This is a genomic window from Roseateles chitinivorans (assembly GCF_002761755.1).
Classification (GTDB): domain Bacteria; phylum Pseudomonadota; class Gammaproteobacteria; order Burkholderiales; family Burkholderiaceae_C; genus Roseateles; species Roseateles chitinivorans.
This window is the reverse complement of record NZ_PEOG01000044.1, coordinates 1-50,262: the sequence shown is the minus strand read 5'-3', so window position 1 is coordinate 50,262 and position 50,262 is coordinate 1. Positions and strand designations below refer to the sequence as shown.

General features: G+C 71.3%; 32 protein-coding genes and 1 pseudogene. 23 read left to right on the top strand and 10 right to left on the bottom strand.

Annotation, left to right across the window (positions count from 1 at the left end):
• Together CS062_RS16235 and CS062_RS16230 are read left to right on the top strand one after the other, a co-directional pair.
• A partial coding sequence (locus CS062_RS16235) for an ABC transporter permease subunit (protein ID WP_259373111.1) occupies positions 1-779 on the top strand: 779 nt, incomplete at its 5' end.
• A gap of 145 nt (positions 780-924) precedes the next feature.
• Positions 925-3,933, top strand: coding sequence for a sensor histidine kinase (locus tag CS062_RS16230; protein WP_099862639.1), 3,009 nt, complete (start codon positions 925-927; stop codon positions 3,931-3,933).
• Positions 3,934-3,944: 11 nt separating this feature from the next.
• Here CS062_RS16230 and CS062_RS16225 read toward each other — a convergent pair whose 3' ends face one another.
• The 7 genes from CS062_RS16225 to CS062_RS16195 all read right to left on the bottom strand — a co-directional run bounded on the left by CS062_RS16225 (position 3,945) and on the right by CS062_RS16195 (position 13,261).
• Positions 3,945-4,658 carry a family 16 glycosylhydrolase gene (locus tag CS062_RS16225; protein WP_099862638.1) on the bottom strand — a complete coding sequence of 238 codons (714 nt, stop codon included), beginning with the start codon at positions 4,656-4,658 and terminating at the stop codon, positions 3,945-3,947.
• A 104-nt stretch (positions 4,659-4,762) separates the two neighbouring features.
• Positions 4,763-7,480 carry a TonB-dependent receptor gene (locus CS062_RS16220; protein ID WP_199174267.1) on the bottom strand — a complete coding sequence of 906 codons (2,718 nt, stop codon included), beginning with the start codon at positions 7,478-7,480 and terminating at the stop codon, positions 4,763-4,765.
• Between the two features lie 86 nt (positions 7,481-7,566).
• On the bottom strand, positions 7,567-8,640 hold the full coding sequence (locus CS062_RS16215; RefSeq protein ID WP_099862637.1) for an ABC transporter ATP-binding protein: 1,074 nt from the start codon (positions 8,638-8,640) through the stop codon (positions 7,567-7,569).
• Positions 8,633-10,054 (bottom strand): GH1 family beta-glucosidase, encoded by a 1,422-nt coding sequence (locus CS062_RS16210; RefSeq protein WP_233218095.1) that lies wholly within the window; start codon positions 10,052-10,054, stop codon positions 8,633-8,635. The genes CS062_RS16215 and CS062_RS16210 overlap by 8 nt, the downstream gene beginning before the upstream one ends.
• A gap of 72 nt (positions 10,055-10,126) precedes the next feature.
• Positions 10,127-11,014, bottom strand: coding sequence for a carbohydrate ABC transporter permease (locus CS062_RS16205; protein WP_099862635.1), 888 nt, complete (start codon positions 11,012-11,014; stop codon positions 10,127-10,129).
• Between the two features lie 20 nt (positions 11,015-11,034).
• Positions 11,035-11,973: a carbohydrate ABC transporter permease gene (locus CS062_RS16200; RefSeq protein ID WP_099862634.1), complete on the bottom strand. Its 939-nt coding sequence runs from the start codon at positions 11,971-11,973 to the stop codon at positions 11,035-11,037.
• Positions 11,974-12,004: 31 nt separating this feature from the next.
• Entirely contained in the window at positions 12,005-13,261 is a 1,257-nt protein-coding gene (locus CS062_RS16195) for an ABC transporter substrate-binding protein (protein ID WP_099862633.1), read from the bottom strand.
• 236 nt (positions 13,262-13,497) lie between these two features.
• On the opposite strand from CS062_RS16195, the gene CS062_RS16190 reads away from it, so the two are divergent.
• The gene (locus CS062_RS16190) at positions 13,498-14,544 is read left to right on the top strand and encodes a LacI family DNA-binding transcriptional regulator (RefSeq protein ID WP_099862632.1); all 1,047 of its coding nucleotides are present in this window, start codon (positions 13,498-13,500) and stop codon (positions 14,542-14,544) included.
• A gap of 66 nt (positions 14,545-14,610) precedes the next feature.
• Here CS062_RS16190 and CS062_RS26235 read toward each other — a convergent pair whose 3' ends face one another.
• Positions 14,611-14,814 carry a hypothetical protein gene (locus tag CS062_RS26235; protein WP_158238811.1) on the bottom strand — a complete coding sequence of 68 codons (204 nt, stop codon included), beginning with the start codon at positions 14,812-14,814 and terminating at the stop codon, positions 14,611-14,613.
• On the opposite strand from CS062_RS26235, the gene CS062_RS16185 reads away from it, so the two are divergent.
• From CS062_RS16185 to CS062_RS16135, 9 genes are all read left to right on the top strand, one after another.
• Positions 14,813-15,823: a LacI family DNA-binding transcriptional regulator gene (locus CS062_RS16185; RefSeq protein WP_158238812.1), complete on the top strand. Its 1,011-nt coding sequence runs from the start codon at positions 14,813-14,815 to the stop codon at positions 15,821-15,823. The genes CS062_RS26235 and CS062_RS16185 overlap by 2 nt on opposite strands.
• A gap of 203 nt (positions 15,824-16,026) precedes the next feature.
• Positions 16,027-18,564 carry a WD40/YVTN/BNR-like repeat-containing protein gene (locus tag CS062_RS16180; protein ID WP_199174265.1) on the top strand — a complete coding sequence of 846 codons (2,538 nt, stop codon included), beginning with the start codon at positions 16,027-16,029 and terminating at the stop codon, positions 18,562-18,564.
• 155 nt (positions 18,565-18,719) lie between these two features.
• Complete coding sequence (locus CS062_RS16175) at positions 18,720-20,627, top strand: glycoside hydrolase family 97 protein (RefSeq protein ID WP_099862630.1); 1,908 nt, start codon at positions 18,720-18,722, stop codon at positions 20,625-20,627.
• A 32-nt stretch (positions 20,628-20,659) separates the two neighbouring features.
• A complete protein-coding gene (locus tag CS062_RS16170) occupies positions 20,660-23,608 on the top strand; it encodes a TIM-barrel domain-containing protein (protein WP_099862629.1) in 2,949 nt (982 codons plus the stop codon).
• Positions 23,605-25,557 (top strand): sialate O-acetylesterase, encoded by a 1,953-nt coding sequence (locus CS062_RS16165; protein WP_099862628.1) that lies wholly within the window; start codon positions 23,605-23,607, stop codon positions 25,555-25,557. Before CS062_RS16170 ends, CS062_RS16165 begins: the two co-directional genes overlap by 4 nt.
• Positions 25,558-25,624: 67 nt before the next feature.
• Positions 25,625-26,842 (top strand): glycoside hydrolase family 27 protein, encoded by a 1,218-nt coding sequence (locus tag CS062_RS16160; RefSeq protein ID WP_099862627.1) that lies wholly within the window; start codon positions 25,625-25,627, stop codon positions 26,840-26,842.
• A gap of 77 nt (positions 26,843-26,919) precedes the next feature.
• Entirely contained in the window at positions 26,920-28,068 is a 1,149-nt protein-coding gene (locus CS062_RS16155; RefSeq protein ID WP_099862626.1) for an SLC13 family permease, read from the top strand.
• Positions 28,069-28,180: 112 nt separating this feature from the next.
• The gene (locus CS062_RS26635) at positions 28,181-31,309 is read left to right on the top strand and encodes a sensor histidine kinase (RefSeq protein WP_199174264.1); all 3,129 of its coding nucleotides are present in this window, start codon (positions 28,181-28,183) and stop codon (positions 31,307-31,309) included.
• Positions 31,306-33,120, top strand: coding sequence for a response regulator (locus CS062_RS16135; RefSeq protein WP_099862624.1), 1,815 nt, complete (start codon positions 31,306-31,308; stop codon positions 33,118-33,120). The genes CS062_RS26635 and CS062_RS16135 overlap by 4 nt, the downstream gene beginning before the upstream one ends.
• Positions 33,121-33,141: 21 nt before the next feature.
• Here the strand turns inward: CS062_RS16135 and CS062_RS16130 are convergent, their stop codons facing one another.
• Entirely contained in the window at positions 33,142-36,096 is a 2,955-nt protein-coding gene (locus CS062_RS16130; RefSeq protein ID WP_143742370.1) for a ligand-binding sensor domain-containing diguanylate cyclase, read from the bottom strand.
• A gap of 237 nt (positions 36,097-36,333) precedes the next feature.
• A complete protein-coding gene (locus CS062_RS16125) occupies positions 36,334-37,257 on the bottom strand; it encodes an alpha/beta hydrolase (protein ID WP_099862622.1) in 924 nt (307 codons plus the stop codon).
• A 242-nt stretch (positions 37,258-37,499) separates the two neighbouring features.
• Here CS062_RS16125 and CS062_RS16120 point away from each other — a divergent pair, with 242 nt between their 5' ends.
• From CS062_RS16120 to CS062_RS16070, 11 genes and pseudogenes are all read left to right on the top strand, one after another.
• Positions 37,500-38,294, top strand: a complete 795-nt coding sequence (locus tag CS062_RS16120) for an SDR family oxidoreductase (protein ID WP_233218094.1) — start codon at positions 37,500-37,502, stop codon at positions 38,292-38,294.
• An 82-nt stretch (positions 38,295-38,376) separates the two neighbouring features.
• Entirely contained in the window at positions 38,377-39,231 is an 855-nt protein-coding gene (locus tag CS062_RS16115) for an ureidoglycolate lyase (protein ID WP_099862621.1), read from the top strand.
• Positions 39,232-39,290: 59 nt separating this feature from the next.
• Entirely contained in the window at positions 39,291-40,568 is a 1,278-nt protein-coding gene (locus CS062_RS16110; RefSeq protein WP_099862620.1) for an L-fuconate dehydratase, read from the top strand.
• 143 nt (positions 40,569-40,711) lie between these two features.
• Entirely contained in the window at positions 40,712-43,585 is a 2,874-nt protein-coding gene (galA, locus tag CS062_RS16105) for a beta-galactosidase GalA (protein WP_233218093.1), read from the top strand.
• A 40-nt stretch (positions 43,586-43,625) separates the two neighbouring features.
• Complete coding sequence (locus tag CS062_RS16100; protein ID WP_099862618.1) at positions 43,626-45,191, top strand: sugar ABC transporter ATP-binding protein; 1,566 nt, start codon at positions 43,626-43,628, stop codon at positions 45,189-45,191.
• Complete coding sequence (locus CS062_RS16095; RefSeq protein WP_099862617.1) at positions 45,188-46,171, top strand: ABC transporter permease; 984 nt, start codon at positions 45,188-45,190, stop codon at positions 46,169-46,171. Before CS062_RS16100 ends, CS062_RS16095 begins: the two co-directional genes overlap by 4 nt.
• Before the next feature lie 29 nt (positions 46,172-46,200).
• Entirely contained in the window at positions 46,201-47,175 is a 975-nt protein-coding gene (locus CS062_RS16090) for an ABC transporter substrate-binding protein (RefSeq protein WP_099862616.1), read from the top strand.
• Between the two features lie 44 nt (positions 47,176-47,219).
• Positions 47,220-48,233 (top strand): aldo/keto reductase, encoded by a 1,014-nt coding sequence (locus CS062_RS16085; protein ID WP_099862640.1) that lies wholly within the window; start codon positions 47,220-47,222, stop codon positions 48,231-48,233.
• Position 48,234: 1 nt separating this feature from the next.
• A complete protein-coding gene (locus tag CS062_RS16080; RefSeq protein WP_099862615.1) occupies positions 48,235-49,080 on the top strand; it encodes an amidohydrolase family protein in 846 nt (281 codons plus the stop codon).
• Positions 49,074-50,084 (top strand): zinc-binding alcohol dehydrogenase family protein, encoded by a 1,011-nt coding sequence (locus tag CS062_RS16075; RefSeq protein ID WP_099862614.1) that lies wholly within the window; start codon positions 49,074-49,076, stop codon positions 50,082-50,084. The genes CS062_RS16080 and CS062_RS16075 overlap by 7 nt, the downstream gene beginning before the upstream one ends.
• Positions 50,078-50,262, top strand: a pseudogene (locus CS062_RS16070) (hypothetical protein); the annotation flags it as partial. The gene CS062_RS16075 and the pseudogene CS062_RS16070, both read left to right, overlap by 7 nt.

Here is a 50,262-nt window from a genome sequence, read left to right as displayed (position 1 = left end):
CGCTGGCCGGCATGCTGGTGTTCAAGGGCCTGGCGCTGGCGCTGCTGCAAGGGCAATCGCTCGGTCCCTTCCCCGACAGCTTCCAGGCGCTGAGCGCCGGCTTCCTGCCCGAACTCTTCGGCCAGGAGGACCCGCGCGCGACGACGCTGGGCCTGGGCCTGCTGCTGACGGTGGTGGCCGTGGTCGTGGCCTGGCGCCACCGCGTGGCGGCGCTGCGGCACGGCATGGACACGGAACCGGGCCCGGTCTTCTGGCTGCGGCAGGCGCTGCTCGCCGGCGCGGTGCTGGCGATGAGCTGGCTGATGGCCTCGTACAAGGGCCTGCCCACGGTGATGGTGGTGATGGTGGCGCTGACGCTGCTCTACGACTTCATCGCCGGCCGCACCACGCTGGGCCGCCGCGTCTACGCGGTCGGCGGCAACGAGAAGGCGGCCCGACTGTCGGGCGTGCGCACGCAGCGCATCGCCTTCCTGACCTTCGTGAACATGGGCGCGCTGGCGGCGCTGGCCGGCCTGGTCTTCGCCGCGCGGCTCAACACCGCCACGCCCAAGGCGGGCCTGGGCTTCGAGCTCGACGTGATCGCGGCCTGCTTCGTCGGCGGCGCCTCGGCCTCGGGCGGCGTGGGCAAGATCATGGGCGCGGTGATCGGCGCCTTCGTGATGGGCGTGATGAACAACGGCATGTCCATCCTGGGCGTCGGCATCGACTACCAGCAGGTCATCAAGGGCCTGGTGCTGCTCGCCGCCGTGTTCGTCGACGTCTACAACAAGCGGAAGTAGCGGCTCCGGAAGCGGCCGAGCCCACGCCCCACCACTCCCGGGATGCGGGCCGCCGACATTCGCGCTACGCTGCCGGCGCGTCGCCAGCGGCAAAGGAGCGCCCGTGAGCCCACAGAACGGCCGAGGCCAAGGTCGAGGACGCCTCGTGTCGAGGCTGCTCCTGGCATCGGCCCTGTCCGGCCCGCTGTCACCGGCCCTGGCGGCCGATCCGCCGCTGCAGATCGCCCAGTACGCGCACACCTCCTGGACGGCCCTGGATGGCGCCGCGCTGGGCCTGGTCTTCGCGATGGCGCAGACGCCCGATGGCTACCTGTGGATCGCCGGCTCCGTGGGCCTGTTCCGCTTCGATGGCCAGCGGTTCACGCAGTGGCAGCCGCCCGACGGCCAGGTGCTGCCCAGCGGCCCCTACAGCCTGCTGGCGTCGCGCGACGGCACGCTCTGGATCGGCACCTTCAGCAGTCTGTCCAGCTGGGATGGACGCCGATTCGTCGAGCGGCATCCGGAGGTCGGCAAGGCCTTCGTCACCTCCCTGCATGAGGATCGGGACGGCACCGTCTGGGTCGGCCTGCTGGGGCCTCCCGGGCGGCTCTGCGCCGTTCGCGCCGGGCAGGTCCGTTGCTCGGCGCCGGAGGGGGGCTTTGGCGAATTCGTCTGGAGCTTCGCCGAGGACCGCGCCGGGCAGCTCTGGGTCGGCACCGATACCGGCCTCTGGCGCTGGAAGGCCGATGCCCCTCGCCGCTATCCGATGCCGGGCGAGCGCGTGGTCGACCTGACCACGACCGCCGACGGGCAGGTCCTGGTCGGCGTGGCGTCCAAGGGCCTGCGGGAGCTCGTCGGCGACCAGCTCGTCCCCCACCGATTCCGACGCGCCTCCCGGCCCGACGAGTGGGTCGCCGAACGCGACATCAAGGCCAACAAGCTGCTGCGCGACCGCGACGGCGGGCTGTGGATCGGCACCGAGGGCCTGGGCCTCTTCCATGTGAAGGACGGCCAGGCCGACACCTTCACCCGAGCCGAGGGACTCTCCGGCAACATCGCCTGCAGCCTGTTCGAGGACCGCGAAGGCAACATCTGGTACGGCAGCGAGCGCGGCGTGGACCGTTTCCGCAAGCTCGCGATCACCACGCTGTCGACCCGCCAGGGCCTGCCCAACGACGTCACCCGGTCCGTGCTGGCGACCACCGACGGCGGCCTCTGGGTGGCCACCAACGACGGCCTGGCGCGATGGCAGGACGGCCGGCTGTCGGTCTTCAAGGAGCGCGACGGACTCCCTTCCGCGCAGGTGCATTCCCAGTACCAGGATGCGCAGGGGCGGCTGTGGGTGAGCACCTCCGCGGGCCTGGCCTACTTCGCGGGCGGCCGCTTCGTCCGCGTCGACAGCGGTCCCAGCAGCGAGATCCACGCCATCACCGGCGATGCGGTCGGCAACCTCTGGCTGTCCGGCAACAAGGGCCTCGCCCGGCTGCACAACGACCGGTTCGTCGACAACCTCCCCTGGTCCGCGCTGGGACGCCAGCAACCGGCGCATGTCGTCATCGCCGATCGCGGCGGCCTGTGGCTGTCGTTCTGGGACGGCAGCGGCGTGTCCTATGTGAAGGACGGCAAGATCGAGGCGACCTACAACTTCGCGCACAAGCCGGGTCATGGCCCGGTCACCGGCCTGCGCCTGGATGCCGACGGGGCGCTGTGGGCGGCGACCGGGTCGGCCGGCCTCAACCGGATCAAGGAGGGCCGCGTCACCGCGCTGGGCGTGGGCAACGGCCTGCCCTGCCCGACGATCCACTGGTCGACGCTGGACGACGCCGGCGCGCTCTGGATGTACACCGCCTGCGGCCTGATGCGGGTCACGCGGGAGGACCTGGCGGCCTGGGTCGCCGACGCGAACCACCGGGTGACGCCGACGGTGTGGAGCGTCGCGGATGGCGGACCGCTGCAGGTGACGCCGGCGGCCAACTTCAATCCTCCGGTGGCCAAGCGGCCCGATGGCAAGCTCTGGTTCATCGCCGGCGCGGAGCTGCAATGGATCGACCCTGCGCGGATGCCGTCCAACACGGTGCCACCGCCGGTCCACATCGAGCGGATCGTCGCCGACCACCGGTCCTATGCGCTCACGCCGGAACTCCGGCTGCCGCCGCGGACCCGGGACATGACGATCGAGTTCGTCGCCCTGAGCCTGGCCGACCCGAAGCGCACCCGCTTCCGCTACCGCCTCGAGGGCCACGACACCGACTGGCAGGAGGTCGTCGACCAGCGCCAGGCCACCTACACCAACCTGCCGCCCGGCCACTATCGCTTCCAGGTGAAGGCGGCCAACAACAGCGGCGTCTGGAACGAGGACGGCGCGCAGCTCGCGTTCATCATCGAGCCGGCCTTCTATCAGACGACCTGGTTCCGGCTGGCGGGCGCAGTCCTGCTGATCGGCCTGGCCTGGAGCGGCATCCAGTTGCAGCTGCGCATGCGCCTGCGTCGACTGCACCGGCAGTTCGAGGCGACCCTGGAGGGCCGGGTCGCCGAACGCACCCGGATCGCCCGCGATCTGCACGACACCCTGTTGCAGCGCTTCAACGGCTTGCTGCTGCAGTTCCAGGCCGCGTCCAACCTGCTGCCGGACCGTCCGCGGGAATCGAAACAGGTCCTGACCGGCGCCATCGACCAGGTGGCCGAGGCCATCACCGAGGGACGCGACGCGGTGCAGGGACTGCGGACTTCGGCCACGGAGACCGGCGACCTCGCGGCCGCCCTCGGGGCGCTGGCCGGGGATCTCGCGCGGGAGAGCGGCCAGGCGATGCCAGCGCAGGTGAACGTCCAGGGCACGCCGCGGGCGCTGCATCCTCTCGTCCACGGCGAAGCGCTCAGCGTCGCCGGCGAGGCGCTGCGCAACGCCTTTCGGCATGCCGAGGCGAGGCGGATCGAGGTCGAGATCCGTTACGACACCCGCCAGTTGCGGGTGCGGGTGCGCGATGACGGCCGGGGCATCGATCCCGAGGTGCTGCGCCGCGGCGAGAAGGAAGGCCACTTCGGATTGAGCGGCATGCGGGAGCGTGCCGCGCTGGTCGGCGGCCAGCTCACCGTGCGCAGCACGGTGGGCGCCGGAACGGAGGTGGAGTTCACCGCCCCGGCGGCGCGGGCGTACGGCCGGCCTTCGCCGGCCTGAGCGCCCTGCCCTTACTCGACCTTCACCCAGTCGTACTGGGCCTGTCCGCCGCCGCCGTTCCACTGTCCGAGGAAGCCGATCGCATCGGGACTGTTGTCGCCGCGCCAGTGGTTGAGCATCAGCCGCATCGGCGTGGAGACCGAGACGATCTGGTGACGGATCGTCGTCTCGCCGCCTTGCGCATCGACGGCGAACCAGCGCACGAAGTTCTCGCGCCATTCGAAGCCCAGGGTCTGCCACCCGGTCGCGATCGGGAACTGCTTGTAGTTCTGCACGCCGCCCTTCCACACATTCGTGTGCAGCACCGTGCCGCCCTTGATGAGCTCGATGTCGATCTCGAAGTGGCTCGGCGTGCCCGCCGTGCCGGTGTAGAGGAAGAACGAGGTGTTGCCGCCGGCGAAGTTGCTGGCCTTCAGGCGGGTGGTGAACTTGCCGTAGGTGAAGCTCTGCAGGGTCCGGACCTCGCCGCAGCGTCCCGTGCCGGCATTGACGTTCAGCACCAGGGTGCCGGCGTTCTTCCACACCTCGCTGTAGGCGAAGCCGCAGCCGAAGGGCGTGCCGTTGTGCCAGGTGGCGGTCTCCCAGGCCGGTCCGGCACCGCCGGTGCCGTCGAAGCCGTCGAAGAAGCTGGCCGCCTGCGCGGCGCCCGCGGTGCCGGCGGCGATCGCGCCGATCGAGGCGATCCGCCAGGCCGCTCGAAGCGCACGCTTGATCTGCAATGTCATCGTTGTCTCCTTGGTGCTGCTCTCATGGACCGCGCGACCGGCGGGCCGCCGGCGCGCGGGGGGAAAGGCGCGCCGGGAGGGCGCGCCCGACGGGGAACTCAGGATCAGAAGTTCGCGCGGACCCGCAGGCCGTAGCTGCGCGCGTCGTTGAGGAAACGCACGTTGAGGCTGGAGCCCACCAGCGCCTTGGTCGACGCCTGCTCGTTGGTCACGTTGGCCGCGAAGGCCTCGATGCGGTAGCGGTCCAGCGTGTAGCCGAGGCCCAGGTTCAGCGTCGCGTAGCCCTTCTGGCGGTCCGGGAAGCCGGCCGCCTGCGCGCTGGTGCGGGCGCCGGCCAGCGTCACCACGTCCAGCTCGTTGTACTGCGTCAGGTAGTAGGACGAGCGGTAGCTCAGCAGCGCCTGCCAATCGAGCTTGCCCGGGCCGAGGGTGAAGGCCTGCTGCAGCCGGGCCGACACATTGACCTTGGACGCCAGCGGCAGCTCGTTGCCGGCCAGGCTGAGCTGCGGCGCCTTGCCGCCCTGGCCGTAGTCGATGGCGCGCGCGTCGGCCACCACCGCGCTGCGGATCCTGGTCTGCAGCAGCACCGCATTCAGGTCCAGCGAGAAGCCGGCGGGCAGCGGCATGCGCAGCTCCCCTTCCAGGCCGTACAGCCGCGACGCGCCGATGTTGCGGTTCACCAGCGAATAGCCGTTGCAGGTGTTGGGCGTGACCTCGGTGTTGACCTTGATGCAGCTCAGGTCCTGGAAGACCTGGTTCTTGTAGTCGTAATAGAAGGCCGAGAGATTGACCACCGAGCGGCGTCCCATCAGCTCGATCACATTGCGCGAGCCGACCTCCAGCACGCTGAGCTTCTCCGGGCCGTAGACCTCGGGAATCGGCGAGGTGGCGAAGGTGTCGTTGAAGCCACCGGCCTTGTGCCCGGTCGAGAACTTGGCGTAGACCATCGCGTCGCGCCCCAGGTCGTGCTCGACGCCGATCCTGAAGTCGTTGTACTGCGCGCTGCTGGCGCCGTACTGCTGGGTCGGCAGGTCCCAGGCGCTGAGGTAGGAGAAGCCGCCGTTGGTGGTGGCGGGGTTGGTGCGCGGGCAGGAGAGCCGGCCATTGCCGTTGACGTCGGGCCGGTCGATGCAGGCGCCGTTCGGATTGCTGCCGTCCGCCACCGGCCCGAGCTGCTGGCCGACCAGGTCGCGGCGCCCCGGCGTCAGGAAGGTCTGCAGGATGAACTGGGCGCGCTGGGCATCGGTCGTGACCTTGCTCATGTCGAAGTTGGGCCGCGACAGCAGCGCCGGCTGGAAGCCGTCGGTGCCCCAGCGCGTGGCGTAGCAGCAGTCGTAGTTCTCGCCGCCCAGCACCACGCCGAGGTTGCCGCCGACGCCATAGCGCGACTTGCTCTCCTTGGTCCGACGGAAGCCGGCCAGCGCGCGCCAGTCGGGCGCCACCTTGAAGGTCGCGTCGATGTAGGCGGCGGTCGACTTGCCGCGCACATCCGGCATGGTGAACTCGCTGCCCCAGTAGCAGCAGCCGGCGTCGGCCAGCGACAGGTAGCCCACGCCCTGCTTCTCCTTGAAATGGAAGACGCCGGTGGTCCACTGCAGCGGCGACTGGCCATCGTTGGAGCGCAGCACCAGTTCATAGACGTTGCTCTTGGACAGCGTCTGCCAGTACTGGGTCGAGTAGTTGTCGTAGTTCACCGCCGTCAGGTCGCGGCCCGGCCAGTCGATGCCGTCGGACTGGCCGTTGCGCTGCCAGAAGTCCACCGAGCGGCGGCTGGCGTTGAACTCGGCGCTGACCGGCCCGAGGTCGGCCTCGACCTTGCCCAGCACGCCCCACAGGTCGTTGCGCATGTCGCCCTGCGCGCCGCGATACACGACACGGCGCAGATCCAGGTCTTCCGCGCGCAGGCCGCTGGCGGTCACCGCGCTGAAGATGTTGGCGCCGGGATAGCCGGTGCCGCGCTCGCGGCCGGTGTCGGCCACGACGCTGAAGCGCAGCGCCTCGGTCGGTTCCCAGCGTGCCGACAGGCGCAGCGCCCGGTTGTTCTCCTGGCCGGCCGGCTTGAGCTGGCTGGCCACCGGATCGGTGGAGACGTTGGTGAAGCCGTAGTCCTTGGTGCTCTGGTAGCCGGCGATGCGGATCGCGGCCTGCGAGCCGATCGGCACGTTCACCGCCGCTTCGGCGCCGTGGCCGCTGCGGTTGGAGACCTCGCCCTGCGCGTAGCCGGAGAACTCGTTCAGGCGCGGCTGGGCGGTGATGATGTTCAGCGTGCCGGCCAGCGCGTTGCGGCCGTACAGCGTGCCCTGCGGGCCCTTGTTCACCTCGACCCGCTCGAGGTCGTAGAACATCAGCCCCAGCCCGCGCGGACGCGGGATGTAGACGCCGTTCAGGTGAGGCGCGGCGCCCGGGTCGCCGAGTTCGGTGTTGTTGGCCGAGCCGACGCCGCGGATGAAGATCTCGACGTTGCCTTCCTGGTTGGCGATGCTCAGCCCGGGCACCGCGGCCTGGAGCTGGCGCACCTCGGTGATGCCGTCCTTGCGCAGCTGGTCGCCGCTGACCGACTGCACCACGCCGGAGACCTTCTGCGCGGTCTCCAGACGGCGGTTGGAGGTGACGGTGACGGTCTCCAGCCGGCCGGAATCGGGGGTGGCCTGCTTCTCCTTCGTGGCGGGCTGTTCGTCCGCGCGAGGGGCGTCAGGCGTGGCTTGCGCCATCGCATGGCCGTGGCACACGGCGAGTGCGGCGGCCATCACGAGCGGCACGGCGAAGGGATGGGACGCGGTCGAGGTCGACGCGGGCTGGCGGGGGGCTTGTCTCTTTGTCATTGTTGTCCTCAGGCGGGATCAGGGGTGGCGGATCAGCGCGGGCCGGCGAGCCTTGGCGCTGGTGGAACTGCGGAATCGACCGACGGTCACGCGGCGATCGCGTGGCCCTCGGCATCGAAGAAATGCGCGCGCTCGGTCCGGATGCGGAGACCGACTGCATCACCGGCCCGCGGCGGCGGCACATCCGGGGCCAGGCGCACCGCGATCAGCGGCTGGTCCGGCGCCCAGCGGGCATGGGCGATCACGGTGTCGCCCAGGTGCTCGATCACCTCGATGAAGGCGGGCAGGCCCTGCTCCGGCGCGGCCAGCGCGATGTCGTTGGCGCGCACGCCCAGCGTCGTCGGTCGCCGGGCCGACGCACCGGCCTGCGGCACGCGCACGCCGGCTCTGGACAGGCCCTCACCGGGGCCGGCCGGCGTGGCGGACACGGTCAGGAAGTTCATCGTGGGCGTGCCGAGGAACCCGGCGACGAAGCGGCTCGCCGGCTGCTCGAACAGCGACAGCGGCGTGCCGACCTGCTCGACGCGACCCGCGTTGAAGAGCGCGATCCGGTCGCCCAGCGTCATGGCCTCGACCTGGTCATGCGTCACGTAGATCATGGTCGTGCCGAGCTCGCGATGCAGACGCGCCAGCTCCAGGCGCATCTGCACGCGCAAGGCGGCGTCGAGGTTGGACAGCGGCTCGTCGAACAGGAAGACCTCGGGGCGGCGCACGATCGCCCGGCCGATGGCCACGCGCTGGCGCTGGCCGCCGGACAGTTCCCGGGGGCGCCGCTGCAGCAGCGGGCCGATCTGCAGGATCTCCGCGACCTGGCCGACACGCTCGCGCACCTCGGCGCGTGGCAGGCCGGACATCTTGAGCGCGAAGCCCATGTTCTGCTCGACGGTCATGTGCGGGTACAGCGCATAGCTCTGGAACACCATCGCCACGCCGCGCTGCGATGCGTCGAGCGCGGCGACGCTGCGTCCGCCGATCCGGACGTCGCCGGCATCGATGTCCTCGAGCCCGGCGATCATCCGCAGCAGCGTCGACTTGCCGCAGCCGGACGGGCCGACGAACACGGTGAACTCCCCGTCGGCGATGTCCAGGTCGATGCCCTTGAGCACCTCCACGCCGCCGCTGTAGCGCTTGCGCAAGCCGCGCAACTGGACGTCAGCCATGGACCGGCTCCCGCGCGGCCGAGTCGTCCGCCGCCGCCGGCGTGGCGAGACGGCGCGACGCGGCGATCGTGTCGCTGTACCAGTGGGCGCTGTCCTTCAGCGTGCGCTGCTGGGTCGCGTAGTCGACATGGACCAGGCCGAAGCGCTTGGCATAACCCGAGTCCCACTCGTAGTTGTCCATCAGGCTCCAGTAGAAGTAGCCGCGGATGTCCACGCCGGCGGCCTTGGCCTGCGCCAGTGCCTCGAGATGGCGGCGCACATAGTCGATGCGCGCATGGTCGGCCACGCGGCCCTGGTCCAGCGTGTCGGCATTGGCCATGCCGTTCTCGGTGATGAAGATCGGCGGCAGGTCCGGGTACTGGGCCTTCAGGCCGACCAGCAGCTCGCGCAGGCCGTCGGGGTAGATCTCCCAGCCCATGTCGGTGCTGCCCAGCGCCATCGGCGGCGGCACCGGCGGCTCGTCGCGGCTGGCCCAGATGCGGGCGTAGTAGTTGATGCCGAGGAAGTCCAGCGGCGCCTGGATCAGGGCCATGTCGCCCTCCTGGACCTCGGGGTAGTGAGCGATGCCGGGGTCCTGCGGATAACGGCCGTGGAACAGCGGATCCATGTACCAGCGCACGAAGCGCGCGTACTCGGTGGCGGCCGCGGCCTGGTCGGCCGCGCTCGCCGTCGCCGGCGTCACGCTGGACTGGTTCAGCACGATGCCCAGCGGGCAAGCCGTTCCGCTGGCTCGCATCGCGCTCATGGCCAGGCCGTGCGACAGCAGCAGGTGATGCGAGACCTGCGCCGCCAGGCGGGGGTCCTGCGCGCCGGGCGCGAACTTGCCGATCTCATGGCCCAGCACGGCGGTGCACCAGGGCTCGTTGTGGGTCGCCAGCGAGGCGAGCCGGTCGCCCAGCCGACGTGCGATGGCGTCGGCATAGACGGCGAAGTGGAAGGCGGTGTCCCGGTTGCCCCAGCCGCCGCGGTCCTGCAGATGCTGCGGCAGGTCCCAGTGGTAGAGCGTCGCGTGCGGCGCGATGCCGCGCTCGAGCAGCGCATCGACCAGGCGGTCGTAGAAGGCCAGGCCCCGTTCGTTGAAGGCGCCCTGCCCCAAGGGCTGCACCCGGGGCCAGGCGATCGAGAAGCGGTAGGCGTCGACGCCCAGGCCCGCGATCATCGCCACGTCGTCCGCCCAGCGGCGGTAGTGGTCGCAGGCGACGGCGCCGCTTTCGCCATTCACGGTGCGGCCGGGCTGGTTCGCGAAGGTGTCCCAGATCGACGGGCCGCGGCCGTCGATGTCGACGGCGCCCTCGATCTGGTAGGCGCTCGTCGCGACGCCCCAGTTGAAGGAGGCGCCGAGTTGCCGCAGCGCGGCGGCGGACAGACGGTCGGAGGCGGTGAAGCGGTCGGTCATGGAGGGGGTCGAGCTCATGAGGGCTGAAGCGTTGAGGGCGTGAGGTATCGGATGAAGCGAGGAGGCGGCGGCAGGCGGTGTGCGCCGCGGCTACTTGACCGCGCCGGCGGTGAGGCCGTCGATCAGGCGCCGCGAGGCGACGACGAACAGGAGCAGGAGCGGCAGCACCGCGACGGCGGCGCCGGCGCACAGCGCGCCCCAAGGTGTCTGCCCGCTGCCCTGCAGCGCACGCAGCGCCAGCGGCACGGTGTAGAGGTCCATGTCGCGGATCACCACGAGCGGCCCCATGAAGTTGTTCCAGGAGCCGATGAAGGTGATCAGCCCGAGCGTGCCCAGCGCGGGCAGCGTCAGCGGCAGCACGATGCGCCAGAAGATGCCGAACTCGCCGCAGCCGTCCAGGCGGGCGGCGTCGACCAGCTCGCGCGGCACGGTGCTGCCGATGTACTGCCGCATCATGAAGATGCCCAGCGCGCCGCAGGCCCCTGGCACGATCAGCGCCTTGTGCTCGTTCAGCCAGCCCAGCCAGGCCATGGTCAGCACCGTCGGCACCATGCCGAGGAAGCCGGGCAGCAGCATCGTGGCCAGCACCACGCCGAAGAGCCGGTCCCGACCCGGGAAGTCCAGCAGCGCGAAGGCATGGCCCGCCAGCGAGCACAGCAGCAGGTTCAGCACGGTGACCGCGCCGGCCACGTAGAAGCTCCAGCCCAGGTTGCGCCAGAAGAAGGGCAGCCGGTCGAGCAGCAGCGCCAGGTTGTCGCTCAGGGCATCGCCGAACCACAGCGGCGGCGGCACCGAGAGGATCTCCGCGTTGGTGTGGGTCGCGAAGACCATCATCAGGTAGAAGGGCGCGAACATCAGCAGCGCGCCGGCGAGCACGATGGCGTGGCCGATCACGCGGGCGGAGGGGACGCGCCGCCAGCGGGCGCCGAGGCGCGCGGGCCGGTCGGGCTCGGCGTGCAGGGGAAGCAGGGTCGACATGGGGTGAGGTCCTTGCCGGGTCAGCGCTGGCGGCCGAGCAGCCGGTTGTTGAGCCAGGTGGCGGCGGCGATCAGCAGGAAGAGCAGCCAGGCGATCGCGGAGGCGGTGCCGAAGTCGCCGTCGGTGAAGGCGACCGAGTACAGGTGCATGGCCACGGTCTTGCCCGCCTGGCCCGAACCGCCGGTGCCGCTGGTCAGGATGAAGGGCTCCTCGAACAGCTGCAGGCTGCCGATGATCGCCAGCGTCACCGCGAAGAAGATCATCGGACGCAGCTGGGGCAGCACGATGTGCAGGAAGGTCTGGCGCTCGCTCACCCCATCGACGCGCGCCGCCTCGAAGAGGTCGCGCGGCAGCGTCTGGATCGCCGAGAGGTAGAGCACCGTGTTCCAGCCGACATAGCGCCAGAACACGACGATCGAGATCATCCAGCGCGTGTTCTCGGCCTGGTCCCAGTCGATCGGCGCGGACGGGAACAGCGCCCCCAGCAGCGGCAGCTCGTGAAGCCCGAGCAACGCCGCGTTGATCGCGCCGAAGTCCTTGGAGAACAGCGCCGAGAAGACCAGCGACACCGCGACGGTCGAGGTGATGAAGGGCAGGAAATAGAGCCCCACCACGCCGTTGCGCCAGCGCCGGAAGGCGGTGTGCAGGTAGTACGCCAGCGGCAGCGCGACCAGGTGCTGCGGCACGCATCCCGCCAGCGCCAGCCACAGCGTGTTGAAGAGCGAGGCGCGCAGGCCGTCGTCGCGGGTCAGCGCATAGAGGTAGTTGTCCAGGCCGACCCACTGCATCGCGCCCAGGCCGGCCGCCGCATCCCAGCTGTGCAGCGACAGCACGATGGAGAACAGCAGCGGGAACAGGCCGAAGGCCGCGAACAGCAGGAAGAACGGACTGATGAAGAGATAGGGCATCCAGCGGCGCGGGATGCGCAGCCGGTGGGGCCAGGTGATGCGAGGGCTCATGGGCGGGGTTCCACGGGAGGCGATGGCGGGATCAGGCGCGGCGGCGCACGCGGCGCTCGACCGTGACGCGCGCATCGGCCAGCGCCTGGTCGATGCCCTTGCGATGCAGCAGCACCTGGTCGAGTTCGTTGCGCACGACCTCGTCGGCCACGGCGTCATAGCGGTCGATCGTCACCGCCGGAATCCGGCGCGCCATGTCGCGCCACTGCAGGCGCGCCGCCTCGCCGCCCAGGAAGTCGACCGGCTCGGACAGGAAGCCGTCGTCCTGCGCGGACAACAGCACCGGAAAGGCGTCGAGCGAGCGGAAGGCGGCCACCTGCTGGTCCCGGTCCAGGGCCAGGAGCTGCAGCAGGTCCCAGGCCAGCGCCTTCTGTTGCGAATGCACCGGGATGGCATAGAACGATCCGCCCCAGGCCGCAGCCGCGCCTTCGGGCAGGGGCGCGGACCGCCAGAGCCCCGCCGTGCCCGGCGCGATCCACCGCTTCAGGTGGCCGCCCAGCCAGCAGCCCATCATCTGCGTCGCGATGGCCCCGCGACGGAACCCTTCGGACCATTCGTTGCTCCATGCCCGCACCCGCGCGTCGATGCCGGCATCGCGGGCCTGCAGCGCCAGCTCGAAGGCGCGACGGAAGCGCGGGGTCTGCACCTGGCTGCGTCCCTGCGGGTCGAAGAACACCCCTTCCCCATCGGCCAGCCCGGCCCGGATGCGGATGTCCTTCAGGTCCTGCGCATGGGCGACCAGGTAAGCCCCGGTGCGGGCGCGCAAGGTCTGTCCGGCCTCGATGAAACCGGTCCAGGAGCGCGTGAGATCGGTTTCACGCAAGCCGGCGCGCGCGAGCAGGTCATGGCGGTAGAACAGTGCGCCGGGGCCGGTATCGACCGGCAACGCCTTGATCTCGCCGCGGCGGTTGACCCCGGCGCGCCAGGCATAGCCGGGGAAACGAGCCGACTGGGCGCCCGCGAGGTACGGCGCGCGCGACAGGTCCTCCAGGCCGGCGGAATCGACGAACTTGCCCATGAAATCCATGTCAAGGGCAATCAGGTCCGGCAACGCCGCGCCGGCTGCGAGCGCGGTCGTCATCGCGGTGTGGTGGTCCTTGTGCGACAGCGTCACCACGTTGACCGCCACGCCGGGATGGCGCCGGGCAAAAGCCGGCAAGGCCAGTTTCACCGCCCGATCGAGGTCGGGATAGCTCGCGACGGTGATCCGGGCCGGCGTGGCGCGCGCCCCGCCGGCAGCGGCGCAGGACAGCAGCATCAAGGCATCTCGACGCCTCAGCGATCTCATGGTTCTTCCTGTTGTCGACGATCCGTCAGATCGGATCGCAGCCTTGTCTCGGTGGCTTGAAATCGAATTCACGAAGTCTGCCTGCACCGGAATTGCGTTGTCAACGTTGTCATCCCTCCGATGTGCCACTCTGAGGGAAGTCCCCTAGGGCCGCATGGGGCCGTTGTCTCCCGCACGCCGCGAAATCGTTATCATGCGGCGTTCCCGTCCCAGGGCGCCCGCGGCGCTCCTTCTCCATGGATTCGAGCCCTTCCCTCTCCCGCCCGAAGTCAGAGCCGGCCACGGTCCAGGACGTCGCCCGGCTGGCCGGCGTCTCTCCCGCCACCGTCTCCCGCATCCTGACCGGCTCGGCCCGCGTGGCCGAGGACAAGCGGCGCGCGGTCGAGGCGGCGATCCAGAAGCTGAAGTTCCGCCCCAACCTGTCGGCGCGCGGGCTGCGCAGCGGATCCACCCACACCATCGGGGTGCTGACACAGGAGCTCGAGAGCCCCTACTTCGCCAATGCGGTCAAGGGGGTCGACGAGGGGCTGACCGGCAGCGGCTACACGCCGATCGTCGTGCCGGGCCACTGGAATCCGGACGAGGAGTCGGAGCGGGTCGCGCTGCTGACGGCGCGCAAGGTCGATGCATTGATCGTGCTCGGCGGACGCCTGAGCGATGCCCGGCTTGCCGAACTGGCCCAGCAGCTGCCGGTCGCGACCATCGGCCGGCGCACCGAGGCGGCCGGCGTCTTCTCCTTCTATCAGGACCAGGTCGAGGGGGCCCGGCTCGCCACCGCGCACCTGATCGCGCTGGGACATCGCCGCATCGCCCACATCGCGGGCCCGTCGGCCCAGGTCGACGGCCAGGAACGCAAGGACGGCTTCATGCTGGCGCATCGCCAGGCCGGACTGAGCGTCGATCCCGCGCTGATCGTCGAGGGCGACTTCATGGAAAGCGGCGGCATCGCCGCGATGGAGTCGCTGCTGGGTGCAGGACATCGCTTCACCGCGGTGTTCTGCGCCAACGACCAGTCCCTGTGGGGCGCCAAGCTGGTGCTGCACCGCCGTGGCATGCGGGTGCCGGACGATCTGTCGCTCGTCGGCTTCGACGACCTGCCGCAATCGAAGTACATGACGCCGCCCGTCACCGCGGTGCGCCAGCACACCTTCGCGATGGGACAGGCCGCGGCCTGGGCGTTGCTGAACGCCCTGGGCCGGGAGATGGACGATCCGGCGCCGACGGTTCCGGCCATCCAGCTCGAGGTGCGCGAGACCACCGGCCCCTGCCACGAACCGGCCTGATCCGGAACCCCCGCAGCCAGGCGGGCGGTAGGCGGCGCCCAGCCGGCGGGCGATGAAAGGCCGGTGCTACAGTCCCCGGCCTTGCGCCGCCACGACTTCAGCGCCCGCTTCCGTGCCTGCCTCGCCGCCAAAACCGCCCGCCAAGCCACCCATCCAGCCGCCGGCACCATCGCCTGACGAGGCGGTCGCTTCGCCGGCCCGATCGCGCCGTCGCCACAGCGACGCCCCGACGCTGGCGGATGTCGCCCGCGCGGCCGGGGTGTCGGACATGGCGGCCTCCTCGGCGCTCAACGGCGGTCGCCGCGGATCGTCGCGGGTGTCGGCCGAGACCCGCGAACGCGTCCTGGCCGCGGCGGAGCGCCTGCAGTACCGACCCAACGCCACCGCCCGCGCGCTGGCCAGCCAGCGCACGAATGCGATCGGCTTCGTCGCCAACTTCGAGAGCGACGAGCCCAACCTCTATGTCCTGGAGGTGTTCAGCGGCGTCATCCATGGCGCGACCGCCGCGGGACAGACCACCGTGGTCTTCACCCTGGGCGACTGGGCCGAGGCCCGTGCCCGCATCCCGGCCTTGTGCGACGGCCGCGTCGACGGCCTGGTGCTGCTCGGCCCGCGCCTGGCGGACGACAGCGCCACCTGGCTGCCGCAGCACACGCCGATGGTCTCGGTCCACGCCGACCGTCCGCTGGCCGGCGTGGCGAACCTGGAGACCGACGACGAGGCCGGCGCGCACGACGTGGTGCGCGAGCTGCTTGCGCGCGGTCACCGGCGCATCCTTCATGTGGGCGGCCCGGAGGCCTTCGCCGGCGCCAACCGGCGGGTCGACGGCTACCTGCGCGCCCATGCCGAAGCTGGGGTGAAACCCGCCGCCGGCCATGTGGTCCGCGCGCCGCTCAGCATCCAGGGCGGGCGCGACGCGATCGAGGACTGGCTGCGCCGTCATCGGGGGCGGCAACTGCCCGATGCGGTCTTCGGCTGCAACGACGCCATCGCCTTCGGTTGCATCGAGGCGCTCCGCGCCCGCGGCCTGCGCATCCCGGAGGACATCTCCGTCGTCGGCTACGACCACACGCTGATGGCCCGGTCGGTGCAGATGGCCACGCTGCGGCAGCCGCTGCACGAGATGGGGCGCCGCGCGGTCGAGCTGCTGGTGGAGCGCATCGAGACGAGCCGCCGGAACAAGCCCCTGCCCTTCGCCGGCAACCTGGTGCTGCCGACCGAGATCGTTCCCGGCGTCACGCTGGGCCACCCACGGCACGCGCGGCTGACGATCGCCTGACGCCGTCGCCTCGCGCACCGCGCCAGGGCGCCGCACCGTCCCGGTGAGGTATTTCCCTTAGATAGTTCATTCAACACACGAACTATCATCGCGACGCCCTGATTTAGCGCAATATTGCTCGCTGGACTCGGGGGACCTCTCCTTCAATCAAGCCCGTGTCCGGAGGAGACAACCGGCCGGGCCCGTCGCTGAAAGGTAGACCCATGAGACTGCAGTCCTCGACCCTGGTGCTCGCCCTGGCGGCCGCCGGCGTCTCGTCCGCCCTGGCCCAGACCTGCACGCCGACGCCGATCACGCCCTATGTGAATGTCGGCGGCAGCTGGACGCAGACGGCCTCTGCCACCATCAAGACCGGCAGTTCCGCCATCCTCGGTCCCCAGCCGGTCTCGGGCGGCACCTGGAGCTGGAGCGGCTGCGGCACCGTCGGCGCTTCCCGCGAGCAGACGATCCAGCCCGCCGCGGCCTGCACCGCCACCGCCACCTACACCAATGCCTGCGGTGCCAAGACCCAGCAGGCGTTCTCGATCAAGGTCGGCACCTGGGCCAGCGCCAAGTTCGGCGGCGGCGGCTACGTGACCGGCCTGGTCTTCCATCCGACCACCCGGGACCTGCTGTACGCGCGCACCGACGTCGGCGGCGCCTACCGCTGGGACGCCGGTACCTCGTCCTGGATTCCGATCAACGACGGCTTCACCGCCGCCGAGGGCTTCCACCACGGCGTCGAGAGCATCGCGCTGGATCCGACCAACGACCAGCGCGTCTACATGGTCACCGGCATGTCGGCTTCGGCCGATGCCACCGCGCGGCTGTACATCTCCGCCAACCGCGGCGGCACCTGGACCTTCGTCAACCTGCCGTTCTCGGCGGGCGGCAACAACAACGGCCGGGCGATCGGCGAGCGCCTTTCGGTCGACCCCAACAATCCGTCGATCCTGTTCTACGGCTCACGCACCGCCGGCCTGTGGAAGAGCGCGGACTCGGGCCGCACCTGGGCCCAGGTGAGCTCGCTGTCCTCCACCAAGCTGACGGCGGACCAGATCAACAACCTGGGCGGCCAGGTGATGGGCGTCGAGCACCTGGTGTTCGACACCTCGACCAAGGGCAGCGGCTCGCCGACCTGGATCCTGTGGGCCGCCATCGCGCCGGACTACGTCAACGCCGCCGGCCTGAGCTCCAACCTCTACAAGTCGGTCAATGGCGGTGCCACCTGGACGCCGGTGGCGACGCCGGTGTCCGGCTTCCATATCCCACACATCGTGCGCGCCGCCGACGGCGCGCTCTACCTGCTGTTCACCAAGGGCGCCGGCCCCGGCGACGCGGGCCCCGCGCGCCTGTACAAGTTCGACGGCAGCAACGGCAACACCTGGACCCTGCTCAACAGCAACGATGGCGCGGGCTACGGCGGTCTGTCGGTGCAGGGCACCGGGTCGACCGCCCGCATCGCGCTGGGCGTGAGCGGCACCTGGGGCAACTACAGCGGGCAGCAGATCATCCAGCTGTCCGACGACGGCGGCCGCAACTGGCGCGAGATCGCGGCCACGATGCCGCACACGCCGGCGGACGACGGCTTCTCGGGCTGGATCGACGATGTCGAGATCGACCCGTCCAACCGGGATCGCGTCCTGCATGTGACCGGCGGCGGCATCTGGGAAACCAGGAACGCCTCCTCGTCGACGCCGAGCTGGAACTTCTCGGTCAACGGCCTGGAGGAAACCTGCACGCTGGCACTGACGCCGCCGCCCGCGGGCGCCTCCTACACGCTGGTCAACAGCTCCGGCGACGTCGGCACCTGGGTCCACACCGACCTGGGGACCAAGCCGACCTTGAGCCCGTACAAGCAGTGGAGCAACGGCAACTCCGCCGACATGGCGTGGTCCGATCCCAACTACATCGCCACCGCCAACGTCACCAGCATGTCCACCGGCCACGTCGGCACCGGCTACTGGTCCGGCGACGGCGGCAGGAGCTGGTCGAGTTTCGCCAGGCTCCCGGCCGGGGCCGCCGCCAACATCAACCACGCGTCCAACCTCGCCGTGCCCGCCCGCAACCGCGTGGTGTGGGCGCCGGCCGATTCGGTGCCGTCCTACACCACCGACAACGGCGCCACCTGGACCGCCACCAACCTGCCGGCGCTCACCGTCGTCGGCGGCGTGCCGCGCAGCTACCGGATGGTCGCGGACCGCAAGAACCCCAACAAGGTCTATGCCTACGACTCCGGCGGTGCCTGGTGGACCTACACGCAGGCGAAGGTCTATGTCTCCACCGACGGCGGCCGGACCTTCGCGCTGAGCCAGGGGTCGGTGTCGGCCAACATGCGCTTCGCCCCCTGGGGCGCGTCGTCGATGGCGGTGAACCCCAACGCCGAAGGCGACCTCTGGGTGGCCGACGGCCTGGCCGTCTACCACTCGGTGAATTCCGGCGCGTCCTGGACCAAGCTGACCAACTTCGCGCCGATCTGGAACGGACGCCAGGACTGGCTCGGGCCTGAGGTGGCGGGCGCCAGCATCGTCGCCCTGGGCAAGGCCAAGCCCGGCGCCTCCTACTCCGCCGCCGTCTACGTGGTGGGCGTGATCAACGGCGTCTGGGGGGGCTGGCGCTCGGACGATGCCGGCGCCACCTGGGTGCGCCACAACGACGACGCGCACCAGTACGCCGGCCTGGGCGTGATGGCCGCCGACCAGGGCCTCTATGGACGGGTCTACGCCGGCGGCAGCTGCCGCGGCGTGGTGTACAGCAACTGAGCGCCGGGCCCGGCAGCGGGCCCGCCCTCCCCCGCGCGGCCGGCCTCGAGCGCCGGCCGCGCTCACCGCATCCATCGCACCCTTCGCCCCCATCGCGCCGATCCCACGCCGGGCCTCCCGGTTCGAGCGCGCCCGCCACACCTTCCCCGTTCAGCATGAAGACGATCTCTTCCCTCGCCGCCGCCGTCCTGGCCCTGGCGGCAACCGGCGCGCAAGCGGCGGACGCCCTCCTCGCCTCGCCCAACGGGCGCATCACGTTGCGCATCGCCGATGACGCCGGCAGCTTCAGCATCACCCGCCAGGGCGAGGCCGTCATCGCCGCCTCGCCGCTGGGGCTCGATCTGGAGGGCCAGCCGCCGCTGGGCGCGCTGACGCTGGAGTCGCGCCAGGACAGCCGCGAGGACCGCGTCATCCCGCTGGTGGCCACCAAGGCCTCCACGGCGCGCGACCACTACCTCGGCACGACGCTGGCCTTCCGGGAAGCGGGCGGCGGACGGCGCCTCTTCATCGATGCGCGCGCCTACGACGATGGCGTGGCCTTCCGCTATCGGCTCGAGGGCCCGGCGCCGGTGCGCGTGCGCAACGAGCGCACCGCCTTCGTGCCGGCCGGCGATCCCTCCTGCCTGGTCACCCCGGTGGAAGGCGCGCATGAACTGCCGTTCGAACGGCTGAAGATCTCGCAGCTCAAGACCGATGCGGGCTACGACGTGCCGGTGGTCTGCGCCACGCCTTCGGGCCGCACCCATTACGCCATCACCCAGGCGCACCTCGAGGGCTACACCGGCGCCTCGCTGTGGCGCGACGGCGCCGCGCTGCGCGTCCGCCTGTCCGGCGTGCCCAAGCGGGACGGGCCCGCCTATGTCTCCACCGGCGGCCTGACGACCGCCTGGCGCGCCGTCATGATGGCGGACCGCGCCGGACAGCTGATCGAGTCGCAACTGGTGGGCAACCTCAATCCGCCGCCGCGGGGCGACTTCAGCTGGGTCAAGGCCGGCAAGACGTCCTGGGACTGGTGGTCGGGCCCGCTCGAGGGCGTCAAGCCCGACCTGGCCGCCTACAAGCGCTTCATCGATTTCGCGGCCGAATCCGGCTTCCCCTATCACCTGCTCGATGCCGGCTGGGCCTTCGGCACCGGTCCCTGCTGCGATCCGCTGCCCACCACCGACATCACCCGCGCGGCCGACGGCATCGACATGCCGGCCCTGGTGCGCTACGCCGGCGACAAGGGCGTGGGCCTGCTGCTGTGGGTGCATTGGGAGCACCTGGCGCCGCGGATGGACGAGGTGCTGGACACCTACGCGCGCTGGGGCATCAAGGGCATCAAGGTCGACTTCATGAACCGGGACGACCAGGACATGGTGGCCTTCTACCAGCGTCTGGCCGAAGCCACCGCCAGGCGTCACCTGCTGCTGGACCTGCACGGCGCCTACGTGCCCGCCGGCCTGCAGCGGACCTATCCGAACTTCATCACCCAGGAAGGCGTGCTGGGCGCGGAATGGAACAAGATGGACCGGCGCATCACCCCGCGGCACAACCTGATGCTGCCCTACACCCGGATGCTGACCGGTCCGATGGACTACACGCCGGGCGGCTTCCGCAACGCCACGCCGCGGGACTTCGAGGTGCGCGCCTCGATGCCGCTGACGCAGACCACGCGCGGCCAGGCGCTGGCCATGTACGTGGTCTACGACAGCCCGCTGCAGATGGTCTCCGACGATCCCTCCAACTACCGCGGCGAAACCGGTTTCGACTTCCTGCGCCGCGTGCCGGCCGCCTGGGACGAGACCCGCTTCCTCGCCGGCGAACCGGGCGAGGACATCGTGCTGGCGCGGCGCAGCGGCAAGACCTGGTACATCGGGGCGATGACCGCGGACCAGGCCCGGACCCAGCAGGTGTCGCTCGGCTTCCTGCCGCCCGGCCGCTGGCGCGCGACGATCTGGCAGGACGGCGAGGTCGTGCGCGAGGTCCGTCGCAGCGTGCGGAACGTGACGAGGTCGGACACGCTGATGCTGTCGCTGGCCGCGGCCGGCGGCGCCGCCGTGATCCTGGAACCGGCGCCTTGAGGCGCGCGCAGTGAACCGGAGCTCGCCCCGACATGAAGCGTCGTGATCTTTTCGGCCTGGTGGCCCTGGCCTCGACCGGTCCGCTGCTTGGCACCACGCAGGCGGCGACCCTGCCCTCGGCGCTCGACGCCGCCGGGCAGCTCACGGCCTTCCCCGCGGACGGCCCGCAGGACGGCTTCCGCTGGCGCCGCGTCGCCGAGGGCCTGCAGTTCCGCCTTGGCGGGCTGACGAAGGCAGTCCTCTTCTACGGCCCGGGGCTGGTACGGGTCATTGCCCACCTGGGCGTCGCGCATACCGCCCAGCCCAGCCTGGTGGTCGTGGCCCGGCCGCGCGCGGCGGCCCTCGAGGTCCGCGAGGAGGCGGACACGCTGCGGCTCGTCGCGCCCGGCGTGCAGGTCGTCGTGGACAAGCGCAGCGGCGCGCTGACCTTCCTCGACGGCGAGGGCCGCCTGCTGATTCGCGAACGCGAACAGGCCCCCACCGAGCTGCAGCAGGTCGAGATCGCCGGCCGTCCCAGCCATGCGCTCGCCCAGCACTTCAGCCTCACGCCGGACGAATCGCTCTACGGCCTGGGCCAGTACAACGAGCCCTACATGGACTATCGCGGCCGCGACGTGCTGATGGTGCAGACCAACATCGGCATCGTGGTGCCGTTCCTGGTCTCGACACGGCGCTGGGGGCTGCTGTGGGACGTGTACTCGAAGATGAGCTTCAGCGACCGGCCCGGCGGCACCACCTTCCGGGCCGAGAGCGCCCCGGGCGGTGCCGACTACTACCTGGTCGCCGGCGCGGACATGGACGGCGTGATCGCCGGCTATCGCCAGCTCACCGGCGCCGCGCCGATGTTCCCGAAGGCCGCCTTCGGCCTGTTCATGAGCAAGGAGCGCTACACCACCCAGCAGCAGCTGCTGGACGTGGTGCGGCGCTTCCGCGCCGAGTCCTTCCCGCTGGACTACATCGTCCAGGACTGGCAGTACTGGGGCGGCGAGAAGGACGGCGTCTGGGACGGCAAGTGGAGCGGCATGGTCTGGGACCGGGAGCGCTTCCCTGACCCCGCCGCCATGACCCGCGAGCTGCACGGGCCGCTGCACACCCGGCTGATGGTGTCGATCTGGCCCTCGGTGGGCAACGACACCGCGCTGGCGCGCGAGCTCGACGCGCAGGGCCTGCGCTTCGAGCCGCTGCACTGGATCTCCAAGCGCGCGCGGATCTACGACGCGTTCAGCCCCGCCGGGCGGCGCATCTACTTCAAGCATGTCAAGCAGGGCCTACTGGACGTCGGCGTGGACGCGCTGTGGATGGACGGCACCGAGGTCGAGGTCGGTGGCGCGGCCCATGACCCGGCCGAGGTCGAGGCCGACATCAAGCGCCTGGGCCGCAACGCCCTGGGCGACTTCACCCGCTACCTGAACGTCTACAGCCTGCTGACGACCCGCGGCGTCTACGAGGGCCAGCGCGCCGCGGGGCCGGACGGCCGGCGCGTGTTCACCCTCACCCGCTCCGCCTGGGCCGGCCAGCAGCGGTACGCCGCCCTGCCCTGGTCCGGCGACACCGAGTCCAGCTGGGCCTCGCTGCGCGCGCAGATCGCCGGCGGATTGAACGTCGCGATGGCCGGCCTGCCCTACTGGTCGCAGGACACCGGCGGCTTCTTCGTGAACTTCCCGGAGGGCGAGCGCAATCCGGCCTGGCGAGAGCTCTATGCGCGCTGGAACCAGTTCGGCATCTTCAATCCGATCTATCGCATCCACGGCACCTCGGTCGAGCGCGAGCCCTACATGTTCAAGACGATGGATCCGGCCGTCTACCAGTCGCTGCGCCGCGCCGCGCAGCTGCGCTACCAGCTGCTGCCCTACATCTACAGCCTCGCCTGGCGCGCCACGCAGGAGGGCTACCTGATGATGCGCGGCCTGGCGATGGACTTCCCCGACCAGGCGGCGCTGCGCAAGGTGGACGACACCTACATGTTCGGCCCGGCCTTCCTGGTGCAGCCGATCACGCGGCCGATGTTCCATGCGGTGCTGCCGCCGCCCGCGACCATCCCGGCCACGCAACTGCGCACGCCGGACGGCCAGAACGGCCTGGCGCTGGCGTACTTCGACGGCATGAACTTCGAGCAGCCCGCCAGCCGCACCGTGGACACGGTGATCGAGCATCGCTGGCCGGATCCGCCGCTGGGCAGCGTGCCCCCGGGCCTGGGCGGGCTGATGCGCTTCTCGGCGCGCTGGACCGGTGAGGTCATCGCCGCCGAGAGCGGCGAGCATGAGATCGGCGTGGAGGGCGACGACGGCTTCCGGCTCTGGCTCGACGACGAGCTCGTCGTGGACGACTGGAACCTCGGCCCGCCGCGCTTCAAGGGCCATCGCCTGACGCTGCGCGCCGGCCAGCGGCTGAAGCTGCGCATCGACTACTTCCAGGAGACCCGCGGGCGCCTGCTGCGGCTGGCCTGGCGCACGCCCAGCCAGGCGCGCGAGCTGGTCGAGATGCGGGGACGGCTGGACCGCCGGCAGGAGACCCTGCTGCCGCAAGGCAGCGACTGGGTCGACTTCTGGACCGGCCAGCGCCACGCCGGCGGCGCGCGCGTCGCGCGCGACTACCCGCTGGACGAGTTCCCGCTCTTCGTGCGCGCGGGCGCCATCGTGCCCTTCGGCCCCGCCATCGAGCACACCGGCCAGGACCTCGGCGCGCCGTGGGAAATCCGCATCTATCCCGGTGCCGACGGCCGCTTCGTCCTCTACGAGGACGACGGCGAGACCTACCGCTACGAACGCGGCGAGCGCGCCACCGTCGCCCTGCGCTGGGACGATGCCGGCCGCAGCTTGCACATCGGCGCCCGCGAAGGGCGCTTCCCCGGCCTGGCGACACGACGCGAACTGCGCGTGCGCCTGATGGCCTCCGCCGACCAGGTCGAGCAGACCCGGACCGTGCAGTACCAGGGCCAGGCCCTGACGCTGTCCATCGACCCTCCTTCCCGCCGTTCATGAAGCAGACTGCCCTTCCCCTGATCCTGGCCTTGCTGGCCGCCACCGCCCAGGCCGAGGTGCGCCTGTCCGAGGTCTTCGGCGAGCACATGGTGCTGCAGCGCGACCGCCCCTTGCGCCTCTGGGGCCAGGCCACGCCCGGCCAGTCGCTGACCGTGACGCTGGGCGGCCGCGAGGCCGCCACCCGCGTCGGCGAGGATGGTCGCTGGCGGGTGCAGCTGGCGCCGCTGCCCGCCGGCGGACCGCATCGGCTGCAGGTCAAGGGCGACCAGACAGTGACGCTGGAGGACGTGCTGATCGGCGACGTCTGGCTGCTGGGCGGCCAGTCCAACATGGAGTGGCCGCTGGCGCAGACCGACACCGGCCCGCAGGAGGTGGCGTCGCCGCAGGATGCGCGGCTGCGTCAGCTGCGGGTGCCGCTGCGCGCCAGCGTGCGGCCCGAGGCGGAGATCGCGCCGGCGCCCTGGGTTGTCGCCGAGCCGGGCCGGGTGGGCGAGTTCAGCGCGGTCGGCTACCACTTCGCCCGCCGGATGCAGGCGGTGCAAGGCATCCCGATCGGCCTGATCGCCACCGCCTGGGGCGGCTCCATGCTGGAGACCTGGATGAGCCGCGGCGCGGCCCTGCGCGACCCGGATCTCGCGCCGGCGGTGCGGGGACTGCCGGCGGACAACGCCGCCTTCAGCGTCGCGCTGGGCCAGCGCCTGCAGCGGCGGGTGGCGGCCTGGCAGCCCGGTCTGCCGCTGGCGGGCGCAGACGCCTCCGGCTGGAACGCCGCGGGCGACATCGATGCGAAGTGGCCCACGCTGCAGGCGCCCGGCCTGTGGGAAGGCCAGGGCCTGGCCGATGTCGACGGCGTCGTGTGGATGCGCAAGCGGATCGAGCTGAGCGCGGCCCAGGCCGCCGGCGCCGCCGAGCTGCACCTGGCCCAGGTCGACGATTGCGACGAGGTCTGGATCAACGGCCAGCGCGTCGGCGGCCAGTGCGGCTGGGAACTGCCGCGTCGCTATGCCGTGGCCGCGGGCGTGCTGCGCGCGGGCGCCAACTGGATCGCCGTGCGCGTGACCGACACCGGCGGCGGCGGCGGCTTCCACGGCGAGGCGGCCGACATGCGCCTGGACACGGCGGCCGGCGCGGTGTCGCTGGCCGGCGCCTGGCGAGCCCGGGTGGAGTCCGTCGCGCCAGGAGCCGGACCCGTCGCCAACAACGGACCGGCCCTGGGCCACAACGGCCTGATCGCGCCGCTGCAAGGCCTGTCGGTGCGCGGCGTGCTCTGGTACCAGGGCGAGGAGAACTCCGGGCGAGCGGCCGCCTATGCCGACGGCTTCAAGCGCCTCATCCAGGACTGGCGCCAGCAGTTCGGCGACCCGGACCTGCCCTTCCTGTTCGTGCAGCTCGCCGCCTGGCGGCCGCTGGCCGACAACCGGCCCGACGGCAACGGCTTCGCCGAGCTGCGTGGCAGCCAGGCCGCCGCGCTCGCGCTGCCGCACACCGGCATGGCGACCGCGATCGACATCGGCGACGCGATCGACATCCATCCGCGCAACAAGCGGACCGTCGGCGAGCGCCTGGCCGCGGTGGCGATGCACGAGCTGGGCCTGCGCGCCGCGCCGGCCATGGGACCGCGCCTGACCGGCAGCCAGGCCCGCGGCGCCGAGTTCGAGCTGCGCTTCGATCGCACCGAAGGCGGACTGCGCACCGCCCGGTCCGGCGAGCCGCTGCGCGGCTTCTACCTGGCCGGCGCCGACCGCCGCTGGGTGCCGGCGCAGGCGCGCTTCGACGGCGATCGCATCATGCTGCGCAGCGATGTGGTGGCCGCGCCGGTGGCGGCGCGCTACGCCTGGGTCGACAACCCCGGCGAGGCCAACATCGTCGGCGGCGACGGCCTGCCGCTGCCGCCGCTGCGCACCGACGACTGGCCGCTGGCCTCGGCCGGCAAGCGTTACGGCCGCTGACCCCGTCGCATCCCTTGCCGCGCGTGCCCCCGCCCGCGCGGCCTGATTACACGAAAGGACCTTGTTCATGCCTCCCTTCCTCCGACGCGCCCTGCAGGCGCTGGCCGCCACGGCGGCCCTCGCTGCCGTGGTCGCGACGCCGGCCCATGCCCACGAGACCCTCAAGCTCGACACGCCCAAACCGAACCTCGCGCCGACGCCGCCGATGGGCTGGAATTCCTGGAACAAGTTCGCCTGCAACGTCAGCGAACAGCTGATCCGCCAGCAGGCCGACGCGATGGCCGCCTCGGGCATGAAGGAGGCCGGCTACCAGTACATCGTCATCGACGACTGCTGGCAGAAGAGCCGCGATGCCGACGGCAACATCCAGGCCGATCCCGAGCGCTTCCCGTCGGGCATCAAGGCGCTGGCCGATTACGTCCATGCCAAGGGCCTCAAGTTCGGGCTCTATTCCGACGCCGGCTCGCTGACCTGCGGCGGCCGCCCGGGCAGCGCCGGCCATGAGTTCCAGGACGCCCGCCAGTACGCCCGCTGGGGCGTCGACTACCTCAAGTACGACTGGTGCCACACCGGCCCCCGCAACGCCGAGGCGGCCTACACCATCATGGCCAAGGCGCTGCGCGAATCGGGACGCGACATCGTGCTGTCGATCTGCGAATGGGGCGTCAACCAGCCCGAGCGCTGGGGCCCCACCGTCGGCCACCTGTGGCGCACCACCGGCGACATCTTCGATGCCTGGGAAGGCAAGAAGGACTGGTCGCACGGCATGACCAACATCCTGGACATGCAGGTCGAGCGCGCGGCCCACTCCGCCCCCAACGCCTGGAACGACCCCGACATGCTGGAGGTGGGCAACGGCGGCATGACCACCACCGAGTACGAGTCCCACTTCTCGCTCTGGGCCATGCTGGCCGCGCCGCTGATCGCCGGCAACGACCTGTCGAAGATGGATGCGGACACGCGGCGCATCCTCACCAATGCCGACGTCATCGCCGTCGACCAGGACCCGCTGGGCCGGCAGGGTCAGCGCATCTGGAAACAGGGCGATCTCGAGATCTGGTCGCGCCCGCTCAAGGACGGCGATCACGCGGTGGTGCTGTTCAACCGCGGCAAGGCGCCGGCCGCCATGCGGGTGGACTGGACCCAGCTGAAGCTGCCGGCCGGCCAGAAGGCCGACGTGAAGGACCTGTGGAGCAAGCGGGTCTCGAAAGGCGTGGCGGGCGGCTACGGCGGCACCGTCGCCTCGCACGGCGTGATCATGGTGCGGATCACGCCGGTGCGTTGAAGCGGCCCCAGGCGGCCGACCCGGGCGGGGCCCCGTTCCTGCCGGACAATCGGCCGCCTTCGCCTGTTCAACGCTCCATGACGATTCCCACGCCTCCTCCCTCGTCCCCTTCTCCCGTCGACACGCCCGGTGACCACGACCTGGGCCCGGGCAGCAACCGGCTGCTGTGGTTCCTGCTGTTCGTGGCGGTGGTCTTCGCGGTGCTGCGGCCGATGTCGCCGCAGGCCTGGCTGGGTCTCATCGACTGGCAGACGATGGGCGCGCTGACCGGCCTGCTGGCCATCACCCAGGGCGTGGAACGCAGCGGCGTGCTCCAGTCCACCGCCCGCGCGCTGCTGGCCCGCACTGGCAGCGCCCGCCAGCTCGCCCTGCTGCTGTGCGCGGTCGCCGCCGGCCTGGCCGCACTGGTCACCAACGACGTCAGCCTCTTCCTGCTGGTGCCCCTGACCCGCGAGCTGGCCGCGCAGGCGCACCTGCCTCTGGCGCGCCTGGTCGCGCTGGAGGCGCTGGCGGTCAATGCCGGCTCCTCGCTCACGCCGATCGGCAATCCGCAGAACCTGTACCTCTGGCACAAGTCCGGCGAGTCCTTCGGCGGCTTCATCGCGATGATGGCGCCCACCGTCGGCGTCATGCTCCTGCTGTTGGTGGTCACCGTCCTGATCACCATGCCGCGCGCGCCGATCAGGCTGGCGGCAGACACGCGCAGGACCGAGACCCAGCCCCGGCTGCTCGCGCTGTCCGGCGCGCTGTTCCTCGGCTTCGTGCTGGCGCTGGAGCTGCGTCAATGGGCGCCGGCACTGGCGGTGGTCCTCGCGATCTACGCGATCTGGTACCGGCCGGTGCTGATGAAGCTGGACTGGGCGCTGCTGGCGACCTTCGCCCTGATGTTCGTGGACCTGCAACAGCTGGCGGCCCTGCCGCAGGTCGCGGGCCTCCTGCGTGAACTGCCGCTGGACCAGCCGCTGACCGCCTACCTCGCGGCGATCGGCGCCTCCCAGGCCATCAGCAACGTGCCGGCCACGCTGGTGCTGGCCGACGCGGTCCCGAACGTCGCGGTGCTGGCGATCGCGGTGAACGTGGGCGGCTTCGGTTTCGTCGCCGGCTCCATGGCCAACCTGATCGCGTTGCGCCTGGCTCGGGCACCCGGCGCGCTCAAGGAGTTCCACCGCATCAGCCTGCCCTTCCTGGCCGTGTGCGCGCCGCTGGTGGCGTGGCTGGCGCTGTGACGGAATCGGCGGTTCTCCCGGACCTGCCGCCCATTCGCGGTGAGGACGCGCGCCCGCGCCGATGCGATATTCGGGCCACGCCGCCGACAAGCCAGGCAGCGAAGGATCCTTCGTGAGTCGCCTGCAAGGCCGCCGTTTCCCATCGCTGATGCTGGGCCTGCTCCTGGGCTGGGCATGCCTGCTGGGCTGGCCCGGCCTGGCCCGGGCGCTCGATGCCGCGCCGCAGATCTCCCAGTACGCCCATACCTCGTGGACCGCGCGGGACGGCGCGCAGCTCGGCCTGGTCTTCGCCTTCGCGCAGACCCATGACGGCTACCTGTGGGTGGGCGGCTCCTACGGGCTGTTCCGCTTCGACGGGCTGCGGTTCGTGCCCTGGCAGCCGCCGAAAGGCGCCTCGCTGCCGAGCAATCCCTACGCCCTGCTGGTCTCCCGCGACGGCACGCTCTGGATCGGCACCTTCAATGGCCTGGTCAGCTGGAATGGCACCCGCCTGACCCGCTATCCGGAGACCGACGGCGGGCTCGTCACCTCCCTGCTGGAGGACAGCGAGGGCACCGTCTGGGCCGGCCTGCTCGGCCCTCCCGGCCGGCTCTGCGCCGTGCGGAACGGACAGACCCGCTGCGACGACGCGCAGGGCGGCTTCGGCACCTTCGTGTGGAGCCTGGCGCAGGACCGCTCGGGCGACCTGTGGGCCAGCGCCGACTCGGGACTGTGGCGCTGGCGGCCCGGCACGCCCCGCCGCATCGAGGCCCCCGGCCAGCGCCTGGGCGACCTGACCGAGACCACCGATGGCCAGGTGCTGGTCGGCGTGCGCGGCGCCGGGCTCAGGCGCCCCGCTGGCGACCGGCTCGACCCCTTCCCGCTGCGCAGCGCGACCCGGCCCGGCGTGCTCCTGCCCGATCGCCAGATCCTGGCGAACAAGCTGCTGCGGGCCCGCGACGGCGGCCTGTGGATCGGCACCGATGGCCTGGGGCTGCTGCATGTGCGCGAGGACCAGGCCGCCGCGTTCACCCGGTCCGACGGCCTGTCCGGCAACATCGCCTGCAGTCTTTTCGAGGACCGGGAAGGCAACATCTGGTACGGCAGCGACAAGGGCGTGGACCGCTTCCGCAAGCTGCCGGTCACCACGCTGTCCAAGGCGCAGGGCCTGCCCAACGAGGCGACGCGATCGGTGCTGGCCACCCGGGACGGCAGCGTCTGGGTCGCCACCGACGAAGGCCTGGCCCGGTGGAAGGCGGGCGCCGTCGCGGTCTACAAGGAGGCGCAAGGGCTGCCGGATGCCCGCGTGCACTCGCTGTACGAGGACCACGACGGGCGGCTCTGGGCGAGCACGGCCGGCGGCCTGGCCGTCCTGGCGCCGCCGCGCCCGGCATCCGGCGAGCCGGCCGACCGCAACGTCCGCTTCAATCGCGTCGGCGGCGTGCCCGCCAAGGAGATCTACTCGATCACCGGGGACGACGACGGCAACCTCTGGCTCTCCGGCAACGAAGGCCTGATCCGGCTGCAACAGGGGCGGTTCGTCGAGATCCTGCCCTGGTCCGCCTTCGGCCGCCGGCAGCAGGCCAAGGTCATCGTGGCCGACCGAGGCAGCTTGTGGCTGTCCTTCTGGCAGGACGGCGGGGTGATGCGGGTCAAGGACGGCAAGGTCCTGGCCACCTACACCACCGCCGAAGGCCTGGGCGCCGGCCATGTCGCGGGCCTGCGCCTGGCGGCCGACGGCACGGTCTGGGCGGCCACCGAGGAAGGCGGACTCAGCCGCATCAAGGACGGCCGCGTCACCACGCTGGGCATCGGCCAGGGCCTGCCCTGCAACACCATCCACTGGTCGATCGTCGATGACGACGGGGCGCTGTGGCTGTTCACGGCCTGCGGGCTGATCCGGATCCTGGGCGAGGACCTGGCGGCGTGGGAAACCGATCCCGGGCACCGCGTCGCTCCCAAGACCTGGGGCGCCGCGGACGGCGTGCCGCTGCTGGCCCTGACGCCGGCCTACTTCAACCCGCCGGTGGCCAAGGCCGGCGACGGCCGGCTGTGGATGGTCTCGGGCGCCGATGCCCAGGTGCTCGACCCCGCCCGGCTGCCCTTCAATCCACTGCCGCCGCCGGTCCACATCGAGTCGCTGGTCGCGGACCAGACCCCCTACGCCGTCGCCCCGGGCCTGCGCCTGCCGCCCCAGGTGCGCGACATGACGATCCAGTTCACCGCCCTGAGCCTGGTCGATCCGAAGAACACACGCTTCCGCTACCGGCTGGACGGCCACGACACCGACTGGCAGGAGGTCGTCGACCGGCGCCAGGCCACCTACACCAACCTGCCGCCCGGCGCCTATCGCTTCCAGGTGAAGGCGGCCAACAACAGCGGCATCTGGAACGAGGACGGCGCGCAGCTCGCGTTCTCGATCGAGCCGGCCTTCCACCAGACCACCTGGTTCCGACTGCTGGCGGGCCTTCTTCTGGTGCTCCTGGTGGTGAGCGTCTTCCAGATCCGGATGCGGATGCGGATGCGCCGGCTGCGCCTCCAGCTCGAGGCGACGGTGGAGGCCCGGGTAGCCGAACGCACCCGCATCGCCCGCGACTTGCACGACACCCTGCTGCAGCGCTTCAACGGGCTGCTGCTGCAGTTCCAGGCCGCCTGCAATCTCCTGCCCGATCGGCCGCGCGAATCGAAGCAGGTCCTCGCCGGCGCGATCGACCAGGTCGCCGAGGCGATCACCGAAGGACGCGACACGGTGCAGGGCCTGCGGACCTCGGCGGCACCGACCAACGACCTCGCGCAGGCACTGGGCGCCGCCGCGCAGACGCTGGCCCGGGAACGCCAGCCGGCGCCCGCGACGCAGGTGGAGGTCCAGGGCCCGCCGCGGCCGCTGCGCCCGGTCGTGCGCGACGAGGCCTTCCTCATCGCCAGCGAAGCGATGCGCAATGCCTTCCACCATGCCGAGGCGACGCAGGTCGAGGTGGAGATCCGCCATGACCCGCGCCAGCTGCGGGTGCGGGTGCGCGACGACGGCAAGGGCATCGCCCCGACGGTCCTGCAGGCGGGGCGCAAGGAGGGGCATTTCGGCCTGAGCGGCATGCGCGAACGCGCCGAGCTGCTGGGCGGCCGGCTCACCGTCCGCAGCGGCGTCGGCGCCGGCACCGAAGTCGAGCTCAGCGTGCCGGCGGCACGGGCTTATAGTCCTGTCGCGTCAGCCCGGTCGTGGTTCCCTTTCAAGAAGCGCTCGCCCTGGGAGATCCTCCGATGACTGAAGAATCGAGCCGCATCCAGGTGCTCTGCGTCGACGACCATCCCATCGTGCGGCAGGGGATCGCCACGCTGCTGTCGGTGGAGGCGGACATGACGCTGGTGGCCGAGGCGGCCAACGGCCGCGAGGCGATCGAGCGCTTCCGCGCCCACCGTCCCGACGTCACCCTGATGGACCTGCAGATGCCCGGCATGGGCGGGTTGGACGCGATCGCGGCGATCCGCGCCGAGTTCCCGGACGCCCGGATCATCGTCCTGACCACCTATGTCGACGACGCGCAGGCGCAGCAGGCGCTGCAGACCGGCGCCCTGGGCTACCTGCTGAAGAACGCCCTGCACAAGGAGTTGCTCGACGCGATCCGCGCCGTGCATGCCGGGCGCGTGGCCCTGCCCTCCGAGACCTCGTTCGAGCTGGCCGGGCAGATCACCATGGATGCGCTCACGCCGGCGGAAATCGGCCTGCTGCGCTTCATCGCCCAGGGCAATGCCTACGAGGAGATCTCCAAGGTGCTGGGCCTGGGTGCGACGGTGGTGGAGAGCCAGGTGCGGGGCATCCTGTCCAAGCTCGACGAGCAGGAGCGCACCCGCGCCACCGCGACCGACCTGCACCAGGGCATGCTCGAGACCGAACGGGCGGCCCGGCATGCGGCCGAGGCCGCCAACCGCGCCAAGAGCGAGTTCCTCGCCGGCATGAGCCATGAGCTGCGCACGCCGCTGAACGGCGTCCTGGGCTATGCGCAATTGCTGAGCATGGAAGGCGGGCTGAGCGCCCGGCAGGCCCGCGGCCTGGAGACGATCCAGCAGAGCGGACTGCACCTGCTGGCGCTGATCAACGACATCCTGGACCTCGCCCGCATCGAGGCCGGCCGCACCGAGCTGGAGCTGGCGCCGGTCAACCTGCCCGAGCTGCTGCGGTCGGTCGTCAACCTGATGCGCATCAAGGCGGAGGAGAAGCAGCTGGCCTTCGTGTTCGACACCGCGGGCGCCCTGCCGGCGACGGTGCTGGCCGACGGACGCCGGCTGCGCCAGGTGCTGCTGAACCTGCTGGGCAATGCGATCAAGTTCACCGACACCGGCACGATCACGCTGCGCGCCGGCGCCGACCCGCTGGCCACGGACCCGGTCCTGCTGCGCCTGGACATCGAGGACACCGGCATCGGCATGCGTCCCGAGGACCTGGACCGCATCTTCGAGCCCTTCGTGCAGGTCGGCTCCGCGCAGCGCCGAGCCGGCGGCACCGGGCTGGGCCTGGCGATCACCCGGGCCCTGGTGAACGACATGGGCGGACAAGTGCGGGTGAGCAGCGAGCCCGGCGTCGGCACCCGGTTCCACCTGGAACTGCCGCTGTCGCCCACCGAGGCGGAGGCCGACGCCATGCCGCAGATCGCGCCGGGCATGCCGCGTTACCTCGGCGCGCCCCGCCGGGTGCTGGTCGTCGACGACGTCGCGGCCAACCGCGCGCTGCTGTGCGACTTCCTGTCGGACGCCGGCTTCCAGGTGGCCCAGGCCTGCGACGGTGCCGAATTGGCGGCGGCGGTGAGTCGCTTCCGTCCGGACTTGATCCTGATGGACAGCATGATGCCGACCACCGACGGCGTGGAGGCCACGCGCCAGTTGCGCGGCAATCCCGACACGGCCAGCGTGCCGGTCATCGCGATCTCCGCGACGGCCACGGCCGAGCACCGCGCCGCCTGCCTGCGGGCCGGCGTCAATGTGTTCCTGACCAAGCCGGTCTCGCTGGGCACCCTTCAGACGCACATCGGCGAGCAGCTCGGCCTGCAATGGCTCGACTCGCCGTCCGCCCCGCGCTGAACGCCGCCCGGGGGCGACGGGTCACCGGCGGCCGTCGTCCGTGACGGCGACGGCGCCGGTCGCGATCGGGGGCTCGCCCGATTTTTCCGGCACCTCCGGCGGGACCGGCGCAGCCTCGTGGAAGGCCACCTGGTTGCGTCCGTCCCGCTTGGCGCGATAGAGCGCGCGATCCGCCGCCTCGAGCAGTTGCTCGGCGTCGGCGGTGTCGGCGCCCAGCATGGCCGCGCCGAAGGAGCTGGTCACCACGCCGATCACCGTCGGCTCGCGGCTCACCTCCACCTGAATGCGGCGCAGGCGCTGGCGATCCTCCGGCTGCGCCAGGTCCAAGCCCGGCAGCACCAGGCAGAACTCCTCGCCGCCGAGTCGTCCCACCGCGTCGTAGGGCCGCACCGTCGCGCCGAGGCGACCGGCGAAGTCCTTCAGCACCGCATCGCCGGCCGGGTGGCCATGGGTGTCGTTGACCTGCTTGAAGTGGTCGATGTCGACGATCGCGAGCGTCAGCGGCGTGCGTGCCCGGCGGGCCCGGACGACCTCGCGCTGGAGGATCTCGGTCAAAGCGCGCCGGTTCCAGAGCCCGGTCAGCGCGTCGCGGCTGGCCAGCACCTCGAGTTGTGCGCGGGAGGCTTCCAGCTCGCGGGTGCGCTCGCCCACCAGCTGTTCGAGCCGCGCCTGCCGCGCCCGCCATTGATGGCGGCGCCACAGGTGCCAGCCCTGCGACAGCCCCAGCAGCGCGACCAGCGCCAGCGCGCTCGCCCAGGGCCTTCGCCACCAGGGGGGCTCCAGCGTGAAGCCGAAGCTCGCGGACGCGGAATGCCGGCCGGTCTCCGGGTCGGCGAGCCTGACCTCGACCTGGATCGCGCCCGGCTCCAGGCCCGCCAGTTCGATGTCGGCGGTGCCGGCCGCGGTCCAGCCCTCGTCGCGTCCGGGCAGGCGGTACTCGACGCGCAGCCGGTGGTCGCTGAACTGCAAGGGCGCCACGCGCAGGTGGATCCGGTCCCGCGTCCAGGCCAGCGTCTCGCCCTCGCTGACCGGCAGGTGGCGGGCGCCGCGCGTCGCCGACATCAGCACCGGACGCGGCAGGGCCGTCGCGAAGACCTGGGCGGGATCGATCAGGCGCGACAGCCCGCGGCTGGTGCCGACCCACATCGACCGGTCGGCGTCCTCGTACAGCGCGTGGCCCGAGGTGTCGTTCCAGGCCAGCCCCTGCGAGCGGTCCAGCAGCTTCCAGTGCGTCCCGTCGTGGACCACCAGCCCGGCGTCGGTGCCGAGCCACAGCCAGCGCCGGCTGTCGATCAGCAGCGACATGATCAGGCGCCCCTTGAGGACGGGGCTCTCCAGCGCCTCCAGCGATGGCGCCGCCGAAGCCGGAGCCCGCACCCGCCAGGCCTGGCCGGCCTCGCTGGCCGCGACGACGGTGCCGTCCTTGCCGCAGGCCACGTAGGCCGCCCCGCCCTCGATCGGGATGGATGGCCCCCATTGGCCCGCCTGACGCCGGGCCAGCCCGTGATGACCGGCGAACCACAGGCTGCCGTCGGGCGTCTCGCAGGCGTCGTAGAAGATCTCCTGCGCATTGCCGGATGGTCCTGGCACGGGTTGCGCCGGGCCCCGGCCCGGCTCGGGCCAGCGATGCAGCTTGCCCAGCGTCATGACCCACAGCGCGCCGTCCTTCGAGGTCAGCGCCCAGTGGAATCCGTCCTCGGTGCCGCCGGGCGTCGCGAGCATGCCTGGCAGCGCCCGCCCGTCGCGGACGTGATGGAAGGTCGCGACATCGGTGGCCGCCCACAGACCGCCCTGCCCGTCCGGGACCAGTCCGTAGAGGTCGCCGGTATGCGGCAGGGGGACGCCGCGAAAGACGCCCTGCGCGGCGTCGAAGGTCGCCAGTCCCCGTCCGGTGCCGACATGCAAGGCGCCGCGCCCGTCGCCGGCCCGCAGCATCGCCCAGACGACGCTGCTGGGCAGGCCGTCGGCGTCCGTCCAGGTCTCCCAGCGGCCATAGCCGCGCCATTGCAGCAGCCCCGTGCCGCGCAGCCCGAGCCAGAGCCCTCCTTCGCGATCGCTCAGCAGCGCGTGAACCCGGCCGTCGCCGGGCAGCCCCTGCCGCTTGCCGAAGGACTGCCAGCGCTGGCCTTGCCAGCGCAGCACGCCCAGCTGCGACGCGGTCAGGATGCGATGCGAGGCATCCTCGACCAGCGGATAGCGATGCATCGGATCGCCACGGTCGCTGGGCGCAGTCCGATCCACGAAGCCTTCGGCGCCAGCAGGCAGTTGCAGCGTCGCCTGCGTGGAGCGCGCCCAGATGCTGCCGTCGCTCGCCTCGAGCAGCGCATGCCACTGCTGGCGCGGCACGCCGCTGCGCGCATCCCATTGCTTGAGCGCGCCGCGGTGCCAGCGGCAGATGGCCTCGCCACAACCCGCCCACAGCGCGCCGTCGCGCGCCCGCATGACGCCGGCCAGGCGCCCCATCTCCGGATGACGCGCCAGTTGCTCCGGCGTCATCACCGGCGTCGAGGACCAGGTGCCGGCCTGCCGGTCGGCGACCACGCGCTGCAGCCCGCCGATGGTGACGAACCAGGCCTCGTCGCCGCGAGCGGCGATCGCCATCGGCGCGTCTTCCGTCAGCTTCACGGTCCGGGGGAGCACGCGCTCCAGACGACCGTCGTGCCACCACCAGGCGCCGGTGTCCGAGACGATCCACAGGTGGCCGCCGTCGCTGGCCAGTGCGGCCACCCGCCGCAGCTCCTGCGTGGCGATGCGCTCGATGCGCCGCCCGTCGTGGCGATACAGGCCGTTGTCGGTGCCGGCCCACAGGAAGCCCTGCTCGTCCTGCTGCAGCGCGTTGAGCGCCAGGTTCCCCAGCCCCTCCGGCTGGCCGAATTCCTGCAGGTTCATCTGCTCGCACCAGCCGGCCGACGATCCGAGGATCGACGCCAGCAGCCATGCGCCACGCACCATCGCGCGGCTCCATGCATTCCTCATGTCGTCTCCGGCTGTCGTCGTCGCCGGCGAGCTTACCGAGACACCGCCCGTGCGCGCGCTGCCGCCCCGAGCGCGCCGCGCGCGCGAGTGAAGAAATGCCTCGAAGCACGCATCGCGCGCAGGCCCGACGCGCGCGAGAACTGCCCTGGTTTGTCGGCAGTGACGGATCAGTGAAGGCATGCCGACGACGCCTCGGGAGAATCCGTCCTCACCGGCTCATCGGCTCACCGGCTCATCTCATCGGAACAGCCGCTGCGAGAACTGGTACAGGTTGTCGCTCCAGCTCTCCCGATCATGGCCGCTCGCGTCGACGTTCCATTGGTGGCGGATGCCCTGCCGCAGCAGTTCCCGGTGCACCCGCTGCGAGACGTTGATCAACCCGTCCCGATTCCCGCACGACAGGTACAGCAGCGCCAGGCCGCGACGCAGCGCGTCGGGATCGGGGATCAACTCCGCCGTGGCCCGTGTGTTGGGCGCGGCGGAGAAACCGCCGATCCAGGCGAAGGTGTCGGGATGGGCCAGGCCGATGTTCAGCGCCTGCCCGCCGCCCATCGACAGCCCCGCGAGCGCGCGATGGCGCGCATCCGCCTGGACGCGATATCTCGCCTCGACCGCGGGAATGAGGAAGTCCAGCAGGTCACGCTCGAACTTCGCGAATCCGGCCGCATTGGCTTCGGTGAAGACGCGGTCCGGCGGCGGCACGCTGTCGTCCGGCAGCGCCCGGCCATTGGGCATGACCACGATCATCGGGACGGCCTTGCCGTCGGCGATCAGGTTGTCCAGGACGGCGTTGGCCCGCACGTAGCCGGTCCATTCATGCTGGTTGCCGCCGATGCCGTGGAGCAGGTAGAGCACCGGGTAGGCGCGCCCGCTGGGATAGCCGGCCGGCAGGTAGACGAGCGCCTTGCGCCGCCCGCCGGTGACGCCGGATTCGTAGCTGAACTCCTCCACCTTGCCCGGCGCCACGCCGGCGCGCGCTTCGTCGAAACCCCGCGGTGGCAGCGGCGTCGAGCGGACGTCGTCGTCCGCCAGCACGATGGTCCGGGCGAAGTTGGCGCGGGCCGTGTCCGGCGTCACGGGCCCCGCCTCCTGCGCCTGTGCGACGGCGCCGAGGACGAGCAGCAGCGCGCCAAGGAGCGCGTCGAAGGAACGGAAGGTCATGAGCCGACACCCGAAATTTGGACTGACCAGTATCCGCAAGTCGCGAATTCGGTCTTACCAGTAGAAACACCGAGGCTGGCGGACCCCAGCAGACCGACAGCCACGCCGGCCCCGTGGCATGCCGCAATCGGACTCGATTGGTCCGACCAATTTGAAACGAAGCGAATCAAGGGAAGTCCCCGACTGGGGAGGCCATCACGATGTGCCATAAACTGGTCTGACCTCTTTGCCACCCTCCGATTGTGGACACCCCCATCTCCCTTCCTTCCGCCGCCGGCGCGCTGGCCGGCAAGACCGTCCTGGTCACCGCGGCCGCCCAGGGCATCGGCCGCGCCAGTGCGCTGGCCTGCCTGGCCGCCGGCGCCGAGGTGATCGCGACCGACCTCGCCACCCCTGGCCTGGAAAGCCTGCGCGAGGAAGCCGGGGCGCCGGCCCGGCTGCGCACCGAGCAACTGGATGTCCGCGACGACAGCGCCATCCAGGCCATCGCCGGCCGCCTGCCGGCGCTGCATGGCCTCTTCAATTGCGCCGGCTTCGTCCATCACGGCTCGGTCCTCGAGTGCGACGAGCCGGCCTGGGACTTCAGCATGGACCTGAACGTCAAGAGCATGTGGCGCATGCTGCGCGCTTTCCTCCCAGGCATGCTGGCCGAGGCGGCGCGCACCGGCGGCAGCGCCTCGGTGCTGAACATGGCCTCGATGGCGTCCTCGGTGAAGGGCTTCCCCAACCGCTGCGTCTATGGCGTCAGCAAGGCGGCGGTGATCGGCCTCACCAAATCGGTCGCCGCGGATTTCGTCCGGCAGGGCCTGCGCTGCAATGCGCTGTGTCCCGGCACGGTGGACACGCCCTCGCTGCGTGGCCGCATCGCCGCAGCCGCCGATCCTGTGCAGGCCGAGCGCGACTTCATCGCGCGCCAGCCGATGGGGCGCCTGGCCACGGTGGACGACATCGCGCCGCTGGTGGTGTTCCTGCTCAGCGACGCCTCCCGCTTCATCACCGGCCAGGCCGTGAGCGTCGACGGCGGCGTCACGATCTGAACCGCGGAACCGCCGGACCGTCGCCGCGACCTGTCCTCCCAGCAGCGCTCTCTCTCTCCGATCCCCTCTCGCAAGGACTTCCATGAAACTGCTCCGCTACGGCCCGCCGGGCCAGGAACGCCCCGGCCTGCTGGACGCCGACGGCCAGGTGCGCGACCTGTCCGAGCACATCGACGACCTGGCCGGCGAAGTGCTGACCAGCGCCGGCCTGTCGCTGCTGAGCCGGCTCGACCCCGCCACCCTGCCCCGGGTGCCGGGCACCCCGCAGCAGGACCTGCGGCTCGGCCCCTGCGTCGGCCAGGTGGGCAAGTTCATCTGCATCGGCCTGAACTACGCCGATCACGCCGCGGAGTCCGGCCTGCCGGTGCCGCAGGAGCCGGTGGTCTTCGCGAAATGGACCAGCGCGATCAGCGGCCCCGACGATCCGGTGCGGATCCCGCGCGGCTCGGTCAAGACCGATTGGGAGGTCGAACTCGGCGTGGTCATCGGCGAGGGCGGCGCCTACATCGACGAGGCGGACGCCATGAGGCATGTGGCCGGCTATTGCGTCGTCAACGACGTGTCGGAGCGCGAATGGCAGCTCGAGCGCGGCACCCAGTGGGACAAGGGCAAGGGCTGCGACACCTTCGGTCCGATCGGCCCGTGGCTGGTCACCGCGGACGAGATCCCCGATCCGCAGCGGCTGGACCTGTGGTTGGAGGTCGACGGCCACCGCTACCAGAACGGCAACACCCGCACGATGGTGTTCGGCGTGGCGCAGATCGTCAGCTACCTGAGCCGGTTCATGAGCCTGCAGCCCGGGGACATCATCTCCACCGGCACGCCGCCCGGCGTCGGCCTGGGACAGAAGCCGCCGGTCTATCTCAGGCCCGGCCAGACGATGCGGCTGGGCATCGCCGGACTGGGCACGCAGACCCAGCGCACCGTCGCCGCCTGACCCTCTCCTGACCTTCACCCGACCCTCGCTGGATCCTCGCCGGACGCGCCCCCCACTCCATGACCCGCATCACCGATCTGCGCACCGTCGACGTGCGCTTCCCCACGTCGGCCCATCTGGACGGTTCCGACGCGATGAATCCGGATCCGGACTACTCCGCCGCCTACGTCATCCTCGAGACGGACCAGCCGGGGCTGGAAGGCCATGGCCTGACCTTCACCATCGGCCGGGGCAACGACCTCTGCTGCCGCGCCATCGAGGCGATGCGGCACCTGCTCGTCGGCCTGGACCTGGACTGGATCGCCGCCGACATGGGGCGGTTCTGGCGCCATGTGACCTCGGACAGCCAGCTGCGCTGGATCGGTCCGGACAAGGGCGCGATCCACCTCGCCACCGGCGCCGTCGTCAACGCCGTCTGGGACCTGTGGGCGAAGGCCGAGGGCAAGCCGCTCTGGCGCCTGGTGGCCGACATGAGCCCGGCGGAGATCGTGCGCTGCATCGACTTCCGCTACCTCACCGACTGCATCACGCCCGACGAAGCGCTCGCCCTGCTCACCCGCGCCGCCGAGGGCAAGGCCGAACGGCTGGCCACGCTCGAGTGCGAGGGCTATCCCTGCTACACGACCTCGGCGGGCTGGCTCGGCTATCCCGACGACAAGCTGCGGCGCCTGTGCCAGGAGGCGGTGGACGCGGGCTTCGGTCACGTGAAGCTGAAGGTGGGTCGCGACCGCGAGGACGACATCCGCCGCCTGCGCATCGCCCGCGAGGTGCTGGGGCCGGACCGCCGCCTGATGATCGATGCCAACCAGGTGTGGGACGTGCCGGTGGCCATCGACTGGCTGAAGGACCTGGCCTTCGCGCAGCCCTGGTTCATCGAGGAGCCGACCAGCCCCGACGATGTCGAAGGCCATCGCGCGATCCGCGAGGCGATCGCGCCGATGCGGGTGGCCACCGGGGAGATGTGCCAGAACCGCATCCTGTTCAAGCAGTTCATCATGCGCGGCGCCATCGATGTCGTGCAGATCGACAGCTGCCGCCTGGGTGGGGTCAACGAGATCCTGGCGGTGTTGCTGATGGCGGCCAAGTACGGCCTGCCGGTGTGCCCGCACGCCGGCGGCGTGGGCCTGTGCGAGTACGTCCAGCACCTGTCGATGATCGATTACCTGTGCGTCAGCGCGACCCGCGAGGACCGCGTCATCGAGTACGTCGACCACCTGCACGAGCACTTCGTCGACCCCTGCGTCGTGCGTGGCGCGGCCTACCTGCCGCCGACCGCGCCGGGCTTCTCGATCACGATGAAACCCGCGTCGCTGGAGCGCCATCGATTCCGCGGCTGACGGCGCGCCGCTGGGAGTCGGCTCGGTGTTTTCACCGGTAAGACCGCAATAGGTTCGTGAGAGACTGGTAAGACCAAATCAGAGGGGCCCAGCCCCCGCCGGGCCGTCGCCTCCGACGCGTCCGGGCCTTACGTGGAGACGAGATGTTGAGGACGATGCTGCGGCGTGCGTCGCTGATTCATGGGCTGGCGGTCGCCGTGTGGGCGGCCGCGCTCCTCCTGCCGGCAGTCGCTCGCGCGGATGGTCCTCGCGAGCGGTTGTCGCTGGACGCCGGCTGGCTGTTCCACCATGGCGAGGTGCCGGCGCCGGCGGTCAAGGGGCATGGCGCGAGCTATCACCAGGCCAAGGCGGGCGGCGTGGTCGGCGCGGGCGGGGCGGAGTTCGACGACTCCAGCTGGCGCCGGCTCGACCTGCCGCACGACTGGGCCATCGAGCAAGCCTTCGACCGACAAGAGAACGCGTCCCAGGGCTACCGCGCCCGGGGCATCGGCTGGTACCGGCGCTATCTCCAGTTGCCGGAGTCCGACCGGGGCCGCCACATCGAGCTGCAGTTCGACGGCGTCGCGACCCACAGCACGGTGTGGGTCAACGGCATCGTGGTGAATCGCAACTGGTCGGGCTACAACGGCCGCGCCATCGACATCACGCCCTACCTGCGCTACGGCGACGAGGTGAACAGCATCGCGGTGCGCGTCGACGCCGAGGCCCAGGAAGGCTGGTGGTACGAAGGCGCCGGCATCTACCGTCATGCCTGGCTGGTCAAGCGCGACACCCTGCACATCGCGACCGACGGCCTGTACGCCAATCCGGTGCAGCGTGGCGGCCGCTGGACGCTGCCGGTCGAGGTGCAGGTCGACAACACCGGCGAGGCCGGCCGGGCCGCGGTCGTGGCGCTGCAGGTGACCGGCCCCGATGGCGCGGTGGTGGCCCAGGGAGAGACCCGGGTGCGCGTCGCCGCGCTGGATTCGGCCACGGCGCGCCTGACGCTCGACATCCGGCAGCCCGAGCTGTGGTCGCCCCGGTCGCCGCGGCTGTATCGGGTGCGGGCGGTGCTGCGTCAGCCCGGCGCCGGCCCGCTGCGCGAGATCGACGCCACCGAGCTGCACACCGGTTTCCGCACCGCGCGCTTCGATGCCGAGCGGGGCTTCTTCCTCAACGGCGAACCACTCAAGCTGCAGGGCGTGTGCATCCACCAGGACCATGCCGGAGTCGGCGTCGCGGTGCCGACGGCGATCTGGGAGTTCCGCCTGCGCCGCCTGCAGGACATGGGCGTGAACGCGGTCCGCTTCGCCCACAACGCGGTGGCGCCGGAGGTCATGGACCTGGCGGACCGCCTGGGCCTGCTGGTGATGGACGAGAACCGCAACTTCAGTTCGAGCCCGGAGGCGATGGCCCAGCTGGCGTGGCTGGTGCGGCGCGATCGCAACCGTCCGAGCGTGATCCTCTGGTCCCTCTTCAACGAGGAGCCGCTGCAAGGCAGCTGGCAGGGCCGCGAGATGGCGCGGCGCATGGCCGCCGAGATCAAGCGGCTGGACCCGAGCCGGCCGGTCACCGCCGGCATGCACGACGGCCTCTTCGCCGACCGCAACGCCTCAGAGGTGCTGGACGTCGTCGGCGTCAACTACCAGGTCCATGCCTACGACCGCTACCACCGCGAGCATCCGGGCCGGCCGATGTTCAGTTCCGAGGACACCTCCGCCTACATGACGCGCGGCGCCTGGCGCAGCGACCGCCAGGCGCAGGTGCTGGGCAGCCATGACGACGAGCCCTCGTCCTGGGGCCAGACCCACCGCGACGCCTGGCGGCACATCGCGGAGCGGCCCTTCATGGCGGGCGGCTTCGTGTGGAGCGGCTTCGACTACCACGGCGAGCCCACGCCTTTCGAATGGCCGAGCGCGTCGACCTTCTTCGGTGCCTTGGACCTGTGCGGCTTCCCGAAGGCGGCCTTCTACATCCGGCAGGCGCAGTGGGTGAAGGACCGCACCGTGGTCAAGATCCTGCCGCACTGGAACTGGTCCGGCAGCGAAGGCCAGCCGGTGAAGGTGATGGTCGCCACCAACGCGCCGCGCGTGCGCCTGCTGTTGAACGGTCAGACGATCGTGGAGCAGGCGGCGGACCGGGACGGCATCGTCAGTGTCGACCTGCCCTACGCGCTCGGGCGGCTCGAGGCCGTCGCGCTGCAGGGCGCGCGCGAACTGGCCCGGGACACCGTCGAGACCAGCGGTGTCCCGGCGCGCCTGGTGCTCACCGCCGACCGCGCGGTGCTGGCCGGCGATGGCCGCGACGCGGTGCCGGTGACCGTCAGCGCGGTCGATGCGCAGGGCCGCGCGGTACCGACCGCCAACCTGAAGGTGCGCTTCGAGACCACCGGCGCCGGCCGCCTGATCGGCGTCGGCAACGGCGATCCCAATTCCCATGAACCGTCCAAGGCGCCGGAGCGCTCGCTCTTCAACGGCCTGGCGCAGGCGATCCTCCAGACGGAGCGCGACGGCCAGGGGCCGCTCCGGCTGCGCGCGACGGCGGACGGGCTGGCCAGTGCCGAGCTGGTGCTGGAGGTGCGGACCGCCCGGGTCCCGTCGGTGCCGGCCGCGGAGGTGGTCAGCCGCGTCGGTGGCTGGCGCATCTCGCCGCCGCAGGCCGCGCGCCCGGATCCCAACCAGGTGCTGGCGGAGAACGACATGAACAGCTGGGGCTGGGGCGAGCCGCCGATCCGTCAGTCGGCCGAATCGACCGAAACCTGGCGCGCCTACCGCACGTCGCTGCGACTGCGCGCCGACCGCAACGACGGCCAGGGCCGCCTGCGGTTCCAGCAGATCGCCGGGCAGGCGGAGGTCTGGGTCGATGGCGTGAAGATCGGCGAGAAGACCTCGCCCGAGCCGGCTCCGCTGAGCCTGCCGCTGGCCCAGGGATCGGGCTGGCGCACGATGACCGTGCTGGTGCGCGCGCAGCCCGGCGAGCCCTCGGGCCTGATCGGCCGGGTCTCGATCGAACGCGGCGCTGGGAAGGCGGCGCCATGAGATCCATCGCGCCGCCACCCCCGATGGGACGCCCGCGCCGATGAACGCGCTGCCTGACCCGTCCACCCTCCCCGCGCTGCTCGGCATGCGCGGCGTCTGCAAGCGCTTCGACAACGTCGTCGCGCTCGCCGATGTGGCGCTGGAGGTCCACCGCGGCGAGGTCCACGCGATCTGCGGCGAGAACGGCGCCGGCAAGTCGACCCTGATGAAGGTGCTCAGCGGCGTGCATGCACCCGACGAGGGCGAGCTCCGCATCGACGGCGAGCCGGTGCGCATCGACGGCCTCTCGCACGCGCAGCGCCTGGGCATCGTGATGATCCACCAGGAGCTGAACCTGGTGCCGCACCTCACGGTGGCCGAGAACATCTGGCTGGGCCGCGAGCCGCGGCGCGGCTGGTTCGTCGACCGGGAACGTCAGCGGGAGGGCGCCCGCGCCTGCCTGGCCCGGCTGGGCGCTGACATCGACCCGGACGCGCTCGTCACGACGCTGCCGATCGCGCAGCGGCAACTGGTCGAGATCGCCAAGGCCCTGTCGCTCCAGGCGCGGCTGCTGATCATGGACGAGCCCACGTCCTCGCTCGGCGAAGCCGACGCGGCGCGCCTGCTGCAGGTCGTGCGCGAGCTCCGGCGCGACGGCGTCGGCATCCTCTACATCTCGCACCGGCTGGATGAGCTCGAGGCCATCGCCGACCGCGTCACCGTGCTGCGCGATGGCCGATACATCGCGACCCGCCGCTGGCACGAGACCTCGATCGACGAGATCGTCAGCCTGATGGTGGGTCGGGAACTCGACCAGCAGTTCCCACCGGCCACGCGGCGACCGGTCGACGAGGTGCTGCTGCGGGTGCGCGGCCTGCAACGCCGCGGCGTCTTCGGCCCCCTGGACTTCGAGCTGCGGCGTGGCGAGATCCTCGGCTTCGCCGGCCTGGTCGGCGCCGGCCGCACCGAGACCGCCCGCGCGCTGTTCGGGGCCGACCCGCTGGACGGCGGCGAGGTCGAGCTCGGCGGACAGCCGCTGGTCATCCGCTGCCCGCGCGACGCGATCGAGGCCGGCATCGCCTATGTCTCGGAGGACCGCAAGGCCCACGGCCTGGCGGTGACGATGAGCGTCGCCCACAACATCACCATGGCCAACCTGTCAGCGCTGACCCGGGGGCCGGGCGTCATCGACGCGGCGCGCGAGCGGGAGACCGCCGAGCGCTTCATCCGGCAGCTGCAGATCCGCACGCCCTCGCCGGACCAGATCGCGCGGCTGCTCTCCGGCGGCAACCAGCAGAAGGTGGTCATCGCCAAATGGCTGTTCCGCCAGGCGCGAGTGATCGTCTTCGACGAGCCCACCCGTGGCATCGATGTCGGCGCGAAGTACGCCATCTATGCGCTGATGGACGAGCTGGCGGCGCAGGGCATCGGCATCGTGCTGATCAGCTCCGACCTGCCGGAGATCTTCGGCCTGACCGACCGCATCGCCGTCTTCCGCCAGGGCCGCATCGCCGGCGTGCTGGACACCCGCGGCAGCAGCCAGCAGGACGTGATGCACCTGGCCTCCGTCGGCCCCGCCGCCCTTTCCCAAGCGCCGGACACGGCGCCCGAGACCCCTGCTCCATGAACGAACGACAGAAAGACCTGATCCAGAAGTTCGCCGCGCTGGCCGGCCTGCTGGCACTCGTGCTCGTGTTCTCGCTCACCAGCAACGCCTTCTTCAGCGTGGGCAACGCGATGACGGTGTCGCTGCAGGTGACCACCATCGTCTACCTCGGCCTGGGCGCCACGCTGGTCATCCTGACCGGCGGCATCGACCTGTCGGTGGGCTCGGTGCTGGCCCTGTCCGGCGTCACGGCCGGGCTGCTGGTCAAGCAGGGCCTGCCGGTGGCGCCGGCGATGGCGGCCGGCATCGTGGTCGGCGGGCTCTGCGGCGCGATCAACGGGCTGTGCGTGACGCGGCTGCGCCTGCCGCCCTTCATCGCGACGCTGGGCATGATGCTGGTGGCGCGCGGCCTGGCGCTGCAACTCACCGACGCGCGCGCGGTCTCCGGGCTGGGCGAGGCCTTCGGCGTGCTGGGCAACGGCGCGCTGTGGCGCATCGAGGAGATCGATGCGCAGGGCTTCCCGAACGTGATCTTTCCCGGCATCCCCTATCCGGTGCTGCTGATGGTGGTGCTGGCGCTGGCCGTCGGGCTGCTGCTGCGCCGCACGCTGCTCGGGCGACACCTGCATGCGGTGGGCTCGAACGCGGAGGCGGCGCGCCTGTCGGGCGTGAACGTGGCACGGGTGGCGATGTTCGCCTACACCTGCTCCGGCGCGCTGGCCGGCCTGTGCGGCTGCGTGCTGATGTCGCGCCTGGTGACCGCGCAGCCCAACGAGGGCGTCATGTACGAGCTCGACGCCATCGCCGCCGCGGTCATCGGCGGCACCTCGCTCAGCGGAGGCGTGGGCAGCGTGTCCGGCACCGTGATCGGCGCCTTCGTCATCGGCATCCTGCGCAACGGCCTGAACATGAACGGCGTGTCGGCGTTCTCGCAGCAGATCATCATCGGCCTGGTCATCCTCGTCACCGTGTGGATCGACCAACTCCGCAACCGGCGCTGAAGACCGGCTCATCCCATCAGGAGACCCGCATGCCCCGCACCCTGTCGTCCTTCTCCCCCTTCATCGTCCGCGCGCTGCGGCGCGCGCTGCTCGGCGCCGGCCTGGCGCTGCTGGGCGCCACGGCCCAGGCCGGCGAGATCGCCGTCATCGTCAAGACCACCAATTCCAGCTTCTGGCAGAACGTCAACAAGGGCGCGGATGCCGCGATCAAGGAGACGCCGGGCCACACCCTGACCTTCGCCGGACCGGCCTCCGAGTCGGCCGTCGCCGACCAGGTCAACCTGGTGGAGAACGCGATCAACCGCCGCGTGGCCGGCATCGTCCTCGCGCCCTCCGACCCCGATGCGCTGGTGCCCGCCATCAAGCGCGCCTGGGAGGCCCGCATCCCGGTGGTGCTGATCGACTCCCGCGTCTCGGACGCCGGCAAGACCTACTACCAGTCCTTCCTGTCCACCGACAACACCGCCGCCGGCGAGCTGTGCGCCAAGGCGCTGATCGCGCGGATCGGCACCACCGGCAAGGTGGCGCTGATGTCCTACGTCGCCGGCGCGGGCTCGGAGGCCGACCGCGTCGGCGGCTTCAAGCGCTACCTGCAGGCCAATTCGAAGCTGGAGATCGTCGGCCCGTACTACTCGCAGTCCCAGATGGCCACCGCGATGAACCAGACCACCGACGTGCTGGCCGCCCATCGCGACCTCAAGGGCCTGTTCGGCGCGAACGAGCCGACCGCGGTCGGCATGGGCCGCGCCCTGGTGCAGAGCGGTCGCGCCGGCCAGGTGGTGGCCATCGGCTTCGATGGCAACCAGGACCTGCAGAAGTTCGTCCAGGACGGCACGCTGGAGGGCATCGCCGTGCAGAGCTCGTTCCGCATGGGCTACCTGGGCGTCAAGACGGTCGACGAACTGCTGCAGCGCAAGCCGGTGCCCAAGTTCCGCGACACCGGCGTGGTCTGGGTCAACAAGACCAACCTGCAATCGCCCGAAGCCCGGGCGGTCCTCTACTGATGACGGTCGCCGCCCCGCCCCTCGCCGACCGCGCGACCGCCGCCATGCAGGTCCCGGAACGTCCCCTGCGCCAGGCCCTGCGGCTCGGACCGCTCGGCCTGGGCGCCGCCGCGCTGGCCGGTCTCTACGACGCGGTCGACGAGGCCACGGCCGCCGCGACGCTGCAGGCCGCCTGGGACGCCGGACTGCGCTACATCGACACGGCGCCGTTCTACGGCTACACGCGCAGCGAGCATCGGGTCGGCGCCTTCCTTGCGGGGCGGCCGCGCGACGGCCTGGTGCTCTCGACCAAGGTGGGACGCCTGCTCCGGCCGGATGCCAGCGTGCGGCCAGGCAGCGACGGCTGGGCCGATCCGCTGCCCTTCCGCCCGGTCTTCGACTACAGCTACGACGGCGTGATGCGCTCGTTCGAGGACAGCCTGACGCGCCTGGGCGGCGCGAGGATCGATCTGCTGCTGGTGCACGACATCGGCCGCGCCACGCACGGACCGCAGCACGGGCGCCACTGGCGCGCGCTGACGCAGGGCCGGGGATTCCGGGCCCTCGAGTCGCTGCGCCGCCAGGGCGTGGTGCAGGCCATCGGGCTGGGCGTGAACGAATGGGAGGTGGCCTGGGACGCGCTGTCGGCCGCGCCGATCGACTGCGTGCTGCTGGCCGGTCGCTACACGCTGCTGGAACAGGGCGCGCTGGGCTTCCTGGACCGCTGCGCGGCGGATGGCGTGGATGTCCTCATCGGCGGGCCGTTCAACTCGGGACTGCTGGCGGGTCAGCCCAAGTACGACTACGGCGGTGTGCCGGCGGCGGTGCGCGAGCGCGCCGAGGCGCTCGCCGCCGCCTGCGCCGAATGGCAGGTGCCCTTGCCGGCGGCCGCCCTGCAGTTCCCGCTGGCCCATCCGGCCGTGGTGAACGTGTTGTCGGGCATGCGTTCGCCGGACCAGGTCCGGAGCAACGTCGCCTGGATGCGGCAGCCGATTCCCGGCGCCCTGTGGCGCGCCTTGCGCGATCGCGGCCTGATCCACCCCGGCGTGCCGGTGCCGGACGAGGCGGAGGCGCGCTGACATGCGGGTCGATGCCCATCAGCATTTCTGGCGCCTCGCCGACCGCGCGGGCCAGTGGCCGCCGTCCTCGCTGGCGGCGATCCATCGGGACTTCGGCCCGGACGACCTCGAGCCGCATCTGCGGGCCTGCGGCATCGACGCGACGGTGCTGGTGCAGTCGCTGCCCAGCGTCGAGGACACGCGGTGGATGCTCGGCGTCGCGGCGCGGACACCGTGGGTCCGGGGCGTGGTGGGCTGGGTCGACTTCAAGGCCGCCGACGCCGCCGCGCAGATCGACGAGCTGGCCCGCGACCCCGCGCTCAAGGGCCTGCGGCCGATGCTGCAGGACCTGCCGCAGGACGACTGGATCGACGATCCGGCCTGCGCGCCCGCGGCGGCCGCGATGCAGCGCCATGACCTGGTCTTCGACGCGCTGGTGCTCCCGCGCCAGCTCCCGGCGCTGTGCCGCTTCGCCCGGCGCCATCCCGGCCTGCGCCTGGTCGTCGACCATGCCGCCAAGCCCTTCATCGCGCGGGGCGAGCTTGAGCCCTGGCGCACCGATCTCGCCGCGCTGGCCGCCCTGCCCCAGGTCCACTGCAAGGTCTCCGGCCTGCTGACCGAGGCGGGGGACCGCCTCGACGACGCCGCGCTGCGGCCCTATGTGCAGGCGCTGTGGGACCTCTTCGGTCCGCGGCGGCTGCTCTGGGGCAGCGACTGGCCGGTGCTGCGCCTGGCCTCGGACTACGCGGACTGGTGGCACCAGGCGCGACGCCTGGCGAGCCAGCTCCACCCCGCACCGGCACCCGCCGACCTGGATGCCCTGTTCGGCGGCAATGCCGCCGCCCTCTATCGACTCCCGCCATGCTGACCGTCCTCTGCGAATCCCCGGGCACCCTCGCCATCCACCAACGCCCCAAGCCCCAGCGCCAAGCCGGCGAGGTGCTGCTGCGCGTCCGCCGCGTGGGCGTGTGCGGGACCGATCTCCACATCTTCACCGGCCATCAGCCCTACCTCGCCTACCCGCGGGTCATGGGCCATGAACTGTCCGGCGTGGTCGAGGAAGCGGATCCCGACAGCGGCCTGCAGCCCGGCGACACCGTGTATGCGATGCCCTACCTGTCCTGCGGCCGCTGCCGGGCCTGCCGCCAGGGCAAGTCCAACTGCTGCGTGCAGATGCAGGTGCTGGGCGTGCATCGCGACGGCGCCTTCACCGAATACCTCTGCCTGCCCCGGCACTTCGTCGGCAAGGCGGACGGCCTCACGCTGGACCAGGCGGCGATGGTGGAGTTCCTGGCGGTCGGCGCGCATGCGGTGCGTCGCGGCGAGGTCGGCGCCGGCCAGCGCGTGCTGGTGGTGGGCGCCGGGCCGATCGGGCTGGGCGCGATGCTGTTCGCCGCGCTGCGCGGCGCCACGGTCGTCGCCCTGGACAGCCGGCAGGACCGGCTCGAGGTCGCGCGCGCGCACGCCGGCATCTCGGCCGCGGTGCCGCTGGGCGATGGCGACGAGGCCGAACTCGCGCGCCTGACCGAGGGCGAATTCTTCGACGTGGTGTTCGACGCCACCGGCAATCCGCAGGCGATGGAGCGCGGCTTCCGCTTCATCGCGCATGGCGGCCGCTACGTGCTGCTGTCCATCGTGCAGGGCGACATCCGCTTCTCCGATCCCGAATTCCACAAGCGCGAGGCCACGCTGCTCAGCAGCCGCAATGCCACGATGGAGGACTTCGACACGGTGATCGCCGCGATGCGCAACGGCCAGGTGCCGCATGCCGCGCTCGCCACGCACCGCCTGACGCTGGCCACCCTGCCGGAGCGCTTCCCCGACCTGCTCGATCCGCGGCAGGGCGTGATCAAGGCGCTGGTCGAATGCTGAGCGGCGCCATGGCCGATGCCGCGCCCATCCTGCAGTTCGGCACCGGCCGGTTCCTGCAGGCCCATGTGGACCTGCTCGTCAGCGAGGCGGCGGAGACGGGCGACGCGCTCGGCGGCATCACCGTGGTGCAGAGCACCGACCATCCGGCCAGCTCCCGCCGTGCGCGGGAGCTGGCCCG

Coding starts and splice junctions, on each gene's coding strand:
- CS062_RS16225 (WP_099862638.1), bottom strand. CDS start 4,658: ATGACATTGCAGATCAAGCGTGCGCTTCGAGCGGCCTGGCGGATCGCC.
- CS062_RS16220 (WP_199174267.1), bottom strand. CDS start 7,480: ATGACAAAGAGACAAGCCCCCCGCCAGCCCGCGTCGACCTCGACCGCG.
- CS062_RS16215 (WP_099862637.1), bottom strand. CDS start 8,640: ATGGCTGACGTCCAGTTGCGCGGCTTGCGCAAGCGCTACAGCGGCGGC.
- CS062_RS16210 (WP_233218095.1), bottom strand. CDS start 10,054: ATGAGCTCGACCCCCTCCATGACCGACCGCTTCACCGCCTCCGACCGT.
- CS062_RS16205 (WP_099862635.1), bottom strand. CDS start 11,014: ATGTCGACCCTGCTTCCCCTGCACGCCGAGCCCGACCGGCCCGCGCGC.
- CS062_RS16200 (WP_099862634.1), bottom strand. CDS start 11,973: ATGAGCCCTCGCATCACCTGGCCCCACCGGCTGCGCATCCCGCGCCGC.
- CS062_RS16195 (WP_099862633.1), bottom strand. CDS start 13,261: ATGAGATCGCTGAGGCGTCGAGATGCCTTGATGCTGCTGTCCTGCGCC.
- CS062_RS16190 (WP_099862632.1), top strand. CDS start 13,498: ATGGATTCGAGCCCTTCCCTCTCCCGCCCGAAGTCAGAGCCGGCCACG.
- CS062_RS16185 (WP_158238812.1), top strand. CDS start 14,813: ATGGCGGCCTCCTCGGCGCTCAACGGCGGTCGCCGCGGATCGTCGCGG.
- CS062_RS26235 (WP_158238811.1), bottom strand. CDS start 14,814: ATGTCCGACACCCCGGCCGCGCGGGCGACATCCGCCAGCGTCGGGGCG.
- CS062_RS16180 (WP_199174265.1), top strand. CDS start 16,027: ATGAGACTGCAGTCCTCGACCCTGGTGCTCGCCCTGGCGGCCGCCGGC.
- CS062_RS16175 (WP_099862630.1), top strand. CDS start 18,720: ATGAAGACGATCTCTTCCCTCGCCGCCGCCGTCCTGGCCCTGGCGGCA.
- CS062_RS16170 (WP_099862629.1), top strand. CDS start 20,660: ATGAAGCGTCGTGATCTTTTCGGCCTGGTGGCCCTGGCCTCGACCGGT.
- CS062_RS16165 (WP_099862628.1), top strand. CDS start 23,605: ATGAAGCAGACTGCCCTTCCCCTGATCCTGGCCTTGCTGGCCGCCACC.
- CS062_RS16160 (WP_099862627.1), top strand. CDS start 25,625: ATGCCTCCCTTCCTCCGACGCGCCCTGCAGGCGCTGGCCGCCACGGCG.
- CS062_RS16155 (WP_099862626.1), top strand. CDS start 26,920: ATGACGATTCCCACGCCTCCTCCCTCGTCCCCTTCTCCCGTCGACACG.
- CS062_RS16135 (WP_099862624.1), top strand. CDS start 31,306: ATGACTGAAGAATCGAGCCGCATCCAGGTGCTCTGCGTCGACGACCAT.
- CS062_RS16130 (WP_143742370.1), bottom strand. CDS start 36,096: ATGAGGAATGCATGGAGCCGCGCGATGGTGCGTGGCGCATGGCTGCTG.
- CS062_RS16125 (WP_099862622.1), bottom strand. CDS start 37,257: ATGACCTTCCGTTCCTTCGACGCGCTCCTTGGCGCGCTGCTGCTCGTC.
- CS062_RS16115 (WP_099862621.1), top strand. CDS start 38,377: ATGAAACTGCTCCGCTACGGCCCGCCGGGCCAGGAACGCCCCGGCCTG.
- CS062_RS16110 (WP_099862620.1), top strand. CDS start 39,291: ATGACCCGCATCACCGATCTGCGCACCGTCGACGTGCGCTTCCCCACG.
- galA (WP_233218093.1), top strand. CDS start 40,712: ATGTTGAGGACGATGCTGCGGCGTGCGTCGCTGATTCATGGGCTGGCG.
- CS062_RS16100 (WP_099862618.1), top strand. CDS start 43,626: ATGAACGCGCTGCCTGACCCGTCCACCCTCCCCGCGCTGCTCGGCATG.
- CS062_RS16095 (WP_099862617.1), top strand. CDS start 45,188: ATGAACGAACGACAGAAAGACCTGATCCAGAAGTTCGCCGCGCTGGCC.
- CS062_RS16090 (WP_099862616.1), top strand. CDS start 46,201: ATGCCCCGCACCCTGTCGTCCTTCTCCCCCTTCATCGTCCGCGCGCTG.
- CS062_RS16085 (WP_099862640.1), top strand. CDS start 47,220: ATGCAGGTCCCGGAACGTCCCCTGCGCCAGGCCCTGCGGCTCGGACCG.
- CS062_RS16080 (WP_099862615.1), top strand. CDS start 48,235: ATGCGGGTCGATGCCCATCAGCATTTCTGGCGCCTCGCCGACCGCGCG.
- CS062_RS16075 (WP_099862614.1), top strand. CDS start 49,074: ATGCTGACCGTCCTCTGCGAATCCCCGGGCACCCTCGCCATCCACCAA.